This window comes from Rahnella sp. NRRL B-41462 (assembly GCF_003263525.1).
Lineage (GTDB): Bacteria > Pseudomonadota > Gammaproteobacteria > Enterobacterales > Enterobacteriaceae > Rahnella > Rahnella aceris.
Window position 1 is genome coordinate 1 of the sequence record NZ_JYDF01000034.1, and the last position, 47662, is coordinate 47662.

At 51.9% G+C, this 47662-nt stretch carries 37 protein-coding genes and 3 pseudogenes; 16 read left to right on the plus strand and 24 right to left on the minus strand.

Features of this window, described 5'->3' with window-relative positions; genetic code table 11:
- Positions 1–109: 109 nt before the first annotated feature.
- A complete protein-coding gene (locus UC14_RS09435; RefSeq protein ID WP_112197603.1) occupies positions 110–586 on the minus strand; it encodes a WbuC family cupin fold metalloprotein in 477 nt (158 codons plus the stop codon).
- A gap of 419 nt (positions 587–1005) precedes the next feature.
- On the opposite strand from UC14_RS09435, the gene corA reads away from it, so the two are divergent.
- Both corA and UC14_RS09445 read left to right on the plus strand, forming a co-directional pair.
- Entirely contained in the window at positions 1006–1956 is a 951-nt protein-coding gene (gene corA / locus UC14_RS09440; RefSeq protein ID WP_013577512.1) for a magnesium/cobalt transporter CorA, read from the plus strand.
- A gap of 21 nt (positions 1957–1977) precedes the next feature.
- A pseudogene (locus UC14_RS09445) lies at positions 1978–3029 on the plus strand (AbrB family transcriptional regulator).
- On the opposite strand, the gene rarD reads toward UC14_RS09445, so the two are convergent.
- Both rarD and UC14_RS09455 read right to left on the minus strand, forming a co-directional pair.
- Positions 2994–3908, minus strand: a complete 915-nt coding sequence (gene rarD / locus UC14_RS09450) for an EamA family transporter RarD (protein ID WP_112197604.1) — start codon at positions 3906–3908, stop codon at positions 2994–2996. The pseudogene UC14_RS09445 and the gene rarD sit on opposite strands and share 36 nt — an antisense overlap.
- Positions 3909–3955: 47 nt before the next feature.
- Positions 3956–4438: a thioesterase family protein gene (locus tag UC14_RS09455; protein ID WP_013577509.1), complete on the minus strand. Its 483-nt coding sequence runs from the start codon at positions 4436–4438 to the stop codon at positions 3956–3958.
- Positions 4439–4692: 254 nt separating this feature from the next.
- Here UC14_RS09455 and pldA point away from each other — a divergent pair, with 254 nt between their 5' ends.
- The 3 genes from pldA to rhtC all read left to right on the plus strand — a co-directional run bounded on the left by pldA (position 4693) and on the right by rhtC (position 8187).
- On the plus strand, positions 4693–5571 hold the full coding sequence (gene pldA / locus UC14_RS09460) for a phospholipase A (protein WP_013577507.1): 879 nt from the start codon (positions 4693–4695) through the stop codon (positions 5569–5571).
- A gap of 128 nt (positions 5572–5699) precedes the next feature.
- Positions 5700–7532, plus strand: coding sequence for an ATP-dependent DNA helicase RecQ (recQ, locus tag UC14_RS09465; RefSeq protein WP_013577506.1), 1833 nt, complete (start codon positions 5700–5702; stop codon positions 7530–7532).
- 37 nt (positions 7533–7569) lie between these two features.
- The gene (rhtC, locus tag UC14_RS09470; protein WP_013577505.1) at positions 7570–8187 is read left to right on the plus strand and encodes a threonine export protein RhtC; all 618 of its coding nucleotides are present in this window, start codon (positions 7570–7572) and stop codon (positions 8185–8187) included.
- Between the two features lie 64 nt (positions 8188–8251).
- Here rhtC and rhtB read toward each other — a convergent pair whose 3' ends face one another.
- The gene (rhtB, locus tag UC14_RS09475; RefSeq protein ID WP_112197605.1) at positions 8252–8872 is read right to left on the minus strand and encodes a homoserine/homoserine lactone efflux protein; all 621 of its coding nucleotides are present in this window, start codon (positions 8870–8872) and stop codon (positions 8252–8254) included.
- Positions 8873–8994: 122 nt separating this feature from the next.
- On the opposite strand from rhtB, the gene pldB reads away from it, so the two are divergent.
- Both pldB and yigL read left to right on the plus strand, forming a co-directional pair.
- Positions 8995–9987, plus strand: coding sequence for a lysophospholipase L2 (gene pldB, locus UC14_RS09480; protein WP_013577503.1), 993 nt, complete (start codon positions 8995–8997; stop codon positions 9985–9987).
- A 48-nt stretch (positions 9988–10035) separates the two neighbouring features.
- A complete protein-coding gene (gene yigL, locus UC14_RS09485) occupies positions 10036–10845 on the plus strand; it encodes a sugar/pyridoxal phosphate phosphatase YigL (protein WP_037035470.1) in 810 nt (269 codons plus the stop codon).
- Between the two features lie 66 nt (positions 10846–10911).
- Here the strand turns inward: yigL and UC14_RS09490 are convergent.
- From UC14_RS09490 to UC14_RS09540, 10 genes and pseudogenes are all read right to left on the minus strand, one after another.
- A pseudogene (locus UC14_RS09490) lies at positions 10912–11730 on the minus strand (hemagglutinin repeat-containing protein); the annotation flags it as partial.
- A 107-nt stretch (positions 11731–11837) separates the two neighbouring features.
- On the minus strand, positions 11838–12428 hold the full coding sequence (locus UC14_RS09495; protein WP_112152634.1) for a hypothetical protein: 591 nt from the start codon (positions 12426–12428) through the stop codon (positions 11838–11840).
- 763 nt (positions 12429–13191) lie between these two features.
- Positions 13192–19521, minus strand: a pseudogene (locus tag UC14_RS09505) (filamentous hemagglutinin N-terminal domain-containing protein); the annotation flags it as partial.
- Positions 19522–19533: 12 nt separating this feature from the next.
- On the minus strand, positions 19534–21165 hold the full coding sequence (locus UC14_RS09510; protein WP_198670061.1) for a ShlB/FhaC/HecB family hemolysin secretion/activation protein: 1632 nt from the start codon (positions 21163–21165) through the stop codon (positions 19534–19536).
- 218 nt (positions 21166–21383) lie between these two features.
- A complete protein-coding gene (locus UC14_RS09515; RefSeq protein WP_112152366.1) occupies positions 21384–22298 on the minus strand; it encodes a DUF1861 family protein in 915 nt (304 codons plus the stop codon).
- A complete protein-coding gene (locus UC14_RS09520; protein WP_112197615.1) occupies positions 22295–23356 on the minus strand; it encodes a glycoside hydrolase family 130 protein in 1062 nt (353 codons plus the stop codon). The genes UC14_RS09515 and UC14_RS09520 overlap by 4 nt, the downstream gene beginning before the upstream one ends.
- The gene (locus UC14_RS09525) at positions 23343–24893 is read right to left on the minus strand and encodes an alpha-amylase family glycosyl hydrolase (RefSeq protein WP_112197616.1); all 1551 of its coding nucleotides are present in this window, start codon (positions 24891–24893) and stop codon (positions 23343–23345) included. Before UC14_RS09525 ends, UC14_RS09520 begins: the two co-directional genes overlap by 14 nt.
- A gap of 12 nt (positions 24894–24905) precedes the next feature.
- Positions 24906–25730 (minus strand): carbohydrate ABC transporter permease, encoded by an 825-nt coding sequence (locus UC14_RS09530; protein WP_041673250.1) that lies wholly within the window; start codon positions 25728–25730, stop codon positions 24906–24908.
- A 53-nt stretch (positions 25731–25783) separates the two neighbouring features.
- Complete coding sequence (locus UC14_RS09535; protein WP_112197617.1) at positions 25784–26653, minus strand: carbohydrate ABC transporter permease; 870 nt, start codon at positions 26651–26653, stop codon at positions 25784–25786.
- Positions 26654–26656: 3 nt separating this feature from the next.
- On the minus strand, positions 26657–27919 hold the full coding sequence (locus UC14_RS09540; RefSeq protein WP_112197608.1) for an ABC transporter substrate-binding protein: 1263 nt from the start codon (positions 27917–27919) through the stop codon (positions 26657–26659).
- Positions 27920–28186: 267 nt separating this feature from the next.
- On the opposite strand from UC14_RS09540, the gene UC14_RS09545 reads away from it, so the two are divergent.
- Genes UC14_RS09545 through UC14_RS09555 form a run of 3 tightly spaced genes read left to right on the plus strand, consistent with a single transcriptional unit; the run spans position 28187 to position 31749 of the window.
- Complete coding sequence (locus tag UC14_RS09545) at positions 28187–29221, plus strand: LacI family DNA-binding transcriptional regulator (protein ID WP_112197609.1); 1035 nt, start codon at positions 28187–28189, stop codon at positions 29219–29221.
- Positions 29222–29275: 54 nt separating this feature from the next.
- Positions 29276–30640: a phosphomannomutase CpsG gene (locus UC14_RS09550; protein ID WP_112197610.1), complete on the plus strand. Its 1365-nt coding sequence runs from the start codon at positions 29276–29278 to the stop codon at positions 30638–30640.
- Between the two features lie 32 nt (positions 30641–30672).
- Positions 30673–31749 (plus strand): ABC transporter ATP-binding protein, encoded by a 1077-nt coding sequence (locus tag UC14_RS09555; protein ID WP_112197611.1) that lies wholly within the window; start codon positions 30673–30675, stop codon positions 31747–31749.
- A 49-nt stretch (positions 31750–31798) separates the two neighbouring features.
- On the opposite strand, the gene glpT is transcribed toward UC14_RS09555, so the two are convergent.
- From glpT to UC14_RS09580, 5 genes are all read right to left on the minus strand, one after another.
- Positions 31799–33151, minus strand: a complete 1353-nt coding sequence (glpT, locus tag UC14_RS09560; RefSeq protein WP_013577484.1) for a glycerol-3-phosphate transporter — start codon at positions 33149–33151, stop codon at positions 31799–31801.
- 312 nt (positions 33152–33463) lie between these two features.
- The gene (locus UC14_RS09565) at positions 33464–33853 is read right to left on the minus strand and encodes a DUF943 family protein (RefSeq protein WP_112152361.1); all 390 of its coding nucleotides are present in this window, start codon (positions 33851–33853) and stop codon (positions 33464–33466) included.
- On the minus strand, positions 33853–34698 hold the full coding sequence (locus UC14_RS09570; RefSeq protein WP_112152360.1) for a DUF3289 family protein: 846 nt from the start codon (positions 34696–34698) through the stop codon (positions 33853–33855). The genes UC14_RS09565 and UC14_RS09570 overlap by 1 nt, the downstream gene beginning before the upstream one ends.
- Before the next feature lie 345 nt (positions 34699–35043).
- Complete coding sequence (locus tag UC14_RS09575) at positions 35044–35610, minus strand: DcrB family lipoprotein (RefSeq protein WP_013577480.1); 567 nt, start codon at positions 35608–35610, stop codon at positions 35044–35046.
- 125 nt (positions 35611–35735) lie between these two features.
- Entirely contained in the window at positions 35736–36407 is a 672-nt protein-coding gene (locus tag UC14_RS09580) for a 7-cyano-7-deazaguanine/7-aminomethyl-7-deazaguanine transporter (RefSeq protein WP_112197612.1), read from the minus strand.
- Between the two features lie 238 nt (positions 36408–36645).
- Here UC14_RS09580 and tusA point away from each other — a divergent pair, with 238 nt between their 5' ends.
- Entirely contained in the window at positions 36646–36906 is a 261-nt protein-coding gene (tusA, locus tag UC14_RS09585) for a sulfurtransferase TusA (protein WP_013577478.1), read from the plus strand.
- Between the two features lie 18 nt (positions 36907–36924).
- On the opposite strand, the gene UC14_RS09590 is transcribed toward tusA, so the two are convergent.
- The 4 genes from UC14_RS09590 to rsmD form a co-directional block, all read right to left on the minus strand.
- The gene (locus UC14_RS09590; RefSeq protein WP_112197613.1) at positions 36925–39279 is read right to left on the minus strand and encodes a zinc/cadmium/mercury/lead-transporting ATPase; all 2355 of its coding nucleotides are present in this window, start codon (positions 39277–39279) and stop codon (positions 36925–36927) included.
- A gap of 112 nt (positions 39280–39391) precedes the next feature.
- The gene (locus UC14_RS09595; RefSeq protein WP_013577476.1) at positions 39392–40018 is read right to left on the minus strand and encodes a lysoplasmalogenase; all 627 of its coding nucleotides are present in this window, start codon (positions 40016–40018) and stop codon (positions 39392–39394) included.
- A 209-nt stretch (positions 40019–40227) separates the two neighbouring features.
- Entirely contained in the window at positions 40228–40506 is a 279-nt protein-coding gene (locus UC14_RS09600; protein WP_013577475.1) for a DUF1145 family protein, read from the minus strand.
- 1 nt (position 40507) lies between these two features.
- Positions 40508–41119 (minus strand): 16S rRNA (guanine(966)-N(2))-methyltransferase, encoded by a 612-nt coding sequence (gene rsmD / locus UC14_RS09605; RefSeq protein ID WP_013577474.1) that lies wholly within the window; start codon positions 41117–41119, stop codon positions 40508–40510.
- 226 nt (positions 41120–41345) lie between these two features.
- On the opposite strand from rsmD, the gene ftsY reads away from it, so the two are divergent.
- The 4 genes from ftsY (at position 41346) to rpoH (ending at position 45650) form a co-directional block, all read left to right on the plus strand.
- Positions 41346–42827 carry a signal recognition particle-docking protein FtsY gene (gene ftsY / locus UC14_RS09610; protein ID WP_112197614.1) on the plus strand — a complete coding sequence of 494 codons (1482 nt, stop codon included), beginning with the start codon at positions 41346–41348 and terminating at the stop codon, positions 42825–42827.
- Between the two features lie 5 nt (positions 42828–42832).
- Positions 42833–43495 carry a cell division ATP-binding protein FtsE gene (ftsE, locus tag UC14_RS09615; RefSeq protein WP_013577472.1) on the plus strand — a complete coding sequence of 221 codons (663 nt, stop codon included), beginning with the start codon at positions 42833–42835 and terminating at the stop codon, positions 43493–43495.
- The gene (gene ftsX / locus UC14_RS09620; RefSeq protein ID WP_013577471.1) at positions 43495–44475 is read left to right on the plus strand and encodes a permease-like cell division protein FtsX; all 981 of its coding nucleotides are present in this window, start codon (positions 43495–43497) and stop codon (positions 44473–44475) included. The genes ftsE and ftsX overlap by 1 nt, the downstream gene beginning before the upstream one ends.
- A gap of 317 nt (positions 44476–44792) precedes the next feature.
- Positions 44793–45650, plus strand: a complete 858-nt coding sequence (rpoH, locus tag UC14_RS09625) for an RNA polymerase sigma factor RpoH (RefSeq protein ID WP_013577470.1) — start codon at positions 44793–44795, stop codon at positions 45648–45650.
- 77 nt (positions 45651–45727) lie between these two features.
- Here rpoH and panM read toward each other — a convergent pair whose 3' ends face one another.
- Complete coding sequence (gene panM, locus UC14_RS09630) at positions 45728–46108, minus strand: aspartate 1-decarboxylase autocleavage activator PanM (RefSeq protein ID WP_013577469.1); 381 nt, start codon at positions 46106–46108, stop codon at positions 45728–45730.
- A gap of 403 nt (positions 46109–46511) precedes the next feature.
- Here panM and UC14_RS09635 point away from each other — a divergent pair, with 403 nt between their 5' ends.
- A complete protein-coding gene (locus UC14_RS09635) occupies positions 46512–47624 on the plus strand; it encodes a branched-chain amino acid ABC transporter substrate-binding protein (protein ID WP_013577468.1) in 1113 nt (370 codons plus the stop codon).
- Positions 47625–47662: the final 38 nt, after the last annotated feature.

Below are 47662 nucleotides of genomic sequence, written 5' to 3' on the forward strand. Positions count from 1 at the left end.
GGTGGTGGTGATTAAGGTCAAAAACCAACGTTTAAGCGCGCTTAATCTCCTGTTTTGTCTGTAAAACCCCCTCCCATCCTCCCCCTTCGCAGGGGGAGGAGCCGAAAGGTCAGAGGCTAAAAGTTTCACCCACTTCGGCTTTCGCATACCATTCCAGCATTTCTTTGACCCCTTCTTCGCCTTCCGGCGCGGTGCCTGGCAGATAATCCTGTTCCTGAACTGGCTGATACGCACCGTGTTTCACTTCAAAAATCACGCCGCCTTCGTCGAGAGATAGCACGCTGTGCCAGGTATTGGCCGGGATTTCCAGCAGACGGGTTTCTGCGCCGAGCCACAGGCGGTCGGTGACTTCGCCGCTGTTATCGTAAATCAGTACCAGAAAGCGACCACGCAGCGCGGTCAGCATTTCCCAGGTGTGTGGATGGCGGTGAATGCGCACATAAGTGCCGGGTTCCATGGCGATGGCCAGACGCTGAACGTCATCTTCAGGCGCCGGATGCATATTCAGATTTTGACGCAGTCGCGGTGAATGCGCCGCCTTGGTGATCAGGTCGCATAACGTATCTTGGTTTATCTGCTTAATCATTTTGGGTATCTGAAAAGTGAGGAGAGATCAGGGCATTGAGTGTAGCCAAAAAAGCACCATCCGATAAGCCGGTAAGGTTATCAGGCCAGCCTGAAATTTATGCATAAATGTTGCCAGAATAGATTTGTTCGCGGTTGACAGTCTTTTTATTCCCGGCGTAACATGCGCGCACTATTATCAATGAGGAACTTCGCCTTGGACACACCCAGTAGATACTGGCTCAATAACCTGTTCATTAGGTACCACTTCTAAGGCCCTCCTCTTTGCTGATGGCCTTAGTGGTTGTCAGCGACCCCCGTTCTGTCGCTGTGAGTCAGATCTGAATTTGGTCTGAATTACGCCGGTGACAATTCTCACCCCGTGATTTTCTGTGCTTCAACGCGTTGTCCACTTTCTGTCATTTTTGGGAGAACGGGCACATGCTGAGTGCTTTTAAATTAGAAAACAGCCGCTTATCCCGTTTAGAGCTGGACGAGTCAGACGATCTCAAAACCTCATTGTGGGTGGATTTGGTTGAACCTGACGAGCTGGAGCGTGAGCGCGTTCAAAGTGAATTAGGGCAAAGCCTGGCGACACGTCCTGAACTGGACGACATCGAAGCTTCTGCACGTTTCTTTGAAGATGAAGACGGCTTGCACATTCACTCCTTCTTTTACTATGAAGATGCCGAAGATCATGCCGGCAACAGCACCGTGGCATTTACCGTGCGCGAAGGTCGTCTGTATACCCTGCGTGAGCGCGAATTACCGGCATTTCGTCTCTACCGTATGCGTGCCCGCAACCAGACGCTGGTTGACGGCAACGCCTATGAACTGCTGCTGGATTTGTTCGAAACTAAAATAGAGCAACTGGCGGATGAAATTGAAAATATCTACAGTGATCTGGAAAAACTCAGCCGCGTGATCATGGAAGGGCATCAGGGCGACGAATACGATGCTGCACTTTCCACGCTGGCAGAACTGGAAGATATCGGCTGGAAAGTGCGTTTATGTCTGATGGATACCCAGCGCGCGCTGAATTTCCTGGTGCGTAAGGCTCGTTTACCCGCAGGTCAGCTTGAGCAGGCACGTGAAGTATTACGCGATATCGAATCCCTGTTGCCGCACAACGAATCCCTGTTCCAGAAAGTTAACTTCCTGATGCAGGCGGCGATGGGTTTTATCAACATCGAACAGAACCGCATTATTAAGATTTTCTCGGTGGTTTCGGTGGTGTTCCTGCCGCCAACGCTGGTGGCTTCCAGTTACGGGATGAACTTTGAATTCATGCCGGAACTGAAATGGTCATTCGGTTATCCGGGCGCGATTGCGCTGATGATCCTCGCCGGGCTGGCGCCTTACCTGTACTTCAAACGTAAAAACTGGTTATAACCGACCATGCTGATGGAAAGGATGGTTCCGGCGGGGCAGTGGTTTATCCTCGTCGTTTCCTCACTGATTCTGGGCATTATTTTTCAGACCTTCCACGTTCCCGCTGCGCTCCTGCTCGGGCCGATGATTGTCGGCGTCGTCATGGGTTTATTGGGTGCCAGCGTGCGTATTCATCCGCTGTTCTTCAAAATATCGCAGGGCATTTTAGGCTGTATGATCGCGCAAAGTCTGTCGCCCTCGATTCTGCCGCCGTTACTCAATGACTGGCCGCTGGTGCTGATGGTGCTGGTGGCGACGCTGCTTGCCAGCGGACTTTCCGGCTGGTTGCTGGTACGTTTTAGCCAGTTACCCGGCCCGACCGGCGCGTGGGGTTCATCACCCGGCGGTGCCAGCGCCATGGTCGCGATGGCCGGTGATTTCGGTGCGGATGTCCGTCTGGTGGCGTTTATGCAGTATCTGCGCGTGTTGTTTGTTGCCACGGCTGCCGCATTTGTTGCGCGTATGGCTATGGGCGACAGCGCATCGCTGGCGGCGGCAGTGGTCTGGTTCCCGCCGCTCACCTGGCGTTTCTTTGCCACGCTATTTCTGGCAGTAGCCGGTGTCTGGCTGGGGCCGCGCCTGCGTATCCCTTCCGGCGCGCTGCTGCTTCCGGCCATTGTCGGCGCGGTTTTGCATTCCACCGGAACGGTGACCTTAGAAGTGCCGGAATGGCTGCTGGCGATGGCGTACACGCTGATTGGCTGGAGTGTCGGGCTGCGCTTTACACGTCCGATTTTCAAACTGGCTTTACGTACGCTGCCTCAGATGATTGCCTCGATTATCGGGCTGATGCTGATTTGCGGGGGCATGGCATGGGTGCTGACCAAACTTTTGCACGTCGATATGCTGACGGCTTATCTGGCGACAGCCCGGGCGGGCTGGACACCGTGGCGATTATTGCGGCAGGCAGCCACGCCGATTTAGGTTTTGTGATGGCGATGCAGACGCTGCGTCTGATCACCATCCTGGCCACCGGTCCCGCGATGGCGCGCTTTATCTCACGCAGCGCTGTGTCCGCTTCTTCCTCGTCGTAAACGCCCCTGCGTATAGAGCGCATCGCTGATAAAGCACAGCAGTCCCACCCAGATAAAGCCGAAGGTGATAAGTTGTGAGGTGTTGACGGTTTCACCGTAAAACACCACGGCCAGCAGGAACATCAGCGTTGGCCCGAGATACTGGAAAAAGCCCAGCGTGGAGAGCTTCAGCCGGGCAGCGGCGGCGGTAAAGAACAGTAGCGGAATGGTGGTGATAATCCCGGCCGCCATCAGCAATAAATCCAGAGACCACGGATTCGCTGCCAGATTGCTGGTCTGGCTGTGGGCAATAAAGAACAGATAAATCCCGGCCACCGGCAGCAACCAGAGGGTTTCAATCAGCATCCCGGTTTGCGAATCTACGCCTATTTTTTTACGCAGCAGGCCATAGAAGGCGAATGTCAGGGACAGCCCGATGGCGATGACCGGCACGGAACCAAATACCCACACCTGCACCAGCACCCCGGCGAAAGCCAGCGCCACGGCGAACCATTGCAAACTTCGGAATCGTTCACGCAAAAACAGCATGCCAAGCACCACATTCACCAGCGGATTGATAAAGTAGCCGAGGCTGGCTTCCAGAATGTGATTATGATTAATTGCCCAAATAAAAATCAGCCAGTTCCCGCCGACAAGCAGGGCGGTAATCAGTAACATGCCGATTTTCTTCGGTTGTGCCAATACCCGGCGGACATCGCCCCAGCTGCGGCTGACGGAGAGCAGCACTAACATAAAGAAGAAAGACCAGATCACCCGGTGAGTCAGAATTTCATCCGCCGGAACCTGTTTGATGAGCTTGAAATACGCCGGCGCGATCCCCCAGATCAGATAGGCGATAAAGGCAAAAATAACACCTTGCCGGGTACGGTGTGCGTCCATGTGGGTACCTGAAAAAAGAGTAAGGAAAGAAGCGAGTTTACCTGATCTCAGCCCACCATATAGGTCGCCGTAGTGGTCGCGATGTGAATGCCCGTGTCGCTGTGTAAATCCACGCGCGCCACGGAGACTTTGTTCCCGGCACGGATCAGGCTGGCGGAGGCAATAAAATACTCGCCACGGCCCGGACGCAGGTAATCAACGCGTAAATCGATGGTGCCCATCTTGGATAAACGCTGACGCATTTCGGCTTCCAGTAACGGGTGATCAGGTTTGTCGCGGCGGATCAGTGAACTGGTCACACAGACCAGACCGGCGGCGACATCCAGCACCGCAGCAATTACGCCGCCGTGCAGGATTTTTTGTGCGGCATTGCCCACCAGTTTTGTCTGGTTGGTAAATTTTAACTCTGCGTAGTCGCAGTCGAGACGTTTCAGCTCGAGGCCCAGTTCGCGGTTAAACGGCATATCGTAAACGAAAATATTGCCGATCAGTTGCAGGGCAGCCTCGTGGCTGAGAGATGAAGCAGACATGAATAAATTCCTGACGAAAACGGGTGGACAGTATGTTCGCCGAAAAAGTTAACGAAGTGTTGATTTTAGGTGCGGGCAGGAAGGATTTCTACACAGCGAAGGATAAATGTATTCAGTACTCATCTAGAAATGTATTTGTGTGTAAAATGCCCTGCTTTGAGATTTCCGGATTTTAGTCAGCGCGTGGTTGGCCGGGCAGACGGCATATTTTCAAAAATAATGAGTCGATAACTTTAGGGTGAGGGTAAGGAATAATGCGTAAAAATTGGGCTGTCGGAGCCGCCATGCTGGCGATGCCAATGCTGGGACACGCCGCAGAGGCCACTGTGCAGGAAGTGCATGATAAACCTGCGGTACGCGGAAGTATTATTGCGAATATGTTGCAGGAGCACGACAACCCGTTCACATTATATCCTTACGAACAAAACTACCTGATTTACACTGATACCAGCAATATCAACAAGAAAGCCATTCAGTCTTACGACTGGGCAGATAAAGCACGTCATGATGAAGTCGAGTTCCAGCTCAGCCTGGCGTTCCCGTTGTGGCGTGGAATTGCGGGTGATAATTCGGTGCTCGGCGCGTCTTACACGCAAAAATCATTCTGGCAGCTTTCCAACAGCGGCGAGTCTTCACCTTTTCGTGAGACCAACTACGAGCCACAGCTTTTCCTCGCCTGGGCAACGGATTACGATTTCCTCGGCTGGACATTGCGCGAAGCAGAATATGGTGTCAGCCATCAGTCTAACGGCCGCTCAGATCCGACGTCCCGCAGCTGGAACCGCGTGTATGCCCGTTTCATGGCGCAAAACGGTAACTGGCAGGTGGATTTAAAACCGTGGTACCGCATCCCTGAAAGCGATGAAAACGACGATAACCCGGACATCAACAAATACATGGGTTATTACCGCCTGAAAGTCGGTTATGCGTGGGGTGACAGCGTGTTCAGCGTGGAAAGCCGTTACAACTGGAATACCGGTTACGGCGGTGCGACGACTGGCTGGAGCTACCCGATTTCCAAACAGGTTCGCTTCTATACTCAGGTATTTAGCGGCTACGGCGAGTCATTGATCGACTACAACCATAAGCAGACCCGTATCGGTGTGGGTATTATGCTTAACGACATCATGTAATTGCGCCATACTTCTGGTTGCAGTTGCGTTGGCCGCACCCGGAATTATTTAGGGTATATTATGTCGGTGCAGTACAGCCCCGGCGGCTTTAGGGCTTAGCCGGGTGGTTTGAACAGTTGGGGAATTGAGTGTCTACGGCGGCAGTGATAAACAAAGAAGAGCTGGCTCATCAGGTATTACGCGATACCTTCGGCTATCAGCAATTCAGACCAGGCCAGCAAACTATCATCAATACCGCCCTTTCTGGCCGGGATTGTCTGGTAGTGATGCCAACAGGCGGCGGTAAATCGCTGTGCTATCAAATTCCCGCGCTGGTGATGGACGGCCTGACGCTGGTTGTTTCGCCGCTCATCTCGCTGATGAAAGATCAGGTCGACCAGCTGATGGCCGCAGGCGTTGAAGCCGGTTGCCTGAACTCAACGCAAACCCGTGAGCAACAGCTGGAAGTGATGGCCGGTTGCCGCGCGGGACGTATCAAAATGCTGTATATCGCACCGGAACGCCTGATGATGGGTGATTTCCTCGAGCAGCTGCAACAGTGGAATCCGGCGATGCTTGCCGTCGATGAAGCTCACTGTATTTCCCAATGGGGCCACGATTTCCGCCCGGAATATCGCGCGCTCGGCCAGCTGAAACTGCGTTATCCGCAACTGCCGGTGATTGCCCTGACCGCAACCGCCGATGAGGCCACACGTAACGATATCGTCCGTCTGCTGGAGCTGAACGATCCGCTGATTCAGGTCAGCAGTTTCGATCGCCCGAATATCCGTTACACGCTGGTGGAAAAATTTAAGCCGCTCGATCAGCTGATTCGTTTTGTGCAGGATCAGCGCGGTAAAAGCGGCATTATTTACTGTAACAGCCGTGCCAAAGTGGAAGACACAGCCGCCCGTCTGCAAAGCCGCGGGCTGAGCGTCGGCGCGTATCACGCCGGGCTGGATAACGACACCCGCGCCCGCGTGCAGGAAGGTTTCCAGCGCGACGACCTGCAAATTGTGGTCGCCACCGTCGCCTTCGGGATGGGCATCAACAAACCTAACGTGCGTTTTGTGGTGCACTTTGATATTCCACGCACTATCGAGTCTTATTATCAGGAAACGGGCCGGGCAGGGCGTGACGGCCTGCCTGCCGAAGCGGTGCTGCTTTACGATCCGGCTGATATGGCCTGGCTGCGTCGCTGTCTGGAAGAGAAACCGGCTGGCGCGCAACAGGATGTTGAACGCCATAAGCTGAATGCCATGAATGCGTTTGCGGAAGCGCAAACCTGCCGCCGTCTGGTGCTGCTCAATTACTTCGGTGAAGGCAAACAGAACGCCTGCGGTAACTGCGATGTGTGTCTTGACCCGCCAAAACGCTATGACGGTTTGCTGGATGCGCAGAAAGCGCTGTCGGTCGTTGCACGCGTCGGACAACGTTTTGGCTTAGGGTACGTGGTCGAAGTGCTGCGTGGTTCGAACAACCAGCGTATCCGCGAATACGGCCACGACAAGCTGACTGTGTACGGCATCGGCAAAGAACATAGCAACGAACACTGGACCAGCGTGGTTCGCCAACTGATCCATCTCGGGCTGATTACGCAAAATATTGCCATGCACTCGGCGTTACAACTGACGGAATCGGCGCGTCCGGTTTTACGGGGCGAAATCCCGTTGCAGTTGGCCGTGCCGCGTATTCAGACGCTCAAAATTAAAAGCAGTGCCAGCCAGAAAACTTACGGCGGGAATTACGATCGTAAGTTGTTTGCTAAATTGCGTAAACTGCGTAAGTCACTGGCGGATGACAATAATGTGCCGCCGTACGTGGTATTTAACGACACGACGCTGCTGGAAATGGCTGAACATCTGCCCGTCAGCGCGAGCGATTTGCTGGACATCACGGGTGTTGGTCAGCGTAAGCTGGAGAAATTCGGCAGGCCATTTATGGCGATGATCCGCGATCACATCGATAACGGCGACGAATAAGAATTCTGTTTCCTACACATAACACAGAGAGTTAATCATGCTGATGCTATTCCTGACGGTTGCGATGGTTCATCTGATCGCGCTGATGAGTCCGGGGCCGGACTTCTTCTTTGTCTCACAAACCGCCGCCAGCCGGTCGCGTAAAGAAGCCATGATGGGTGTGATTGGTATTACGCTCGGCGTACTGGTGTGGGCAGCGGTTGCGCTGATGGGATTACATTTAATTCTGCAAAAAATGGCCTGGCTGCATCAGATCATCACCGTCGGCGGCGGCCTGTATCTGTGCTGGATGGGCTGGCAGTTGATGAAATCCGCACGTGCTAAAAAACAAAACGGCGACGACACTCCGGTAACGCTGCCTGCCCGTGGCCGCACGTTTATGCGCGGGCTGCTGACCAATCTTTCGAATCCTAAAGCTGTTATTTACTTCGGCAGCGTATTCTCTATGTTCGTTGGCGACAGTGTCAGCGGTGGCGAGCGTCTGGGTATATTTCTGCTGATTGTGGTGGAAACCCTGGCCTGGTTCTCGTTAGTGGCGCTGGTTTTTGCCCTGCCGAAAATGCGTCGCGGATATCAGCGTTTAGCAAAATGGATCGATGGCGTGGCAGGCGTGGTGTTTGCGGGCTTTGGTGTTGCGCTTATCGTGAATCGTTAATCAACGCATTTTGCACATGAAAAAGGGTTCGGTTGATGCCGAACCCTTTTTGCATTTTGCGGCGTTAAACCTTTCTGGCACTCGCCAGCAACACACCCACCAGCATAAACAGCGAACCGAAAATGCGGTTCAGCAACTGCATTTGTTTCGGGGCTTTCACCCAGCCGGCGATACGCGTGGCCAGCGTGGCGTAACCGATCATCACAATGATATCGACAACCACCGTGGTGACGCCCAGTACCACGTATTGTGCAGCCTGAGGCTGGTGCGCAATGATAAACTGCGGGAATAATGCGGCCAGAAACACAATGCTTTTTGGATTGGTCAGGTTCACCAGGATGGCGCGTTTGAATAAACGGCGACGTGGCATACTGCTGGCGAGCGCGCTCAGATCAATCGCACCGGCAGAACGCCACTGGCAAATACCCAGCCAGATTAAGTACGCCGCACCCAGCCATTTGAGAATTTCAAAGGCCAGCAGCGATGATGAGATCAGTGCGCCCAGCCCGATACCGACCAGTACGATGTGGATGGATAACCCGAGTTGTAACCCCGCGATTGACGCCACCGCCCCGCGATAGCCGTGGCTGATGCCCGTACTCATCGTGTTAATGGCACCGGAGCCGGGGGATAAACTTAAAATAGAAGTGGTGAGCAGGTAGGTTAACCACCAGTCAAGTGTCATTGCGAGACTCCCTGAATACGTTTTATGTTGTTTTATGGCACAATACGCCATTGTTTATAATTGCGCTATAACTCACAAATAACACTTTTCCTCCTCCCTGCCTGACGACTTTGGATCATTGAATGCCTGTGAATTTTGGGAAGTGGTTAACACGAGAGAAGGAGTTTTCCGCCTTCGCGACCGGACCTTTGCTGGATTTCTGGCGTACGCGCGAAGAAGGCGAGTTTAGCGGCGTTGACGATGTCCCGATCCGCTATGTCCGGTTCTGTTCCCCCGCGCATGATAAAGTCATCGTGGTGTCACCGGGTCGTATAGAAAGCTACGTAAAATATCCTGAAGTAGCCTACGATTTATTCCATTGCGGCTACGATGTCATGATTGTCGATCACCGTGGTCAGGGGCGTTCCGGGCGTATGCTCGACGATCCGCATTGTGGCCACGTTAAGCATTTTGACGATTATGTTGAGGATTTCGAAAGCTTTTATCAGCTGGAGATTGCCCCACGTCAGTACGCGAAAAAGTTCGCGCTGGCACACTCCATGGGCGGTGCGATCCTGGCGCTGTTTCTGGCGAAAAATCCGGACAAGTTTGATGCAGCGGCGTTACTCGCGCCGATGACCGGCATTTATTTGCCGATGCCGGGCTGGATTTCCCGCCGGATCCTCAACTGGGCGGAGAATCGTCCGCTACGCCGTGACGGCTATGCGCTGGGCACCGGTCACTGGCGGCCATTACCGTTTGTGGTCAACCGCCTGACACACAGCCGTGAGCGTTATCGCCGTAATCTGCGTTTTTATGCCGATTACCCTGAGCTGCAGGTCGGCGGGCCAACCTATCATTGGGTACGTGAAGGGATTGAGGCGGGGATGCATATCCTGAAAGAAGCCGAAAAAATCACCACCCCTGTTCTGTTATTGCAGGCGAGCGAAGACCGTGTGGTGGATAACCGGTCCCATCTTGCTTTTTGTCAGGCCATGGCCGTTGCGGGACACCCTTGTGAAGGGGAAAAACCGCTGGTCATTGAAGGCGCGCGCCATGAGATCCTGTTTGAACGGGACGACCTGAGGGCACAGGCGCTGGACGCTATCATGCGCTTTTTTGCGCGACAGCATTAATCCGCGGTTCGCCGCGCACAACTCCATCAGAGGTTAGAACCTAACGCTATGTACCATGTTGTTGCTTCCGATTTAGATGGCACGCTGCTATCACCTGATCATACCCTGAGCCCGTTCGCCAAAGAGACGCTGAAATTGCTGACCCAGCGCGACGTGCATTTCGTGTTCGCCACCGGGCGTCACCATATCGATGTAGCGCAGATGCGCGACAATCTGGAAATCAGTGCATACATGATCACCTCCAACGGTGCGCGCGTGCATAACACCGACGGTGACCTGATTTTCTCGCACAATCTGGATGAAGACATCGCCAGAGACCTGTTCGGCATCATGCATAACAATCCGGATATTCTGACCAACGTTTATCGCAACGATGACTGGTACATGAACCGTGACCGCGCCGATCAGGATGATTTTTTCCGCGAATCCGTTTTCAAATACAAACTGTATGAACCGGGTCTGCTGGAAACTGACGGTATCTGCAAAGTGTATTTCACCTGTGAAGATCACGAAAAACTGTTGCCACTGGAAGAAGCGATCAATGCGCGCTGGGGCGACCGTGTGAATGTCAGCTTCTCACTGCCGGTATGTCTGGAAGTGATGGCAGGCGGTGTATCGAAAGGGCATGCGCTGGAATATGTTTCCAAGCTGATGGGCTATTCCCTGAAAGATTGCATCGCCTTTGGTGATGGCCTGAATGACCTTGAAATGCTGAGCATGGCCGGTAAAGGTTGTCTGATGAGCGGTTCATTGCCACGTCTGAAAGCCGCCATGCCGGATGCAGAAATCATCGGATCCAACGCCGACGACGCGGTACCGCATTACCTTCGTAAGATGTATCTGGCCGAAGAAAGCTAATCGGTTTTGAAGCAAAGTCGTAGAACCAAAGCAGGGCGGTTGTCCTGCTTTGGGATCTGTATCTGCCGCTTTATTGCCGATGCCGCTGAAGCCTAACGTGCCGATGTTGAGGCTGTTTTTATCCGCCGAACTTGTGCTGGCAAGCACCGCGCCATCGAGCTGCGTATGCCCGCCCACCGTGATATCAAAGCCGCCGTCACCGGCATAAATACCGGACTGCTCAGTGACCGAGTTGTAGTCGCTGTCCATTTTGTCATTAGCGGCACTCATGCCACCGGAGCCGGTCATGGTGCCGAATGAGAAGCTGGCGCCGCCGCTGATGCTCTTCTGGCTGCTGTCGTAATAGTCGCTGTCCTGCAGGCTGCTGATGGTCAGGTCGCCGCCGATATCCGCCACCACGCTGTTGCCGCTCAGCTGCGCACCGGCAATCGTTGTGTCGTCGCCGCTGTTAATGCTGATGCGGTTGCCCGCGTCGATGGTGGTTTCGTTATGCTGCGTGCCGTTGCCCGACTCGCTGCCTCTGGAGGCGTTGCCGCTGGCGGAGATGTTGATACCGGCACCGCTCTCGCCCATGCCGATGCCAATCCCTATGGCGCCGCCGCTGCTGCTGTTTTCTCCTTCCAGCCACTGGGTGTTCTGCGAGGAAATCAGGTTGATGTCGTCTGCCGCGTTCAGCGCCACGTCCAGCCCGGCTTTAATCTGGCTGCCGATGACTGTGATATCGCCGCCCGTCGCGGTTATCGACAGGTTATCACCCGCCGTCAGCGTGCTGCCCGTGGCGGTATTCTGTCCGCTGTGGCTCTCGGATTTGGACGACTGCGTGCCAACCGAGGCGCTGATACCAAAGGCGGTGGAAGCATCGCCGGTGGTGGCCTGCGCCAGCGCCGTTCCCCCCGTCGAACCGACGGTGCTGAAACTCTGGCTTTTGAGTTGCAACGGCTGCCAGCAAATTGTGCGGTTCTCCACGAAAATAAAGATGGATCATTATTACTTCATAGATATTCTTTCTTCCCCAACATTGTTTTTTTATATTGGCACTCTTTAACGCTTACATAATCTGCTTCTTTCCTTTCAGAAATATCATAGATAACAACATCATTACCTTTTGTTTGGATTTCATAACTATGACCATCTTCTGCCGTAAATGATCTTTCAAAAGTTCTACCAAGATCTATGCCATACATACTTTTTTCATCAAAGTGCCACCATATTTTATATACTTTCCCACTTTGAATGGTATATTCCAAATATCCCCGATTTGAGAATTGCGTTGACGGAGATGCGATCCCAGTTACTCTTTTTGAATAGCTGGTTTTTATTCCCATCACGGCTACTTTTGATGTAAGTCCATACACACCTTCTGATTTCATACATTCCGCAGCAGGTAACATTTTTTCCAGCCTGAAAAGTGTTGGTTGAAAACTATTGTCGACACGAATAAAAGAAGTATCGTTGCCCTGATAATCAGGCATAGAACTGCTCATATCCACAGTACATCCAGAAAGAAAAATCACGATCATCAAAAAAAACGAATTACTTTTCATATAAATATCCATGTTAAAAATTAATACCCTGTTTTTCATAAACATTTCTGTCTAATCCGATCCCAGCGTTGTTGGTCAGGATTTACTTACTTGTAATGTCTGTAATGACGATAGTAGATAAACCAGCTACCCGACCCACAAATAGGCCCAGCAAATAGACTAATACGATAAGCTCTTCGGATATCTTCCAGTGAAAAAAGAAAATCCCCACCAAAAGATAACCATACAAATGTTCTAAGCATTAAAAAAATAATCACAGTCATAGAAAGAAGAATTAATATCCATATTATATTGAAAATAAATAAAGAAAATACAGTCTTCGCATTCATTACTTTTTCTCCTTAAGACTATTTATTTGCTCGTTAATAATGGCACCAGTTCCTTCTGTTGCAATTGCTGCTCCTGTATTACCCGCTATGCCAGGAATAGCACTTGGTGGTAATGGTTTTGATATGCCCATTCCCATATCAACCCATTCATAGTTTTTCCAAGTTGGATTAAATATTTTGTTCAGAGGTCCCTGCGCAAACTTACCGATCCCATAACCTAGGCCTGAAGCACCGCCGCTTATAGCCCCTCCAGCCCACGGATCATCTCCCTTCAGATAACTTGATGTCGCACCACCTGCTGCATTCCAACCCACAGTTCCCCACAGTCCCGTATTCGCCGTAAATGCTCCCACATAAGTAGCTATCAACACATCTGTAGGATTGATTTCACCATTCACGCCATACTGGATCGCTGCATTAGCACTGCCGCCAATAGCACCTGTCATCTGCATTCCTCCAGGCAGATAAATCAGCCCTGCGGTCGCCATTGCGCCTGCCACTGCATTTGCCTCATTCTGCGCCTTCTGGCAACTTGCCGAACCCGGTGCATCAGCACAACTTGCCATATCAATACCGTGCTGACGGATAAATGCTTCCTGGCCTGCCTCCGTACCGCCGCCTAACAGGTTGTTGTTCACTGTGGTGTTCCCCGCTATCGCGCCTGTCATACCGTCTGCCGTGCTGTCTCCGGTTAAACCACCCGCCAGACCCGCTGCCAGCGTCGATAAGGCCAGCACTTTTTGTTTTTCCTGCTCCGTCAGTTCGCTGATGGGTTTGCCGTAAGTGTCCAGCGCTATCATACCTGCCAGTTCACCTGCGGCGGCTCCCGCCGCTCCTGCCGCTGCATCTTTGCCCTGCGCCGCTGCAATGGCGGCATTCACCGCGCCATCTAGCTGGGTATGCCCGCCCACCGTGATATCAAAGCCGCCGCCGCTGAACATGCCGCTCTTTTTCTTCTCTTTGAGACGGTATGTCGAGTCGGTGTTGGTCGCCGCCACGATGTCGATATTGTTGCCCGCATTCAGGCTGACATTGCCGTCGCCGACCACCGCTGAGCCTTTCACCAGCAAATCATTTCCGGCGACGAGGGTTACGTTATCGCCGCTGAGCAGGGTGCCTGCTTCACGGGTTGCGCTGTCTTCCTCCACCGTGTGCGTGGTGGTTTTTTTCATGAACCCTTTTTTAGTTTTGGTTTCTTCTTTGAAGTGGTAATCACTTTCAGTGGCGGTTTCGAGGTTAATGTCACGGCCTGCGCCAATACCGATATCGCCGCTGGCAATTACCTGTGCCGCTTTGCTGTTGACGTCACGTCCGGCAACGATTGTGGTGTTGCCGCCGCTGACGATTTCAGTGCTGTCCTGGCGTACCGATTCGTTGATTTCGACCTTTTTCTTCGCTTTGTAGCTGCTGCCGTCGGTGGTTTCTATCGCCATCAGATTCACATCGCGACCGGCCTGCATCGCCACGTCACCTTCTGCGGCGAGTCCTGCGGCCCGGCTGTTGATATCCTGCCCGGCAACCAGCGTCAGATCGCCGCCTGCGGTTATCGTCGTGCGGGCGTTGTCAGTGCTGTGGGTTTCACTTTTGCCACGACTGGCACTCTGACTGGTTTCTATGGCATTCAGGTTCAGATCATTGCCTGCCAGCATCAGCAGATCGTCGCCTGCTGCCACAAGTGCGCCGGTAATATTGATATCTTGTCCGGCTCTCAGGATCATGTCGTCCTGAGCCATGATCCCCGCCATCGGGCCGCTTTGTGTCTCGCTGAAACTGACAGACTCGCCGCGCCTGCCCGTTCCGCCTGCCTGCCATTGTTCGGTTTGCGTGATGTTATTAATGCTGCCGCCTGTGCTCTCAAGCTGGACGGTTTTGCCAGATATCGCGGATCCAATGTTGTTGATATCGCCCAGCGCGCCCAGTTGTAGTGCACTGCCTGCCTGCATCAGGCCAGCATTCAGGTTGCTGATGCTGCTCTGACTACCGATAAACAGGTTTTTGTTTGCGGCGAGGGTGCTGCCGCTATTGGTGACACTGCCGCCTGAAAGTCCGACATTATTGCCAGCAATCACGCTGCCGTTATTCACCGTCACGTCTTTTGGTGACAGATACACTTTTGGCACCATTACCGTCTGGCCGTTGATGCTGGCGGATTCCCACCACAAGATACTGCTGTCGAGCGCGGCGATTTGCGTAGCCGTCAGCGCTACACCAAAGGCCAGTCCAAGCGACTGCTGCGCACCTGCCGCGTTATCCATCAGGTATTGCATCTGCTCGAGATCAGAACCGAGGCCGCTGATATAGCGGCTGCCGGTCTGGTTGATCATAAAGTTGCTGACGTAGCGCGTATCGAATGCCGCATCACCGAGGAAGCGATAATCGTATTCCGGCTGCAGGTTAAGTTTGTCGAGGAAGTACGCCGAACCGAGGAATTTATTCTGGTCGGTGTACTGGCTGTTAGTTTCACGCGGAGCCGTACCGGGTTGGATCCCCATTAATGCGTACAGGTCGCCAAACAGGCTTTGATCGAGTTGCCCCAGCCCGTCGAGTTTCGGGTTCGTGGTGATCAGATACGGGCTGTTCGCATCGGTTGAAGGGACAAAATAGCCGTTATTATCCGACGGCAAAGGATACAAGCTGTTGCCCCCGGCGATGTGAGCAACTGCATCGGTGAGACTCTCGTACCATTGCGGCGAGGTGATGTCCGCGCTATCTGCGTTGGCGAGATCTTGCTGCTGAACGCCATCAGGCTGGCTGAGTGTATTTAGCGTCGGGGCAGTGATGATGTTGCTGGTGCCCCCGGCATTCGCCGTGGTGGTGGTGTTGCTGATGTCCTGGGTAAAATTGGCAATGACGTTGCCGCCAGCCTGGATGACGGAGCGGAATATATCACCGTCAGTACTCTCTGTTCGGATATCCCCTGTAGTGACAAAATAGATTGAATTCATGCCCCCAGTGCCGTTCTGAGAGGTTATGCTGGACTCCGTTGCGTACTCACTTCCACCATAAGCATATGACAAATAATGAGTTTCAATGCTTTCTATCCATGACTGGTTATTAAGCGTATTACCACTAAGAATGGCATTGTTAGTCGCTAAAATATGACTGGCATTATTCTCCAGTACATCCGCATGGAGCAGAAGATCGCGGCCAGAAGAGATATGCGCAACGGGTGAACCATTGCTCTCGACAATGACCTGTGAACGGGAAACGGCAAACTGTAATTCAGCGCTGTTGCTATAAGGGGCAGGACGAGACCAATATGCCCCGGCACAACCATTACCACAGCCAGTATCTGCGCGGTAGTAGCCATAATCGTAATTGATACTATCCAGATAGCTTAGCGGGACATCTGCATCAATCGACGTAAGCCATGAGTATTGTCCGGCTAAATCTGTTTCTTCGGTGACATGAGCAACTAATCCTTCCCGCTCATTCACTAAATGCCCGGTATTTATCGTAATATCCCCATTTACCGTCTCGATATTCCCCGAAGTATTCACCACTTCGGCGTTCGCATTGCCCGCCATATCGCGCTGCATCCACAGGCTGTTACCGGCCAGAATATCGCCGTGGTTATTGCGGATGGTATTGGCCAGCAGATACATATTGTTGCCCGCATACAGCAGGGCGGTATTGAGAATACTGCTGGCGGCATTGAGGGTCAGTGAGCCCGCGGTGCCGATAAAACCGGCCACCGTAATATTCTCACGGCTGTTCAGTACCACGTCGCCACCGGCCTGTAATGTGCCTGTGGTGTTCATCGAAATACTGCCTGCGGAGAGGATGCTTGCACCGCTGCCGGTGGTGATTTGTCCGTTATTAGTGAGCGTCGTTCCGGCAGTCAGATTCACCGCCTGGCCTTGCATCACGCTCTGATTATTTATCGCGCCATTGCTGGTGATATCCAGCACGTTGCCTGCCGCCAGCACGTTTTTACCCGTAAAAGCACCGGTTAATTTCAGGGTTAAATTACCCAGCGAAACCACCTGACCCAACTGTTCGAAAACGCCGCTGGTCAGCAGTAAGTTACCGCCGCTGTAAAGTTTACCTGCGGCCCTGTGGTCAATCCGGTCGGCATGAATCGCCAGATTCGAGGTGCTAAACACCGTCCCTGAGTTATCGATTGCAGCGGCATTCAGCAATACAGATGTGGCCTGTAGCCAGTTATTGTTGGTCAGGCTCGCCGTGTTAAACGTGAGTTCACCGCCGGAGAGGATTTTACCGTCGTTACGTGCGGACGCTGAGGCATCAATACGTGTCATGCCGCCGCCCTGAATCAGGCCGTAGTTCACGAGATTTGGCGTGGTGAGGTTCAGGGTGTTCTGGCTCAGGACAATACCGGCAGCGCGGTTGGTCAGATTACCGGTGAATGCGAGGTCATTGTTCCCCTGAATACGCCCGCTGTTGTCGACAGAATCGCTGATCAGCGCAATATCCGTACCCTGAATTTGCCCGGCATTATTGACTGTCGCCGCACTCAGCCCCAGGGTTCCGTCTGTTAACAGCGTTTTGTCCTGTTGCTGAATAAATGCTCCGGTCAGCGCCACTACCAGTCCGTTGACGCCGATGATGTCGCCATTGTTATTCAGCGACGTGCCGTTTATCACCAGATTATTGCCCTGCAATGCGCCACGGTTATCAAGCGACTCTCCCGTCAGGGTGAGATCTGCGTCACTCAGCAGCGAGCCCTGATTAGCGATGTTTTGCGCGGCAAGGCTGGCGTTGCCCTGGCTTAAGATGTCACCGTCGTTACTCAGTGTGCTGGCAAGCGAAACATCCAGTTTATCCGTCCCAAGCAGGGAACCTGTGTTCGTCCAGTCACGGGCGGTGATAACAACATTTTGCCCCTGCAGGGTGCCTGCGGTATTGAGTAAACCCGCATCCAGGGTCAGTGAGCCTGCGGTCAGCGTGCGGCTGGCGCTGCCTGTGCGCAGTTCATCTGCCGTCATGTGCAGCGCAGAAGTTCCTTGCCACAGGCCATCATTACTGAATGTAGCGGACGTCAGTGACAGGCTGTTCCCCATTACCTGTCCGGCATTGAGAACGGTATTCCCGCTGATATCCAGATGCCCCTGACTTAAAAACAAACCCTCACTCAGGTTATTAAAGTGCCCGCTGTTTACCGTGAGATTCGCCGCAGTGGTTACGCCGCCATGAATCAGATTCTGTGCCGTAAGCGTGAGTGCACCCTGTGCCACCTGAGTGCCATAAAGCGTGGCATCCGTGGCTGTCAGCGTGAGCGTACCATCAGACTGGAGCTGCGCGTCACGCTGGCTGGTCAGTTTATTCGCCTGCACCCTAAGATCGCCGTGGGCGATAACATCCCCGTCCAGATTTGCCTCACGGGTTTTCAGTGAAACATTGCCCAGACTGGTCGAAAGCGAACCTTTTGCGGCGGTCAGTGAGCGGCTCTCTATCGCCAGTGATTTTTTGCCTGATAAGGTCCCGTTTTGCCGGATATCTTCCGCAGACAAAACCAGCGCTTCGTCAGATAGAATTTCTCCGCCTGCTGCGTTGCTCAGTGTTTTTACGGCACTTATCGAGGTAGTGCCTTTGGTTGCAATTTTACCGCTGTTGGACAGGGAACCACTGCTTATGGCGGCGTTATTACCGGCTATCAGCTGGCCCTGATTTGTTATCGTTCCCGCCACCTGTGCTGAAATATCACGCGCCGTATTGACGCTGCTGCGGCCATCCTGTGTTAAATCTTGTGCGTTGAGATTGAGGTCGTTTCCGGCAGTCAAACGGCTGTTGCTTAACGTCAGTTTGCCATCGCTGTTAAGGGCGATATTGTTGTCGCTGGCAAAGGTGCCGTTGTTAAGTGCAATGTCCTGCCCGCTGACATTCATACTGCCACTGGCTTTATGTTCCCCGCTCAGCGTAACGCTTTCCCCTCTGGCATTCAGGCTGCCGCTGGCAAGACTGTTTTGCACGGTGAGTTTGCCGTTGGCATCCAGCGTGATATCCCCCTGACGGGCGTTCAGGTTGCCAAGGTTAACTCCCACGCCTTTATCGCTGGAAATCAGGTGGATACGACTGGCGTACATGCCGCCGAGCGCGCCGGTATCCACCGCCACCACGGGTGCTGCGCCTTCACCGGCCATCGCGGTTACGCGGCCATTTTTATCCACGCGGTTAGCGCCGGCGATAACGTTCAGCGCGTTGGCATGAATTTGTGCATTCACTTCGGTGGCCCGCGAGATGATTGACAACGCATCCGACTGGCTGGCATTCAACCCCTGGCCTTCAACGGTGATGGAACCTTTTTTGACATCAAGGGATTGTAAGTTGCCACTCGCATCGAACACCGGTTTACCCGTGGTGAGCGCGGCATTCGGTGTATTGATAAACCCGCAGCCGTTACAGGTGATGCCATACGGGTTAGCAACCATCACGTTGGCCGCTTTTCCTGCGACTTCTGTGTAACCGTTCAGTTGTGAACGGTTCGCGCCCGTCACTTCGTTAATAATGCCGCGCGCTTCCTGGCCTGCTTTCAGGTTGGGGTTGTTCTGAATCAGCCCGCCTAACTGCGTCTGGTTTAGCTGGCCGGTGGCATTATTGAGGATCAGCCCCTCTTTACCGACGTTGTAATTTTGAAACTGGTTATGGGAAATCCCCGCTCCGTTAGGTGTGGCGATATTCACCACCGGCACACCGTTTCCGGCCTTATCGATACCTGTAGCACTATTTGCAGGCGCCGGTGCGGCAAACACCGGGAATACAGGTTGTCCTGCCAGCAAGCCACAGATCAAATAACTCAGTATGCGTTGAGCAAAACACATTGGTTGTTGATGATTATCCATAATCGTTTTCCCTTAAATCACAAACGCGATGCGGTAATAAATGCTGAGGTGGTCAGGCGCTAACCAGTCCGGATATTGCAACGGTGTACCCACGGTAAACTGGCTGGAGTAGTGACGATTTGTGGTAGAAAGCCCGACAGCGGCTCCCCACAACGTGCCGGACGCCCACGGGTCTTTGTTATCTTTTTGCAGCCAGCCACCGTCGAGTGCGACCACGCTGCTGACCTGGCCGATAAGCGGCAATGTGAACAGTCTGTAGTTCAGCTCGTTACGCCAGTAGCCGCCGTTATCGCCGGAAAGATATTGCTCTTTAAAGCCGCGTACCGAGCTTTCGCCACCGATGGTCAGACGCTCGCTGCCATATAGCCTGTCCGGCGACCACTGACCGTAGACGCTGGTCAGCCACCATAAATCTTCAGCCACCGGCAACTGAAAGCTGCCGTTCAGGCTCCATTTTTTAAATCCGGCTTTCGGCAAATCATCATTTTTGCCGTTATCGTCTTCCGCACCCTGCCAGGACACGCCATGGCTGAAAGTGGGGTTGAAAGTTGCGACGCCACCGAAGATTTTTTGCGTGTGGTTGAGGCCAAACAGCAGGCTGGTCAGCTTGCGACTGCTGCTGTCGAGCAACACATCATTGAGATAGTTATTGCTGATCTGATGTGTCAGTCCGATGGAGGCACCGGTTTTGATATCGCCATCGCGGAATAACACCCGCGAGGTGGTAAAACGGTGGCTGATGCTGTCGCCGGTCGATGCCCAGCCAAAGCCATTGTTGTCAATGGTGCTGAGGTAGTTGCTCCAGCTATAGCTGTAATCAAACAGGTTATAACCGTAGGGAATGCTCAGCCCGGCCTGAACATTTTGTGCGTCATGCGTGGATGAAAAATCGCTGCTGCGCCCGCCGCTGACGAACCATTTATCCGCAATACCCAGCACATTATTGGCCGTCAGCGAGCCGCCAGATTGCCCGGTACCGGTACTTTTCTGCCCGCTGTTATCAAAGTTAAGTGAGAAACTGAGGGGGAATTCCGGCGAGGCGGTGAGATTGACAATGGAATAGCCTGATTTCTTGCCCGGAAGGATCTCTATTTGCACCGGATCGTTGCGCAACCGGTTGATTTGCTCCATACCCTGTTCGATGTCACGCAGGTTAAGAATGCCGCCTTCCAGTCCCGGGAAAGCCATTCTTAATTGTGGCGCTGACATGCCTTCGAGGGTAATTTTCTCAAGACGTCCTTCCAGTACCGAAATATGTAATTCACCCTGAGATAAATCCTGTTCGGTGATAAAAGCCCGGCTGGTTATATATCCCTGGTGAATATACCAGTCAGAGATTTGACGGGTTATCTCCGCAATCCCGTTCATCCCAATACATTGGTTAAGATGAGATTTATTAATCTCGCGTTGTTTTTTATCAGAAAGAAGAGTTACGTTATTTATATATATTTTATGAATGTAAAAGCAGGGGCCATTATTTTCTTCTATGTGTGATTCGATGGATGAAACGGGAGAAAAACTGCGTTGTAGATCATCACGTTGTTGCTGGCTTTGCCTTAATAATTCCTGTTGTTCCTGACGGATCAGGTCTCGGTCTGCCGGATTCAGGGGGGCCGCAACGCCGGATGTAATGACGCCAGCCATTAAAATGGGCAGAATATATTTAAGGAATGAATATTTACACAAGACAAATTTATCCCATGGATAATTAATGGAGTAATGTTTTGATACAGATTTTAATATGATGTTTCGTGGCGACAAATAAATCAAATTTTTTAATGGTATTGAGGGCGTGTGAATTTATTTCGGAGTCGTGCTGATAAGTGATTTAGTGAAATTCACCCGTAAATTATCTTATTCCGTTATAGGAAAGGATTATTAATTCCAATCCATTGCGCTTCACAGTCACTGGTTCCGCAATATAACCGGGGCACGGATGACTCAGTAATGCAAAGGCCGCCGGGGAAAATAACGTCTTCAAGATCAGCACGTTTGGCGGCTCCGGGTTTGAACTGGTTGCGTTCAGCGATGATTTTCAGCGCTGTCCGGTGATACGTCTGGTAGTTGAAAATGAACGAGCAGGCGTAATAGTTCCGGTGCCCCTGCGCATCGAAACGGGCGACATGTCCCAGCACACCGATCTGGTGGCCATCCAGAACATAAGCTGCGTTCACGCCGCACCATTCTTCGGCGGCGACCTGTCCCTGCAACAATGTCGCCTGAGCTATCTTGCCCAGGGTCAGATCCTCCAGTGAATCCAGCAGAATATAGCCGATGGTACCCCGTCCGCCGGTTTCACCCTGCGGACGGGTAAACAGTAATATTTTTCCGTCCGGTAAACCCACCGGACGGATGTCTTTCATGCCCTCAGGCCCGATAAAAAATGGGCGCAGGGAATACAAATCGGTCCCCCGGTACAGCACGGTTTTCCAGCGCAGTCTCCCGCTGGTGTCATCCGCCGGTTCAACACTCACCCCGCCAAAAATAAACTCCCCGCCGATCCGGGCAAAAAACGGATCCTGTAGAGCGAAGACCGGCGCGTCGGGCAGTAATTCGCACTGGCGGACGCCATCAAATGCAAAAAATTTTACCTGTGATAACTCGGAGTTTCTGGGCTCGACACGAGCCGCAATGACCGAAGTATCACCGCACTGAAACGGAGCGGTCAGGTTATAAACATCGTCGTCTCCTGCGCCGGAGAACTGGATTTTTTCTCCGGCGGGTACCGGCAATTTCAGAGTACGAAATTGCCGGAGTAATGTTTCAACCCTGCTCACAGCGGCAATCCGAGATGCGCCCATAAGGCATCGAGCGGCATTGTCGCCAGCCCGATACATTCATCGGCTGCGCCGTAGTAAATTTTCAGCAAATCCTGTTCCAGCAATGCGCCGCAGGTGAACACCACGTTGCCAAAGAATCCTTCTTTCTCATATATCGCTTCAGGCTGTAGCAGCGGCACTGGAGACCTGGAGAGGATGTTGGACGGATTATTCAGATCGAGCAGCATCGCGCCGAGGCAATAACGCTGGTCTTTATCCACGCCGTGATAAATCTGCAACCAGCCGCGCGTCGTTTTCATCAGCGGTGCGCCACCACCCAGCTTCAGCGCATCCCAGTCGCCGGAAGCACTGCCGAGTAAATGGCGATGATTGCCCCAGTGCAGCATGTCCGGTGATTCACACATCCAGATCTCCGGCTTACCAAAATGTTTGGGTGAAGGACGGGTCAGCGCCTGATATTTGCCGTTAATTTTTTCCGGGAAGAAGCAGACATCGCGGTTATCGGGGCAGAAAATCACGCCTTGTTTTTCTACCGTGACAAAATCGGTGGTCGTCGCCAGCGCGGTGGAAATGCCATACGGCGAAATGGCCGAATAGTTGATGTAGTAAACGCCATCGATCAGCGTAATTCGCGGATCTTCACAGCCAAATTGTTCGTATTGCGTATCAGCGGTCAAAAAGGGCTGTGCATCAACACTAAAATCTTCGCCATTCTGACTACGCGCTAACCGCAGATGCGACATGGAGGTCAGCCAGATCACTGAAGGGTCAGCTTTCAGCGCAATCATTCTCGGGTCGCTGAAATCATAGGCCGGGTCGTCACGTCGAAAACGTTTCGTGCCCGCCCGCCAGACGTTTTGCTGGTTCACCAGAAGCGGTACTTCCAGACAATTAGCATCCGTTGAGATCACGCTTTCCGCGACACGAAGCAACAGCAGGGTTTCACCCTGATACGAACATACGCCTGCGTTAAAAACACAATCGACCTTCCAGCCGGGCTGGGAAGGTGCAACGTCAGCAGGTGCTAACAGCGGATTTTTTTCACTTCTGAGCATTTTCATGGTTTACCTTTTTGATAAGAATTTGGTTTTTTTCCAGCAGCGGTTCATCCGTGCCAAACAAGACTGAATTGCCGTCGGCATAGCCCACGTTGACGACAGGCGGACCGAAATTGATCATCACTTCCAGACATTCCACACCCAGCTGGCGGCGGAAAATCAGGCATTGCTTAAACAGCGTGAGGTACTGATAGTGGCCACGCTGAAGGGAAGGGTGTGTATTTCTTATGTGGATCAGCTGCTTATAACGGGTCAAAATTGATTGTGAGCACTTACTCTCATTTTCGACGTTAATCTGGCTTTCACGAGCATCGGCTGGCGTCCACGGGACAGGTAAACGAGAGGCATCGCGGCAGAAAGGTAATGCATAAGTAAGCGCTTGCTCCTCATGCATGCCCTGTGAAATAGCGGTGTGATAGTGCGTGATTCCCTGAATATCCCGCATCTGTTGCAAATTCTGCGGGACAAAATCGGTCATGCCGATTTCTTCTCCCTGGAAGATAAAAGGCAAACCCCGGGCGGTCATTTGCAGGGCAAAAACGGCTACAGCGCGGGGAATATCGCGGGGTGATTCACCGAAACGGCTGATCATGCGTGACATATCATGGCTGGAGAAAAACAGTGTCGGTAAACCGGAGAGTGTGTTTTCCATTGCCTGTATTTCGGCGAAGATCGCTGCAATATCGAAGCGTTTCTGGCTGCCAAGGTTGAAATTGAACACCACGTCCAGCAACTCTGTGCCCTGATAAGGTGCCATTGCCGGTAATTCATCACTGCCCACTTCGCCAATCAGCAGGAATTCACCTTGCGCACGGATATGGCGACACAGGCGATTCACCACGCTGAGCACACCGGGCTGATTGATATCTTTATCATGAGGGGGCTCTGCGCCTGCCTCAACGGGTGGATGATCTTCCCCGATACCGTCAGTGGTCAGAAAATTAATCACGTCAAACCGGAAGCCGTCGACGCCGCGCGCTATCCAGAAATCGAAGATTTTTTGGATCTCATGCTCAACGGCGGGATTGGACCAGTTCAGGCATACCTGTTGAGGCGAGAATTTATGGTAGTAACTGGCCGTCCCGCCGGGTTCCTGCGTCCAGGCTGAACCGCCAAAGAAAGAGGTCCAGTTGTTGGTTTGCTCACGAAAGAAAAAGAAGTCACGGAACGGACTGTCCGGCTGACGGAGCGCCGCCTGAAACCACGGATGCTGGTCCGAAACGTGGTTAATCACCACGTCGATGACCAGCAAGATATCGCGCTGATGACAGGCCGCAATCAGTTCATCGAAAAGGTCTACTGTGCCAAAGCGCGGATCGACGGCGCAGTGATCACTGATGTCGTAACCATTATCCACCAGCGGAGAGGGATAAAAGGGGGTGATCCAGATGCCGCCAATGCCCAGCTCAGCCAGATAATCCAGTTTAGAAACCAGCCCCAGGAAATCGCCTAATCCGTCAGCGTTACCGTCGCAGAACGAGGGTAAATACACCTGATAAAATACCCGGTCCTGCCATGTTTTCAGGTTGTCCATCATTCAGGCCTGTTATTTAAGTGAAAGCGACATCCCTTCCAGGAAATGCTTCCTGAAGAGGATAAACAAAACGACGATTGGTAAGGTTTGCACTACCGAACCCGCCAGTACCGGGCCGACATAAATGCCATAGGATTTACTGAACGTTGCCAGCAGCACTGAAAGCGGCATTTTGTTGGCATCCTGCATCACAATCAGCGGCCAGAGGAAATTGTCCCAGGCGCTGGTAAAAGTAAAAATCGCGACGATAGCCAGAATCGATTTGTTGAGGGGCAGCATGACATGGAGCAATATTTTGATAAGACCGGCATGATCTAACCTTGCGGCATGAATATAGTCATTTGGCGTGCCTTTAAAACTCTGCGAGATCATAAAAATCCCCCAGCCATTCATCACAAACGGTAAAATAAGGGCGCCATAGGAATTAATCATGCCGAGTTCACGCATCAGCACGAAATGCGGAATAATAAACATGAAAGCCGGAAAAACCATTTGCAGGATAAGCAGGTTTTTGAAAATATCCCGGCCTTTAAATTCCATTTTTGCCAGCGCATAACCAATTAAACAGGAACTCAGCGTGACGCATACCGTTATGGTTAATGTAATGAATATGGAGTTAAACAATGTGCGCAGAAAGGGTTTTTCCGCTTTACCGGTACCATCAAACAGGAAAATATAATTATCGAATGACAGCGGGCCGGAAAAAAGAGATGTCGTATAAATATCGGCTGTATTTTTAAACGAACCGATTAACATCCACAAATACGGATATAACCAGGTGATGGCCAGCGCAAACATCAGCAGGTGGATCGCCACGGAGCTGATTGTTTGTTTCAGTAAAAATTTTTGTACAGGAGCGACGGCTCCCGTCTCCACAGATTGTGTCTTCATCATACGATCTCGATTTTCTTTTCCAGACACCGGCGCAATATCCAGATCAATGTGAAACTGAACAGCGCGACAATAATTGACATGGTAGCGGCCCAGCTTGGCTGCATCTGCCGGAAGGCGGCTTCATACATCACCACCATTGGCGTGGTGGTGCTTTTCAGCGGACCGCCTCCGGTGATGAGATAGGGTTCGGTGAAAATACTGAACGCTACTGTGATCGCGAGAACCAGCACCATGACTATCTGGGCATTCATCAGGGGCAATGTGATATGCCATATTTTTCCGAGGCCCGTGGTTTTATCGAGATCGGCGGCATCGTAAATATCTTTGGGAATAGTAATCAGCCCGGAATAAAAAATCAGGCCGTAATAGCCGACAAATTTCCAGGTGATAATAAGGGCAATCGATAACATGGCGAAATTCGGATGGGTGAACCACGGGACGTTAACGCCAAACATGTCCATCAGGAACGTATTTATCGGTCCTGTTTCACTGAACAGTTTGGAAAATACAATGGAATACGCCACGCCGGATGAAACATTGGCGAGCAGGAAGCTCAGGGCAACAAACGCTTTGCCATATTTTATTTTTCTTAATCCGAACGCGAATAATAATGAAGACACCAGGACAATGGGCAGATAGTAAGCCAGAAATTTAAATACGTTATACATCGCCGTCCAGAATAAGGGATTCTGCATGACGGCGATAATATTCTTCACGCCGTTAAAAGACGGTGCGCCAATAAATTTCCAGTCAGTAAAGCTCAGCACCGCCAGCCAGAGAAAAGGATAAAGCCAGAATACCAGCGAATATCCGAGGTAAGTGGAGGCCAGAAGGCCTCCGAGTGATGACTCTTTCATTTTTATCATCACTTACTGCTCCAGCGTTTTGTCGATCTCTTGTGAGGACGCCTGAATCACCTCGGGTATCGGGCTATTTTTAAACACCAAATTTTCAATCATTTGCGTCATCGTCCGCTGGACTTCAACGGTTTTAGTGACTGGTGCTGGCGGAACCGCTTTCGACACGTAGGAGGCGATCGCATTAACCAATGCGTGCTGTTGCAGATACTCTTCAAAAATCGGATTACTTTGCAGATCTTCCCGGGCAGGCGGCATGCCGGTGAGTTCCAGCCAGCGTCGGTCATGTTTAGGATCGCTGTATACCCATTGAATAAACTTCCAGGCGTCGGCCTGCACTTTTGATGTACTGAACATCACGATCCCTTTGCTGTCAGCCATGGTGGCAACGCCGGGTTCGCCGGTTTGTGTCGGCATCGGGCCGATACGGATGGTTTTTAACACTTCGGGAAATTGTTTCTGATAGCGGTCGATATCCCATGGACCACGTACCGCGCCCAGCACGGTTCCCGCTGCCAGCGGATCGTCTGCGGCGGTGAAGTCGTAGCTGGTCCATTTGTTCGCAAACATTTTGTTGAGGAAGGTGAGGGTCTGTTGTCCGGCTTCGTTATCAAAGCTGGATTTGTGATCCTGAATATACGGGCTGCCCTGAGAGGCGGCGTAATACAGCGGAATAAAGTCAAACCAGCGATCCCACCAGTTTTTGCCGCTGGTGATTTGCAGACTGTAACCTTTCTGGTTTTGCGTTATCCGTTCTGACAGCGTGTAAATCTCATCATAGGTGGTCGGCACATGATCAAAACCTTGCTCAGCCAGCAGATCGCTGCGCCACCAGTACACGACCGGGCTGATATAAATCGGGATAACATTTTGCTGCCCTTCGAACTGCCATGATGCCATGGCTTTCCCCATATGTCGGGTTTCAACCAGTTCCTGAAAACCGGGCATTTTGGCGTAGTCATTGAGTTGTTTAAGTTCAGATAACTGTTTCGCGAAGCCGATAAAAATATTGGTGGATATATCGGGCTCAGTGCCTGATGCCAGCGCGTTCATAATGGCTTCTTCAGAGCTCCCCGCAGCCGGTATTGGCGTGAATTCCACCTTCCTGTTGGCCGGATTACTGTTCCATTCTTTTACCACCTCGCCCCAATACACTTCCTGAGTAACATTAGGCGCTATCCACATTTTAATGCTGGTTTGATCTTTCTCCTCAGGCCCGCAGCCCGAAAGAAATAACGTGATACCTGCAAGTGCAGCCAGTTTCATTATTTTCATGCTGTATCCTATTTCCATTAGGTTGTTATTAATAATTCATCATTATATTTAATAGTTATTTATATTATATTTTTATGAGTGGACTTCTATTTTAAACGCTAGCATGGACATACAATCAGTAAACGTTATTACGGTCACAGAAATGATTTTGTTTAACGTTAAACTTTATTTTATATATTCATTGCAATAGCCTGTTTTCTGTGAGTATATATTGGCGAATTAAGGGTTTTTCAGACGGGGGATTTCATTTATTCAAAGCATTCAGGAGTGTGTAAACTGAGTAAGATAACCTTAAAGTCGATTGCCCGTGAATTAGGGGTGACGCATACGACGGTGTCGAATGCATTTAATAATCCGGGAAAGTTATCTGAATCCTTAAGAAAACGAATAATTAATTATGCGCATTCCGTTAATTTCTACGGCCCTGATAATATCGGGCGCGCATTACGTACCGGCAGGTCGGATGCGATTGGCATTATCTTCAATGACACGCTGAGTTATGTTTTTACTGACAGCCATGACGTGCAGCTCATGCAGGGCATCGCGGGTGAATGTGACCGGAAAGGTGTCAGCATCATCCTGATCCCGTTGCATAACGGACAGGGCGCGCGGGCCAGTGTGATTAACACTGCGGTAGATGGCTATATCCTTAATGCGACACACAATAATGACCAGATTATCGCTAAGGCATTGTCAAAAAATCTGCCTGTGGTGACCACGGATTTTAAAATTCCCCCGCACAGCAGTGTCTCCATTGATAACTACCGGGCGATGAGGGAAATTTGCCTGCACCTGCTGGAAAAAGGACACCGTGAATTCGGCATTATTTCATTTCCTTCACTGCAGGGGCGTAAGGGTGTCGTGCCATTGAGTCAGGATATTTCAGGCGATAATGACGTTATGATCACCCGGGTGAAATCTTGCGTGGAGACTTTCCGCGAATGGAATATCGAACTCGATAATTGCTTTCTTTGTGAAACAAGCCATCACGAGATGTTTGGCGAAATAGCCGCGCAGGAATTACTTAAAATAAATCCGGGAATAACCGCGTTTATTTGCCTGTCTGACCGCTTTGCGCAAGGTGCGATTAATTATTGCCGGCAGGCCGGGTTACGTGTTCCGCAAAATATCGCGATTACCGGATTTGATAATATTCCCCGGCCAGAGAATGAAATCGGGCTCACTACCATTGCCCAGGATCCGGTTAGAAAAGGTGAGATAGCCGCGGCCTTGCTGCTGGAGGGGAAAAATAATATTCACTTCGACCTTGAGTTTACGTTAATTATACGTGGTTCTACCTGATTCCCGGTGGGGCCATAAAGACGCAAGTACTTATGTCTATTTTCAGGATGAAATATGGCCTTATTAAGGTGTTTTAAAGCTTACGATATACGCGGTGTTTTGGGCAGCGAATTAAACGAGGATATTGCTTACCGTATCGGTTGTGCATTTGCGCATTTTTATCGCCCAAAACGGGTGGTGCTGGGCAGTGATATTCGCCTGACATCACCGGCTCTCAAGCAGGCCGTTGCGCGCGGACTGATGGATCAGGGCTGCGGCGTGATTGATATTGGTATGACCGGCAGCGAAGAGGTGTATTTTGCCACCCGTTCCCTGCAGGCTGATGGCGGAATTCAGATCACCGCCAGCCATAATCCGGACAATTATAACGGTATGAAGCTGGTAGGACGGGATGCAAGACCTGTCAGCAGCGAAAACGGTTTACACGATATTCAGGCACTGGCCGAAAATCATCTGTTTTCGGCGGTGGCCCAGCCCGGTTCGTATCAGCAGCTTTCAAACCGCCGCGCTTATCTGGATCATCTGCTTAGCTATTTAACGTTACCGTTCGGACGGCCGCTGCGGGTGGTGGTTAACGCAGGAAACGGTGCGGCTGGCCCGACGCTGGATGCGCTGGAACACGCCTTTCTGGCACGCGGTATTCCCCTTACGCTAATAAAAATTCACCATGAGCCGGACGGCACTTTCCCCCACGGTATTCCCAACCCGATGTTGCCGGAAAACCGACTGGCGACATGCGATGCGGTGCGTGAACATCAGGCGGATTTGGGCATTGCCTGGGACGGTGATTTTGACCGTTGCTTCATCTTTGATGAACAGGGTGAATACGTTGAGGCGTATTACATTGTGGGATTGCTGGCTGAACTGTTTTTGCAACGCTCGTCCGGCGAAAAAATCCTTCATGATCCGCGTCTGGTCTGGAATACCCGCGACATTGTCAGCGCCAGACACGGTATCGCCATCGAAACCAAAACCGGCCATGCCTTCATCAAAGAAAGAATGCGCAGTGAAAACGCTATTTACGGCGGTGAAATGAGCGCCCATCACTATTTCCGCGATTTTGGTTACTGCGACAGCGGGATGATCCCGGCCTTGCTGGTACTACAACATCTCAGCCAGTGCAGCCGGAAAATGTCCGGACTGATTGCTGCCCGTAAAGCCCTTTTCCCGGTATCCGGCGAAATCAATATCTCCGTCAGTCAACCCGCTGAGGCCATCAGCCGTGTCCGCGACCATTACCAACATCTGGCGCTAAGTACCCGCCAGACTGACGGGCTGAGTATGGAATTCGATAACTGGCGGTTTAATTTACGCGCTTCCAATACTGAGCCGCTCCTGCGCCTCAACGTCGAAACCCGACAATCCACCGCGCTGTTAGCTGAAATCACCGGAAAACTGCTCGCCCTTGCCGGGGCGTAACCGCTCATCTTTTTCTTTTAAAGGACAACGTTATGTCAGGCTTAACACTCAAAAATATCAAAAAATACTATGACAAAACTGTCGTGATCCCCGATTTGTCTCTGGAGATCCACTCCGGTGAGTTTTTGGTACTGGTCGGTCCGTCAGGGTGCGGGAAATCAACGTTACTGCGCATGATTGCCGGGCTGGATGCGCTGAGCGACGGGACTATTCACATTGAAAAAACTGATGTGACGGATTTACCCGCCGGGAAGCGCGGTCTGTCGATGGTATTTCAGTCCTACGCGCTTTATCCGCACATGACCGTCAGACAGAATCTGGCATTTGGTCTGAAAAATATCCGCACGCCGCCGGAAGAAATTGCCCGACGCATAAGCGAAGCGGCCCTGATCCTGCGGCTGGACGACATGCTCGACCGGTTACCGCAAAATCTTTCCGGCGGACAGCGTCAGCGCGTCGCTATCGGGCGTTCCATTGTTCAGCAGCCGAAAGTTTTTTTGTTTGATGAACCGCTGTCGAACCTTGATGCCGCGCTGCGTGTGCAGATGCGTCAGGAAATCAGTCAGCTCCATGCCCGTCTGAAAAACACCATGATTTACGTGACCCACGATCAGGTCGAGGCCATGACACTGGCGGACCGGATCGTGGTGCTTAACAAAGGTCACATTGAGCAAATTGGCACGCCGGTTGAGCTGTATAATTGCCCGGCCAGCCTGTTCGTCGCCGGTTTTATCGGTACGCCGAAAATCAATGTGATCCCGGCACAAGTCGTCGGCCGCCAGCTGAGTATTGACGGCCAGCCGATGTACCCGCTGGAGGATAAATTCCCGGCGGCGCAGGATGGACAAATGGTGTCGCTGGCCATCCGCCCTGAGCTGTTGCGCCTGAATGAAGTGACGGATCATGCATTTGAAGTTTTGGTTGATTTCACTGAATTGCAGGGTGATTCCACGCTGGTATATGCGCGCGTTGGTGAGCACATCCTGAAAATGAAATCGTCGAAACAGCTCTCCTTTGCTAAAAACACACCGCTCAGGTTCGGGTTTAATGCTGCCAGTGTTTTACTGTTTGATGAAGCAGGCAGGCGCATCCTTCCCGACGCCGCGTAAAAACAAAAAAGGCACCTTCCAGTGCCTTTACGACGAAGATAAATCAAAGTCAGATGTTTTTAGCCAGCTGCGCTTTGTGTTTGTTTTCACTCAGCATGGTCAGTAACAGCAACAGAACAGCCAGCACACAACCGGCGATCATCACGATAAAGCCACCGTCCCAGCCAAAATAATCCACGGTATAACCGACAATGGCGCTGGCCGCGACCGAGCCGCCCAGATAACCAAACAGTCCGGTAAAGCCTGCGGCGGTACCGGCTGCTTTCTTCGGTGCCAGTTCCAGCGCATGTAACCCAATCAGCATCACCGGCCCGTAAATCAGGAAACCGATGGTGATCATACAGGCCATATCAATACCCGGATTGCCGACCGGATTCAGCCAGTAAACGACGGTAGCGATAGTCACCAGCACCATGAAGAACACGCCGGTGGCACCACGATTGCCTTTGAAAACTTTGTCCGACATCCAGCCACACAGCAGCGTGCCGGGAATGCCAGCGTATTCATAAAGGAAATACGCCCACGAGGATTTATCCAGCGCGAAATGCTTCACTTCTTTCAGATACGTTGGTGACCAGTCGAGAATGCCGTAACGCAGCAGATAGACAAAGACGTTAGCCAGTGCGATATACCACAGCAATTTGTTCGGCAAAATGTACTGCATGAAAATCTGTTTCGCCGTCAGTTCCTGCTCGGCGGACTCTTTCACATAGTCCGGCGGATAATCGTTTTTGTATTCTTCAATGGGCGGCAGACCACAGGATTGCGGTGTATCGCGCATGGTCATGAAGGCAAACACCGCCAGCAGAATTGCGCCGAAGGCAGGCATATACAGCGCTGCATGCCAGTCGTTAAACCACGCCATACCGAGCAGGAACAGCAGCGGAGGAATACCGCCGCCGACGTTATGCGCACAGTTCCACACCGACACCACGCCGCCGCGTTCTTTCTGCGACCACCAGTGCACCATCGTACGTCCGCACGGCGGCCAGCCCATGCCCTGGAACCAGCCGCACAGGAACAGCAACACAAACATGATGGCAATGCTTGAGGTTGCCCACGGCACGAAGCCCATAAACAACATCACGGCCGCCGCCAGAATCAAACCAGCGGGCAGAAATACGCGCGGATTCGAACGGTCAGACACCGAACCCATGATGAATTTTGAGATGCCATAAGCAATGGAAATCCCGGACAGTGCGAACCCTAAGTCTCCACGGGAGAAGCCCTGATCAATCAGATAAGGCATGGCCAGCGCGAAGTTTTTGCGCACCAGATAGTAGGCCGCATAACCGAAGAAAATCCCCATGAAGATTTGCCAGCGGAGACGGCGGTACAGCGGATCGACGTGAGCCTCATCAACAGGAGCTTTGTGGGGCGCGGGTTTAAAGATACTGAGCATAAATGCCTCCGATGGCATAAATCAGGGCGGACTCATCATGAGCCACGGACGAAATGGCGGAGCCAATGTGTTCCAAAACGAACATCATTTTAGCCATTCGCGCACAAACGAACTGTGATTTATGACGAAAATGTTACATTTTCATTACAGAGGGAGGCGATTTTGTGAGCGAGGGTGACAATAAGAAACAAAAAAAGCGGAGCCTGAGCTCCGCCTGGCAGGTTCGTGACATATCAAAAGACTCATTCTAAATCGTCAGACATTTTTAATTTTGATGTGTGATTTTTAAGTTTTTTTCCGATTTTTTACATATTAAAATTCATACCTGACGCTACCCTCACGGGTGCGCCAAATCATCATCAGTATGTTTTTATCAATGCAATTCTGGGGTGGTTTTATATAGCGAAAACAGAGCCGATCTTCCTTCCCCGCCTCTTTGTATCCCTCTCCGAATGCATACACAATTATCAGAAATGGACCCGTATTGCCGGAAGGAATGTGATATTTACCTCTAATTTTATCCTGATTATTCTGCCACCAGGCAATCTTTTCCGATTCAGTGGAGGGCAGTCCATCAACGATGATCTGTACAGTGCTTCCATCATAATGCGCATCTATAACAGCTACATCTTTGTCACCAACAAAGGTATAGTAAAAACAGGCCAGCAGCGCGACCAGAAATACGATTACAAAAATGCGCATCAATAATTACCTTCCATATCAATTACTGCTTCCATATTTGTCAAAAATGGTCGAAAACCGAATTTGTCAAACCGTTGCAGGACAAACCATATTTTAAAAAACTGAAACTGATTAAATTCCTTTTTGCGTATATCGTCAATATCCAGACCGAAGTGATCCTGACCTGTAAATCTGACACAGGCTTTCCAGTTTCGCTCGCTTACGTGGAGACTGATGATGTCTATTTTCGTTGCATGGACATTATGAATAGTGATCCCCATTCCATTTATTTTATCAAGCACGAGGGAATCAAATTTTGGAAGAATTGAACCTCTGATCGCAGATTTAATATCCTTCAATCTCTCCTGCGCAATACCTTTGCTTTTGTAATCAATGAATAACCCAATCGCTTCCTGCATAATAGACCTGGTATTTTTTGCAGTGTGATCAGAACGAAGCTTTTGATGATATGCATTATTAAGTTGCCCGTTATTAAAAGGCGTTCCTGTAGAATGCTGAAAATGCCTGAGCATCTGGTTAATTAAATACTGGTAGGAACCCACAAAGGAATAGGGAAGAGAACACGTCAGCATCTCCTTGAATAACAACCGGGCGCATTCCTTATTACTGACTGTGCCACCGCGATGAGCGCCACGATAGACACCCGCAAACCTGGACTGGGGATTATCAAATGCTGTCAGCCGGGTTAATGTATACGGATCAACCACAGTTGATATATTTTTCAAGCCGAACTCTCTTTTAAGTCTGTCCCCGGATATGTCACCATAACGCATGTCATTGGCACGGTAATCGTTGAAGCGACGCTGTGTCGTAAATATCGTCTGGGGAAATACAGCATTAGTCATAAAGGTTACTCCCTTAACTGCTTTAACATCAATTATCAGATCTCGTAGTTAATATTCCGGTGTTTATTCTTATAGGTGTCATACACCATTGATAGTAAAATAACTACAACTCATAACTTATTCCTTAAGTTAATTATTCAATTTTGTAATGAGTATTAGTGAATATATATTTTGATGTTATGCATTACTCTCTGTTCAATATAAATTTACTGCATTCTAAATAATAAAACGATAGCTGTTTACGCTGATAAAACGCAGGCGGGGTTTGTGAGATTGAGTAACAGCATAAGGCAAAAAAAAAAAGCGGAGCCTGAGCCCCGCATGATATTTTCACACGGTCTGAAATTATTGAATTTTCAGTGTGCTGATAATGGCTTCCGCATCGGTCTGCGCCTGCTGCTGATTATCAGCAGGCAGAGTAATTTGCAGGGTCAGCAGATGGCTGTCGACCTTGCCCAAAACGATAGACGAATAGGCTTTCTGACCAGCAGAAGTGATCACGCTGTCGTACTGCTGCAATGTCTGGCCGTTGACCTGAATAGATTTATTGGTGACGACTTGCAGATTGGTATCGCGCGCTTTTTGCTGATCCTGTAAACGACCCGCCAGAACGTCCAGTGATTCCGGGGTGTTATCACCCAAAATGACAATCACCGCTTTCTGCCCGGTGCTGTCTGCATACACGTGCATATTATTTGCCTGTGTGCCCAGTTTACCGCTCTGGTCGCTCATTCCCTGCGGCAGGGAGAAGGTGACTTTGCCGTCCAGCAGGCTGACCGGCGTGGTGGCTGCCGTGGCTGCGGCCGCTGGTGCGCCTTTATCTGCGGCAGGTGCATCGGTCGACTTACCGTCACACGCAGCCAGACCGGCGATCAGTACTGCCATTCCCATCATTTTCGCGATATTACGCATCGGGCTTCCTTAAGTGGCCTGTTCACCAGGCTTACATGTTGACTTAACAGCCTTTATGGCAACCTATTCAGGCCACAAATGCAAGTCAGATTATGGCGCGATTTGTGTCTTCCCGGCGACTCGGTTTAGTGCGCACTGATAGCGGAATGCGGGTTGTTTCCTTGTGCTGATAAACGCTTAAGCAGCATATTCAGCAGCATGCCGTACATCGGCAGGAAGAACACCAGGCAGATCAGCACCTTGAAGGTGTAATCCACCATCGCTATTTCTACCCAGTGCTGTGCCATAAAGGCATCGCTGCTTTTGTAGAAAGCGATAAAGAAGAAGGACAGGGTATCGCTGATATTGCCGAGGAACATCGAGGCGACCGGTGCTATCCACCAGCGGCGGTTCTGGCGCAGGCGGTTAAACACATGAACGTCAAGAATTTGCCCCAGCACATACGCCATAAAACTGGCGGTGGCGATACGCGCGACCATGATATTCAGGCTGCTGAGCGCTTCCACGCCTTGCCATTGCGCTTCAAAGAATAACGCCGAGATGACATAGGAAATGGCCAGTGCAGGCACCATCACGGAAAGTATAATCCGTCGTGCCAGCGGCGCGCCAAATATACGGACGGTCAGATCGGTAGCCAGAAAAATAAACGGGAAAGTGAACGCGCCCCAGGTGGTATGGAAACCAAAAATGGAAACGGGTAACTGAACCAGATAGTTACTGGAGGTGATGATGGCGATGTGGAATAGCGAAACCCATATCAGCGCGGAAAACCGCTGCTGAGCAGTAAAAGAGTACATATATGTGACCTTTTTTTATGAATAAATTGGGGTGAGGGAACCCAAGAAAATTTTTACTTTCGCACCCGTAATGGCGTGCGGCGCGCATAGTACCTGTTTGCGCACCGTTTGCGCAACAGATCTACCGGTTAATTTTAGCGCAATGAGCCGTGTTTGTTGCGCCAGAAAACCAGCGGGTTAAACTATCCGCCTTTGCCAAACAACCGCCCATTCACGTATGTAGATGTTGAGACACGAAATGACCGACCCCTTTATCAATCCTGACCATCAGCTTGATGCGTTGGGTCTGCGTTGCCCGGAGCCAGTGATGATGGTTCGTAAAGCGGTACGCACCATGCAAGACGGCGAAACGTTATTGATCATCGCCGATGATCCGGCGACGACCCGCGATATCCCCGGTTTCTGCCGTTTTATGGAACATACGCTGCTGGCGTCGGATACCGAAAGCGTGCCGTACCGCTATTTGCTGTGCAAAGGGTTGGCAGAAAAACAGGGCTGATGGCTCAGCCCGTGTTGTTTATTTCGATTTATTGCGCAACAGCCTTAACGCATTGGCGGTCACCAGCGCCGTTGCGCCGGAATCCGCCAGCACCGCCAGCCACAATCCGGTCAATCCCATCAGCGTGGTGACCAGGAAAATCGCTTTCAGCCCGAGCGCAATCGTGATGTTCTGACGGATATTCGCCCGTGTAGCACGCGAAAGGCTGATCATCTGCGCCAGCCCGCTCAGACGGTTATGCGTCAGTGCTGCATCCGCCGTTTCCAGCGCGACGTCCGTTCCGCTTCCCATCGCAATACCGATAGTCGCGGCTTTCATGGCGGGCGCATCGTTAATGCCGTCACCGACCATGGCTACCGGTTTCAGTGCATTCAGCGCGGTGACCGCTGAGACTTTATCCGCAGGCAGTAAGCCCGCACGGAAATCAATGCCGAGCCGGTCAGCGATGGTTTTCGCCGCCCGCGGATTGTCGCCGGTCAGCATGACCGCCGACACGCCGAGCGCTTTGAGTTTCTGCAATGCCTCGGCCGCGTCATCCCGCAGACGATCCTGCATGGCAATCAGCCCGATCGCGTTTTCTTCCTGCAATACCACCACCACGGTTTTTCCGCTGGATTCCCAGTCAGTAATTTGCGCAAGGGTTTCAGTTGTCAGGCTGTTTTCAGCCACACTTTTCGGTGCCAGCACCTGAATTTTGCGGCCTGAAACGAGGCCTTCCACGCCGGAACCGGCCAGCGCGCGGCGATCCTGCGCCGTGAGCGGTAGCGGATTACTGGTTTTTGCACGGGCCAAAATCGCCTGCGCCAGCGGGTGATGCGAACCTTCTTCCACCGCTGATGCCAGACTTAATACTTCGCCTTCGCTGGCGCCGTTCAGCAGTAAAACGTCGGTAACTTCAGGTTTGCCTTCGGTCAGCGTACCGGTTTTATCCAGGGCAACGGTTTGAATCAGCGCCAGCTGTTCCAGCGCTGCACCGCCTTTAATCAATGCACCCTGACGCGTGGCTGCTGCCAGCCCGGATGTAATCGCTGCTGGCGTCGAAATCACCAGCGCACACGGACAGCCAATCAGCAGCAGCGTCAGCCCGCGGTAAATCCAGGTTTCCCACGATAGCCCCATCGCCAGTGGCGGCACGATAATCACCAGCAACGACATCAGCATAATGACCGGCGTGTAATAGCGGCTGAAAGTATCGAGGAAACGCTCGATCGGCGCACGGCGTTCATCGGCTTCTTCAATCAGTTGCAGGATGCGGTCAATGGCGCTGTTGCCCGGCGCGGAAGCCACTTCGAGGCGTGCCAGCCGGTCAACGCACAGGCTGCCTGCGGGGACTTTTTCACCGGGCAGATGATCCACCGGAACTGATTCGCCGGTCAGCGCGCTTTCGTCGAAACTGGCGGCGCTTTGTAAAACAGCGTCGGCAGGCAGGCGTGCACCTGCCGCGATTTCAATGATATCGCCGGGACGCAAGCTGCTGACCGGCACGGTTTCAGATTTGCCATTCACAATGCGGACAGCGGTATCCGGGATCAGCGCCATCAGCGCTTTTACGCCGCTGCGTGCCCGGCTGGAGGCAAAAGCCTCAAGGCGTTCGCCCACCATAAACAGCAACAGAACCATGGCGGCTTCGGCTGTCGCACCGATAAAGAGTGCGCCGATCGCGGCGATACTCATCAGCGTTTCGATGGCGAATGGCGAACCGGCGCGGGTCTGGCGAATCGCCTGACGCAGTACCGGCCAGAGCCCGACCAGTGTCGTGGCGATAAACGCGATGTTACCCATCTGCGGATTGAAATGATCGAGCACCCAGCTCAGTAGCATCAGAACCGAAAGAGCGATCAGCGGCAGCGCTTCCTGCAAACGGGAAGGTTCGGCGGTGGGTTTTTCCTGCGGTTTGTCGAGCGATTGCAGGGTAAAACCTGCGGCGGTAACGGCATTTTGCACGTGTTGGGTGATATCAAAACCTGCATCAATCACCAGCTTTTCAGTAGCGAACAGCACTTTAGCGTGGCTGATACCATCAATACCTGAAACGGCTTTTTCAATTTTTCGGGCACAGGCAGGGCAGTCCATACCTTGTACTTTCCAGCTGTATTGCTGACTGCCGGAAAGCGGTGAGGCGGGTTCGTCTTCGCCCGGCGAACCTTCGGCGTTGCCATCGTCCGATGTATGTGAGTGCTCACCTGTTTTTGGCGCACAGCAGCTGTCAGTGGTGGAGCAGGCGGAAACCGCCAGCGGGGGTTTTTCGCTACAGCAGCCAGCCGGATGTGTGCCGGGCTGCGCAATAGCGCCAATTTTGTTGATACGCAGTGCAGGGGTATGTTTGCCCTGACATCCGCAGCGACAGGTGTTGTTTTTTTGCAGTGGGATCATAAAGCCTCCGGTTCGAAACCGAGTGGAATTACCCCCAGTGTAAACGTTGGAGTCGGCTCTAAGGTCAACAAGTATTTTATCAGCGGAACCAGAACGGTTCCGCTGTGGGATATTACAGGTATAACGACCGGACTATCAGGAAGTGCCCGCCGAAATAACAGGCGGCAACCAGCGCGTCGGCGGCGCGGAAGGTGAAGCGGTATCGGCTGAGCAGCCAGAAAATATTCCCCAGCAGTAACAGCGCTGCGCCGCAGAACAGCGAAAACGCCATGTCGGTACTGCGGGCAAAATACTGTTCGCCAGCCAGCCAGACCATCAGCAGGGTCATGGCGATGTAAGTGGTCACTGGCCATCGCAGCTCCGCCAGCCGTGTCCAGATCACTGCGAGAAGTATCGCCCCGATGATCAGTAACGTCAGCGGCAGCGGCCAGAAGAAGGTGATGGTCATCTGGCTGGCGAAACTCAGCGTATACAGCAGATGCGACAGGAAGAAGGCACCGATGGCGTACATGAAGCGTTCTTCAGGCAGCAGTAACAGGCTGTCTGCCACCAGTGTCGCCGCCAGACCCAGTAAGATCAGATAGCTGTAAACGTTGAGTGTCGGCGCCTGCCAGGCCAGCAACAGCAGTAATAGTAAGGTGACGGGTTTAAAGACCCAGCGCTGCCAGCGCGGGCCACGATAGCTGGCGTCAACGAACAACCAGCCAGAGAAAAATACAGCGAGGAATGGCCAACTCATTGTTTATCCTTTTATATTTCAGAACAGAACATAAAACCGATGTCAGGGTCTGCTTGCGGGAAAACACATCCTGTTTTCCTGAACTTGCTTTCAGTGTAGGAGAGAGAGCATGGCGGCGACAATCAGAAATCCCCGTAACGGCGGGTCTGATGAATGTTGGTTTAGGATAGGGGGAATTTACGGCGCAGGGCGCGCCGTAAAAGCGGGGATTACTTTTTGGCTGGCAACGGAGGCTGTTTTTTCTGCCACGCCATCAGTTCGAAGACGCCGAACAGGAAGATGCGGGTTTGCAGCCACGGCCCGATGGTGTCCTTTTCCTTGCCCTGCGTGGCTTTAAGCAGCATCACCTGCAGGCCATGCATAAAGAACATGAAGACAATTGCCACGTCTAAAAAGTATTTGATCGGCTTCGGGAACGGGTGGATCAGGTTAAACGCGAGAAAAGCCCAAATACATAACATCAACAACCGACCAATATTGATCAACATCTTACTGCTCCTGTTCTGGTGAGCCGGTTTCAGGCGTCACATCGCGATGATAAAGACGATAAGCAACTTGTCCGGCGACTTTCTCACGGTGTAAGCGCCAGCGGGCAGGCACATCCAGCGTGTCATGTTCGGCTTCTGTTTCGACATAAATCCAGGCTTCATCGGCCAGCCACTGGTTTTGCTCCAGCAGGTTCAGGGTGTCTTGCAGAATGCCTTTGCGGAAAGGCGGATCGAGGAAAACCACATCAAAGGCGCTTCCGGCTTTTGCCAGCCAGTTCAGGGCATTGACGTTAAATACTTTCGCATCACTGGCGTTTAGCAGCGCCAGGTTTTTCTCTAACTGTTGCGCAACCGGGCGCTCAAACTCCAGCAATGTCGCGCTGGCCGCATAACGTGACAAGGCTTCCAGACCGAGTGCGCCGCTGCCTGCAAAACAGTCCAGACAATGTGCGCCCTGTAAAACTGGCGCAAGCCAGTTAAACAGCGTTTCGCGCACGCGATCGGTGGTCGGACGCAGCCCCGGGCTGTGAGGGACCGGAAGTTTGCGTCCGCGCCATTGTCCGCCAATAATTCGGATCTGGCCTGCGGCGGGCGTGTTGGGTTTCTTTGCCATAGTTCGCTTGTGTCATCCAAAGCCGTCGGGCTTCGTTGCCTATCGTTTGGAGGGCTATTCTACCGGTGTGCGGGCAATGGGCAAATGTTTAACATTGTCGATTGAAAAACCAGCGGAATTCAATACGCGGGCGTGTTGCCTGCAGGGGAAAGTGATAGACTGCCTGACCATAACCCTATTAATAATCCGTTCGCCAGTCATTAACGGCGAGGAGTGAAGTTGTAAAATGGCAAAAGATAAAAAACGCGGTTTCTTCTCCTGGTTCGGTCGTGGCCGTCAGGAAGAAGAGCAGCAGAAGGAAGAAACACGCGAAGAACAGCCGGTTGTCGAAGAACAACTGACGGAAGAACCGGCAGTCCCGGTAGCTCGCGAGGCTGTTACAGAACCTGAAGTTGAAGCAGAAACTGAAACTGAACCGGCCGCACACGTTCAACCTGAGCCTGAAATTGAACCCGAGCCATTTGTTGAGCCGGAACCGGAAATTGTACCCGAACCGCTGACAGAGCCTGAGCCGGAAGACAAACCTGAACCGGTTCGCGAGCAGGCCGCCGCTGAACTGGCAGAAGAAATTGTTCACATCACTGAGCAGGTTGCCGCGCAGCCTGCCGTTGTTGAAGATATCGCTGAAGACGAATTTGTTGAATCGGCAGAAGAAATTGCCGAAGATCTGCGTCAGGACGCCATTGATTCGATTGATGATTCTGTCGCTGTGGAAGAACCCTTACCTGTGGCGCTGGATCCGATTGTGGTGCTGCCCGCCGGTGAAACCGAGCAGGAACGCCCGACCAAAGAAGGGTTCTTCGCCCGTCTGAAACGCAGCCTGGTCAAAACCAAGCAGAATCTCGGCTCCGGTTTCGTTGGTCTGTTCCGTGGTAAGAAAATCGACGACGATCTGTTTGAGGAGCTGGAAGAACAGCTGCTGATCGCCGACGTTGGCGTCGAAACCACCCGAAAAATCATTACTTCACTGACTGAACATGCCTCGCGTAAGCAACTGAAAGACGCAGATGCGCTGTACGGCAAGCTGAAGGAAGAAATGTCCGAAATACTGGCGAAAGTTGACGAGCCACTGGATGTCAGCGGGAAAACCCCGTATGTCATTCTGATGGTTGGCGTAAACGGCGTCGGTAAAACCACCACCATCGGTAAAATGGCGCGCCAGTTTGAAGCACAGGGTAAATCTGTGATGCTGGCAGCAGGCGACACCTTCCGTGCCGCAGCCGTTGAACAGTTGCAAGTCTGGGGTCAGCGTAACAAGATCCCGGTGATTGCGCAGCACACCGGTGCTGATTCCGCGTCGGTTATCTTCGATGCCATTCAGGCGGCGAAAGCCCGCAATATCGACGTGCTGATTGCTGATACCGCCGGGCGTTTGCAAAACAAAACGCACCTGATGGAAGAGCTGAAGAAAATCGTCCGTGTGATGAAGAAGCTCGACGAAGACGCACCGCATGAAGTGATGCTGACGCTCGACGCCAGTACCGGCCAGAACGCAGTGAGTCAGGCCAAATTATTCAACGAAGCCGTCGGGCTGACCGGGATAACGCTGACTAAACTGGATGGCACTGCGAAAGGCGGCGTGATCTTTGCCATCGCCGATCAGTTCAGCATTCCGATCCGCTACATTGGTGTCGGTGAAGGTATCGAAGATTTAAGGCCGTTTAAGGCAGACGATTTTATTGAGGCACTTTTTGCCCGAGAGGATTAATACGGATGATTCGCTTTGAACAGGTCAGTAAAGCTTATCTGGGCGGACGACAGGCGCTTCAGGGCGTCAATTTTCATATCCAGCAAGCAGAAATGGCATTTCTGACCGGACACTCTGGCGCGGGTAAAAGTACCCTGCTGAAGCTGATTTGCGGCATAGAGCGTCCGAGTGCAGGACACATTTTGTTTGGCGGTCATGATATCAGCCGCCTGAAATCCAGCGAAGTGCCGTTCCTGCGTCGTCAGATCGGCATGATCTTTCAGGATCACCACCTGCTGATGGATCGTACCGTGTATGACAACGTGGCGATGCCGCTGATCATTTCCGGTGCAAGCAGTGAAGATATCCGCCGCCGCGTGTCGGCTGCGCTGGATAAAGTCGGATTACTGGATAAAGCCAAGAATCTGCCAATACAGCTTTCCGGCGGTGAACAACAGCGTGTGGGCATTGCCCGTGCGGTGGTGAACAAGCCCGCAGTGCTGCTGGCGGATGAACCGACCGGTAACCTCGATGGCGAATTGTCGGAAGGCATTTTGCGTCTGTTCGAAGAATTTAACCGCGTCGGCGTTACCGTGCTGATGGCGACGCATGATGTGGGTCTGATTGCCCGTCGTAATTACCGCACGCTGACGCTGAGTCAGGGGCGTATGTCGGGAGGGGTGTACTAATGGCGAACAGTCCGAATCCGGCTAAAACCGCAAAAAGCGCCCGTGCCGCAAAAAGCAAAGCGTTGCAGGGCGGCTGGCGCGAACAGTGGCGCTATGCCTGGATGAACGCGCTGGCTGACATGCTGCGTCAGCCGCTGGCGACGCTGCTGACGGTGATGGTAATCGCCATTTCCCTGACGCTGCCGAGCGTGTGTTATCTGGTGTGGAAAAACGTCAGTACGGCGGCGGAGCAGTGGTATCCGACGCCACAACTGACCGTTTATCTCGATAAAGCGCTGGATGATGACGCCGCAGAAAACGTGGTCAAAACCCTGAAAACCGAAGCGGGCGTGGATAAAGTTAATTATCTTTCCCGTGAAGAGGCGATGGGTGAATTCCGCAACTGGTCAGGCTTTGGCGGCGCAATGGATATGCTGGAGCAAAACCCGTTGCCAGCGGTGGCGATCATCACGCCTAAAATGAATTTCCAGGACTCTGCGACACTCAGCACCTTGCGCGACCGCGTGGCGGCTGTGCATGGCGTGGATGAAGTGCGGATGGACGACAGTTGGTTTGCCCGTCTTGCGGCGCTGACCGGTCTGGTCGGGCAGATTGCGGCGATGATCGGCATTCTGATGGTGATCGCCGTCTTCCTCGTTATTGGTAACAGTGTGCGACTGAGCATCTTCAGCCGCCGCGATACCATTAACGTGATGAAGCTGATTGGCGCGACCGATGGCTTTATTTTGCGGCCGTTCCTCAACGGTGGCGCGATGCTCGGTTTCACCGGTGCATTGTTATCACTCATCCTCTCGGAAGTGCTGGTGTTGCGGCTTGAGAGCGTGGTGACGCAGGTTGCGCAGGTCTTCGGCACCACCTTTGACCTGCATGGTCTGGGCTGGGACGAAAGCCTGTTACTGCTGATCGTTTCCGCGATGATTGGCTGGATTGCCGCCTGGCTGGCGACGGTTCAACATTTACGGCGATTTACACCACAGTAGTGATAATTTGCTATAATGTCCCCCTGCGGCTCAGTAATTGTGTCTCAGGGGGAAGCTGTTTCAGGTCAGCCCGCCACATCATTTTCCTGCTTTCCCCGTAATGGCACAAATTCACTATCCAATAGTCAGTCTGTCACTTACAGTCTTCAGACTGTTGAATCTTTCCGTGAACTTTATGTAAAATTCGTGGTCGTAGAGCAGCGAATATGAAGGGCTCGGCGTTGCTTTGTTGTCGCCTTTAAGGCCAGCAATGTCGCGGTATCATCCCGCAGCAACGTGGTATAAAACCTGCATTACGTCATACATGAGAGGCTTTAATGACCAAAGAAATGCGCACTTTAGCATTAGTACCCCAAGGTAGCCTGGAAGCCTATGTTCGGGCGGCCAATGCCTATCCTATGCTCACCGCAGAGGAAGAACGGGCGCTGGCTGAACGGCTGCATTACAACGGTGATCTGGAAGCAGCGAAAGAGCTGATCCTGTCTCACCTGCGCTTTGTTGCTCACATTGCCCGCAACTATTCAGGCTACGGTTTGCCTCAGGCAGACCTTATCCAGGAAGGGAATATCGGCCTGATGAAAGCGGTTCGCCGTTTTAATCCGGAAGTCGGTGTCCGTCTGGTATCCTTTGCCGTGCATTGGATCAAAGCGGAAATTCACGAATATGTGCTGCGTAACTGGCGCATCGTGAAAGTCGCTACCACCAAAGCGCAGCGTAAGCTGTTCTTCAACCTGCGTAAGAACAAACAGCGTCTGGGCTGGTTCAGCCACGACGAAGTCGAGCACGTCGCCCGCGAACTGGGTGTGACGAGCAAAGATGTGCTGGAAATGGAATCACGCATGGCCGCACAGGACATGACGTTTGATCCGACGCCGGATGATGAACCACGCGACGGCGCAGCGATGGCACCGATGCTGTATCTGCAAGACAAGAGTTCTGACTTTGCAGAAACTATCGAAGAAGATAACTGGGATCAGGACGCCACCGACAAACTTTCCTCTGCAATGGAAGGTCTGGACGAACGCAGTCAGGATATCATTCGTGCCCGCTGGTTAGACGACGAAAACAAATCGACCCTGCAGGAGCTTGCCGATAAATACGGTGTGTCTGCAGAACGTGTTCGTCAGCTGGAAAAGAACGCGATGAAAAAACTGCGTATGGCGATCGAAGCCTGATCCCCGCAACGCAAAACGAAAAAGCGACCTTCGGGTCGCTTTTTTTATGACTGAAAATCCGCGCGGGCAGGCTGTGCTCAGGATTTTTTCCAGACATTGCCTTCACGTACAAAACCGCAGGCCAGCATAAATGCATCCAGCACGGGTTCCGGATCCGCTTTCATCGTCCAGCTTTCCACCTGCGGCAGTTGCGCCTGCACATCTTCCATCAGATACAATCCGACACCGCGACGGCGCGTGACTTCGCGCACCAGCAAATCACTCAGTTCAGCCTGATTACCGTCGAGCCTGATTTTCACTGCGCCCAGAATGCGTTCATTAAACACCGCAGCGAACAGCGCGCGGTTATTTTGCAGGCTGGCTTGCCAGTCACTTTCAGTTTGCTCCGGCCAGATTTTTGCCAGGTCGATCAGGTCCTGCACGCTGAGCGACGTCAGTTTTTGGATAGTTAATTTCATGATGCGCAAGGTCAGAAAAAGGGAGCGTCAGTGTAGCGGAATCCACTAGAAATCGGGCGTAACTTTTTTTGTACAGTAACAGGTCGAAAAGTTTTTTAGTGATCTCTGCATAAGCGATAAATGTTGGCTTTAATCAATAAAGCCAGTGTTAACGACTGATTGTTTAAATCTACACCGCCTTTTCAGCCAAATAAAATTCTGTTTACACCTCATATTTCTGATTGTGCTATTTGATTTGCAGAAGAAAATTCCTGTTTAATGATATGAATTATAAAGTCTTATTCGAAAATAAGACGAAATAAGCCGGTAACTCGTTATTACTTATACTAAATTTCCTAAGTGATGATGTTTTGAACAGGCAACAAAGAGCAAACCACAACACACACATGAACGGGGTAATCGGATGAAAGTAACAAAGGGTAAGATCTGGCTGGCAGGGTGTATTGCATTAGCAATGAGTCAGGCGGCGTTCGCAAAAGACATCAAAGTCGCCATTGTCGGTGCTATGTCAGGTCCGGTCGCCCAGTACGGTGACATGGAGTTTACGGGGGCAAAACAAGCGATCGCTGATATCAATGCCAAAGGCGGCGTGAAGGGCGACAAACTGGTTGGCGTGGAATATGACGATGCCTGTGATCCGAAACAAGCCGTTGCGGTTGCCAACAAAGTGATCAACGACGGTATTCGTTACGTGATCGGTCACCTGTGTTCTTCTTCCACTCAGCCCGCTTCCGACATCTATGAAGATGAAGGCGTGCTGATGATCACCCCGGCGGCGACTAACGCTGACCTGACCACCCGTGGTTATAAAATGGTGATGCGCACTACTGGCCTGGATTCTGATCAAGGCCCGACCGCAGCGAAATACATCCTCGACACTATCAAACCAAAACGTATCGCCGTGGTGCATGATAAACAGCAATACGGTGAAGGCCTGGCCCGCTCTGTACAGGATGCGCTGAAAAAAGGCGGCGGCAACGTTGTCCTGTTTGAAGGCGTGACCGCAGGCGACAAAGACTTCTCCACACTGGTGGCGCGTCTGAAGAAAGAAAACGTCGATTTCGTTTATTTCGGCGGCTATTACCCGGAAATGGGGCAGATCCTGCGTCAGTCAAAACAAGCCGGTCTGGCAGCTAAATTCATGGGCCCGGAAGGTGTGGGCAACTCCTCACTGTCTAACATTGCCGGTGATGCTTCTGAAGGCATGCTGGTGACCCTGCCAAAACGTTATGATCAGGTACCGGCTAACCAGCCAATTGTGGATGCCCTGAAAGCCAAGAAACTGGATCCAACCGGTCCGTTCGTCTGGACGACTTACGCCGCATTGCAGGCGCTGACTACCGGTATGGAACGCAGCGGCAGCATGGAACCGGCAGATATCGCCAAAAACCTGAAATCAGCGCCAGTGGATACCGTGATGGGCCCGCTGAGCTGGGATGCAAAAGGTGACCTGAAAGGATTCGAATTCGGTATTTTCGAGTGGCATAAAGACGGCACGTCTACCCCAATCAAATAAAACCGCACCAAAGTGGTTCTCCGCTCCCTCCCCTGCGA

Bases quoted from the DNA above. Each gene is read 5' to 3' on its own strand.
- UC14_RS09550 (WP_112197610.1), top strand. From the start codon at position 29,276: ATGGCCTTATTAAGGTGTTTTAAAGCTTACGATATACGCGGTGTTTTG.
- UC14_RS09575 (WP_013577480.1), bottom strand. From the start codon at position 35,610: ATGCGTAATATCGCGAAAATGATGGGAATGGCAGTACTGATCGCCGGT.
- UC14_RS09580 (WP_112197612.1), bottom strand. From the start codon at position 36,407: ATGTACTCTTTTACTGCTCAGCAGCGGTTTTCCGCGCTGATATGGGTT.
- rhtC (WP_013577505.1), top strand. From the start codon at position 7,570: ATGCTGATGCTATTCCTGACGGTTGCGATGGTTCATCTGATCGCGCTG.
- UC14_RS09510 (WP_198670061.1), bottom strand. From the start codon at position 21,165: ATGGCTGGCGTCATTACATCCGGCGTTGCGGCCCCCCTGAATCCGGCA.
- UC14_RS09590 (WP_112197613.1), bottom strand. From the start codon at position 39,279: ATGATCCCACTGCAAAAAAACAACACCTGTCGCTGCGGATGTCAGGGC.
- UC14_RS09595 (WP_013577476.1), bottom strand. From the start codon at position 40,018: ATGAGTTGGCCATTCCTCGCTGTATTTTTCTCTGGCTGGTTGTTCGTT.
- yigL (WP_037035470.1), top strand. From the start codon at position 10,036: ATGTACCATGTTGTTGCTTCCGATTTAGATGGCACGCTGCTATCACCT.
- rarD (WP_112197604.1), bottom strand. From the start codon at position 3,908: ATGGACGCACACCGTACCCGGCAAGGTGTTATTTTTGCCTTTATCGCC.
- UC14_RS09600 (WP_013577475.1), bottom strand. From the start codon at position 40,506: ATGTTGATCAATATTGGTCGGTTGTTGATGTTATGTATTTGGGCTTTT.
- rpoH (WP_013577470.1), top strand. From the start codon at position 44,793: ATGACCAAAGAAATGCGCACTTTAGCATTAGTACCCCAAGGTAGCCTG.
- UC14_RS09535 (WP_112197617.1), bottom strand. From the start codon at position 26,653: ATGATAAAAATGAAAGAGTCATCACTCGGAGGCCTTCTGGCCTCCACT.
- panM (WP_013577469.1), bottom strand. From the start codon at position 46,108: ATGAAATTAACTATCCAAAAACTGACGTCGCTCAGCGTGCAGGACCTG.
- pldA (WP_013577507.1), top strand. From the start codon at position 4,693: ATGCGTAAAAATTGGGCTGTCGGAGCCGCCATGCTGGCGATGCCAATG.
- UC14_RS09635 (WP_013577468.1), top strand. From the start codon at position 46,512: ATGAAAGTAACAAAGGGTAAGATCTGGCTGGCAGGGTGTATTGCATTA.
- rhtB (WP_112197605.1), bottom strand. From the start codon at position 8,872: ATGACACTTGACTGGTGGTTAACCTACCTGCTCACCACTTCTATTTTA.
- ftsE (WP_013577472.1), top strand. From the start codon at position 42,833: ATGATTCGCTTTGAACAGGTCAGTAAAGCTTATCTGGGCGGACGACAG.
- UC14_RS09495 (WP_112152634.1), bottom strand. From the start codon at position 12,428: ATGAAAAACAGGGTATTAATTTTTAACATGGATATTTATATGAAAAGT.
- rsmD (WP_013577474.1), bottom strand. From the start codon at position 41,119: ATGGCAAAGAAACCCAACACGCCCGCCGCAGGCCAGATCCGAATTATT.
- ftsY (WP_112197614.1), top strand. From the start codon at position 41,346: ATGGCAAAAGATAAAAAACGCGGTTTCTTCTCCTGGTTCGGTCGTGGC.
- UC14_RS09540 (WP_112197608.1), bottom strand. From the start codon at position 27,919: ATGAAAATAATGAAACTGGCTGCACTTGCAGGTATCACGTTATTTCTT.
- UC14_RS09565 (WP_112152361.1), bottom strand. From the start codon at position 33,853: ATGCGCATTTTTGTAATCGTATTTCTGGTCGCGCTGCTGGCCTGTTTT.
- ftsX (WP_013577471.1), top strand. From the start codon at position 43,495: ATGGCGAACAGTCCGAATCCGGCTAAAACCGCAAAAAGCGCCCGTGCC.
- UC14_RS09455 (WP_013577509.1), bottom strand. From the start codon at position 4,438: ATGTCTGCTTCATCTCTCAGCCACGAGGCTGCCCTGCAACTGATCGGC.
- UC14_RS09570 (WP_112152360.1), bottom strand. From the start codon at position 34,698: ATGACTAATGCTGTATTTCCCCAGACGATATTTACGACACAGCGTCGC.
- tusA (WP_013577478.1), top strand. From the start codon at position 36,646: ATGACCGACCCCTTTATCAATCCTGACCATCAGCTTGATGCGTTGGGT.
- glpT (WP_013577484.1), bottom strand. From the start codon at position 33,151: ATGCTCAGTATCTTTAAACCCGCGCCCCACAAAGCTCCTGTTGATGAG.
- corA (WP_013577512.1), top strand. From the start codon at position 1,006: ATGCTGAGTGCTTTTAAATTAGAAAACAGCCGCTTATCCCGTTTAGAG.
- pldB (WP_013577503.1), top strand. From the start codon at position 8,995: ATGCCTGTGAATTTTGGGAAGTGGTTAACACGAGAGAAGGAGTTTTCC.
- UC14_RS09435 (WP_112197603.1), bottom strand. From the start codon at position 586: ATGATTAAGCAGATAAACCAAGATACGTTATGCGACCTGATCACCAAG.
- UC14_RS09555 (WP_112197611.1), top strand. From the start codon at position 30,673: ATGTCAGGCTTAACACTCAAAAATATCAAAAAATACTATGACAAAACT.
- UC14_RS09520 (WP_112197615.1), bottom strand. From the start codon at position 23,356: ATGCTCAGAAGTGAAAAAAATCCGCTGTTAGCACCTGCTGACGTTGCA.
- UC14_RS09525 (WP_112197616.1), bottom strand. From the start codon at position 24,893: ATGGACAACCTGAAAACATGGCAGGACCGGGTATTTTATCAGGTGTAT.